42 protein-coding genes, 2 tRNA genes, 2 rRNA genes and 4 pseudogenes (2 of these 50 running past the window's edge) are annotated in these 44,829 nt (G+C 64.1%); 38 read left to right on the top strand and 12 right to left on the bottom strand.

All coding sequences use genetic code 11. The features are described from left to right. From BB934_RS00455 to BB934_RS00440, 4 genes are all read right to left on the bottom strand, one after another. Window positions 1–189: ribosomal RNA gene (locus BB934_RS00455) — 23S ribosomal RNA — on the bottom strand (it extends 2,620 nt beyond the left edge of the window). Window positions 190–478: 289 nt separating this feature from the next. Further along, window positions 479–554, bottom strand: a tRNA-Ala gene (locus BB934_RS00450). Between the two features lie 24 nt (window positions 555–578). Beyond that, window positions 579–655 (bottom strand) — tRNA-Ile (locus BB934_RS00445). 177 nt (window positions 656–832) lie between these two features. After that, a 16S ribosomal RNA gene (locus tag BB934_RS00440) occupies window positions 833–2,319 on the bottom strand. Together the 16S and 23S rRNA genes with 2 tRNA genes alongside form the textbook arrangement of a ribosomal RNA operon. An 855-nt stretch (window positions 2,320–3,174) precedes the next feature. On the opposite strand from BB934_RS00440, the pseudogene BB934_RS48895 reads away from it, so the two are divergent. The 6 genes and pseudogenes from BB934_RS48895 to BB934_RS00415 form a co-directional block, all read left to right on the top strand. Further along, window positions 3,175–3,585 (top strand): annotated as a pseudogene (locus tag BB934_RS48895) (PAS domain S-box protein); the annotation flags it as partial. A 12-nt stretch (window positions 3,586–3,597) separates the two neighbouring features. Beyond that, window positions 3,598–4,050 (top strand): PAS domain S-box protein, encoded by a 453-nt coding sequence (locus tag BB934_RS48890; protein ID WP_335645633.1) that lies wholly within the window; start codon window positions 3,598–3,600, stop codon window positions 4,048–4,050. Between the two features lie 78 nt (window positions 4,051–4,128). After that, the gene (gene istA, locus BB934_RS00430) at window positions 4,129–5,658 is read left to right on the top strand and encodes an IS21 family transposase (protein ID WP_099507858.1); all 1,530 of its coding nucleotides are present in this window, start codon (window positions 4,129–4,131) and stop codon (window positions 5,656–5,658) included. Next, window positions 5,655–6,440: an IS21-like element helper ATPase IstB gene (istB, locus tag BB934_RS00425; protein WP_099507856.1), complete on the top strand. Its 786-nt coding sequence runs from the start codon at window positions 5,655–5,657 to the stop codon at window positions 6,438–6,440. Before istA ends, istB begins: the two co-directional genes overlap by 4 nt. Before the next feature lie 58 nt (window positions 6,441–6,498). After that, a complete protein-coding gene (locus tag BB934_RS00420; protein WP_099507855.1) occupies window positions 6,499–7,134 on the top strand; it encodes a plasmid pRiA4b ORF-3 family protein in 636 nt (211 codons plus the stop codon). Window positions 7,135–7,174: 40 nt separating this feature from the next. Beyond that, a pseudogene (locus BB934_RS00415) lies at window positions 7,175–7,897 on the top strand (sensor histidine kinase); the annotation flags it as partial. Between the two features lie 48 nt (window positions 7,898–7,945). Here BB934_RS00415 and BB934_RS50795 read toward each other — a convergent pair. Next, window positions 7,946–8,236, bottom strand: a pseudogene (locus BB934_RS50795) (coproporphyrinogen III oxidase); the annotation flags it as partial. Between the two features lie 239 nt (window positions 8,237–8,475). Beyond that, window positions 8,476–9,423, bottom strand: a complete 948-nt coding sequence (locus BB934_RS00405) for a helix-turn-helix domain-containing protein (RefSeq protein ID WP_099507851.1) — start codon at window positions 9,421–9,423, stop codon at window positions 8,476–8,478. Window positions 9,424–9,549: 126 nt separating this feature from the next. Here BB934_RS00405 and BB934_RS00400 point away from each other — a divergent pair, with 126 nt between their 5' ends. From BB934_RS00400 to BB934_RS00370, 7 genes are all read left to right on the top strand, one after another. Then, window positions 9,550–10,764 carry an amino acid ABC transporter substrate-binding protein gene (locus BB934_RS00400; protein WP_099507849.1) on the top strand — a complete coding sequence of 405 codons (1,215 nt, stop codon included), beginning with the start codon at window positions 9,550–9,552 and terminating at the stop codon, window positions 10,762–10,764. 21 nt (window positions 10,765–10,785) lie between these two features. After that, a complete protein-coding gene (locus tag BB934_RS00395) occupies window positions 10,786–11,661 on the top strand; it encodes a branched-chain amino acid ABC transporter permease (protein ID WP_099507847.1) in 876 nt (291 codons plus the stop codon). Next, window positions 11,658–12,596 carry a branched-chain amino acid ABC transporter permease gene (locus BB934_RS00390; protein WP_099507845.1) on the top strand — a complete coding sequence of 313 codons (939 nt, stop codon included), beginning with the start codon at window positions 11,658–11,660 and terminating at the stop codon, window positions 12,594–12,596. Before BB934_RS00395 ends, BB934_RS00390 begins: the two co-directional genes overlap by 4 nt. Next, window positions 12,593–13,324, top strand: coding sequence for an ABC transporter ATP-binding protein (locus BB934_RS00385; protein ID WP_099507843.1), 732 nt, complete (start codon window positions 12,593–12,595; stop codon window positions 13,322–13,324). The genes BB934_RS00390 and BB934_RS00385 overlap by 4 nt, the downstream gene beginning before the upstream one ends. Beyond that, a complete protein-coding gene (locus tag BB934_RS00380; RefSeq protein WP_099507841.1) occupies window positions 13,317–14,060 on the top strand; it encodes an ABC transporter ATP-binding protein in 744 nt (247 codons plus the stop codon). The genes BB934_RS00385 and BB934_RS00380 overlap by 8 nt, the downstream gene beginning before the upstream one ends. A gap of 16 nt (window positions 14,061–14,076) precedes the next feature. Continuing rightward, entirely contained in the window at window positions 14,077–15,528 is a 1,452-nt protein-coding gene (locus BB934_RS00375; RefSeq protein ID WP_099507840.1) for an aldehyde dehydrogenase, read from the top strand. Window positions 15,529–15,813: 285 nt separating this feature from the next. Beyond that, a complete protein-coding gene (locus tag BB934_RS00370; protein ID WP_162299128.1) occupies window positions 15,814–16,713 on the top strand; it encodes a 3-oxoadipate:acetyl-CoA acetyltransferase in 900 nt (299 codons plus the stop codon). Here the strand turns inward: BB934_RS00370 and BB934_RS00365 are convergent. Continuing rightward, on the bottom strand, window positions 16,701–17,483 hold the full coding sequence (locus BB934_RS00365) for an IclR family transcriptional regulator (protein ID WP_099507836.1): 783 nt from the start codon (window positions 17,481–17,483) through the stop codon (window positions 16,701–16,703). The genes BB934_RS00370 and BB934_RS00365 overlap by 13 nt on opposite strands. A 180-nt stretch (window positions 17,484–17,663) precedes the next feature. On the opposite strand from BB934_RS00365, the gene BB934_RS00360 reads away from it, so the two are divergent. From BB934_RS00360 to pobA, 14 genes are all read left to right on the top strand, one after another. Continuing rightward, window positions 17,664–18,845 carry an ABC transporter substrate-binding protein gene (locus tag BB934_RS00360; protein ID WP_099507834.1) on the top strand — a complete coding sequence of 394 codons (1,182 nt, stop codon included), beginning with the start codon at window positions 17,664–17,666 and terminating at the stop codon, window positions 18,843–18,845. Between the two features lie 82 nt (window positions 18,846–18,927). Continuing rightward, the gene (locus BB934_RS00355) at window positions 18,928–19,791 is read left to right on the top strand and encodes a branched-chain amino acid ABC transporter permease (protein ID WP_099507832.1); all 864 of its coding nucleotides are present in this window, start codon (window positions 18,928–18,930) and stop codon (window positions 19,789–19,791) included. A gap of 7 nt (window positions 19,792–19,798) precedes the next feature. Beyond that, window positions 19,799–20,803, top strand: a complete 1,005-nt coding sequence (locus tag BB934_RS00350; RefSeq protein WP_099512559.1) for a branched-chain amino acid ABC transporter permease — start codon at window positions 19,799–19,801, stop codon at window positions 20,801–20,803. Further along, window positions 20,800–21,564 (top strand): ABC transporter ATP-binding protein, encoded by a 765-nt coding sequence (locus tag BB934_RS00345; protein WP_099507830.1) that lies wholly within the window; start codon window positions 20,800–20,802, stop codon window positions 21,562–21,564. Before BB934_RS00350 ends, BB934_RS00345 begins: the two co-directional genes overlap by 4 nt. Then, a complete protein-coding gene (locus BB934_RS00340) occupies window positions 21,545–22,261 on the top strand; it encodes an ABC transporter ATP-binding protein (RefSeq protein ID WP_099507828.1) in 717 nt (238 codons plus the stop codon). The genes BB934_RS00345 and BB934_RS00340 overlap by 20 nt, the downstream gene beginning before the upstream one ends. Before the next feature lie 8 nt (window positions 22,262–22,269). Further along, a complete protein-coding gene (gene pcaD, locus BB934_RS00335) occupies window positions 22,270–23,064 on the top strand; it encodes a 3-oxoadipate enol-lactonase (protein WP_099507827.1) in 795 nt (264 codons plus the stop codon). Next, entirely contained in the window at window positions 23,057–23,464 is a 408-nt protein-coding gene (pcaC, locus tag BB934_RS00330) for a 4-carboxymuconolactone decarboxylase (RefSeq protein WP_237050123.1), read from the top strand. The genes pcaD and pcaC overlap by 8 nt, the downstream gene beginning before the upstream one ends. A gap of 50 nt (window positions 23,465–23,514) precedes the next feature. Continuing rightward, complete coding sequence (pcaH, locus tag BB934_RS00325; RefSeq protein WP_099507825.1) at window positions 23,515–24,240, top strand: protocatechuate 3,4-dioxygenase subunit beta; 726 nt, start codon at window positions 23,515–23,517, stop codon at window positions 24,238–24,240. Further along, window positions 24,240–24,866 carry a protocatechuate 3,4-dioxygenase subunit alpha gene (pcaG, locus tag BB934_RS00320; protein WP_099507824.1) on the top strand — a complete coding sequence of 209 codons (627 nt, stop codon included), beginning with the start codon at window positions 24,240–24,242 and terminating at the stop codon, window positions 24,864–24,866. Before pcaH ends, pcaG begins: the two co-directional genes overlap by 1 nt. Window positions 24,867–24,884: 18 nt before the next feature. Beyond that, entirely contained in the window at window positions 24,885–25,730 is an 846-nt protein-coding gene (locus BB934_RS00315; protein ID WP_099507821.1) for a CoA transferase subunit A, read from the top strand. Window positions 25,731–25,732: 2 nt separating this feature from the next. Next, window positions 25,733–26,521, top strand: a complete 789-nt coding sequence (locus BB934_RS00310) for a CoA-transferase subunit beta (RefSeq protein WP_099507819.1) — start codon at window positions 25,733–25,735, stop codon at window positions 26,519–26,521. Between the two features lies 1 nt (window position 26,522). Next, complete coding sequence (gene pcaF, locus BB934_RS00305) at window positions 26,523–27,728, top strand: 3-oxoadipyl-CoA thiolase (protein ID WP_099507817.1); 1,206 nt, start codon at window positions 26,523–26,525, stop codon at window positions 27,726–27,728. 13 nt (window positions 27,729–27,741) lie between these two features. Continuing rightward, complete coding sequence (locus BB934_RS00300) at window positions 27,742–28,791, top strand: 3-carboxy-cis,cis-muconate cycloisomerase (protein ID WP_099507815.1); 1,050 nt, start codon at window positions 27,742–27,744, stop codon at window positions 28,789–28,791. A 43-nt stretch (window positions 28,792–28,834) separates the two neighbouring features. Then, the gene (gene pobA, locus BB934_RS00295) at window positions 28,835–30,004 is read left to right on the top strand and encodes a 4-hydroxybenzoate 3-monooxygenase (protein ID WP_099507813.1); all 1,170 of its coding nucleotides are present in this window, start codon (window positions 28,835–28,837) and stop codon (window positions 30,002–30,004) included. A 284-nt stretch (window positions 30,005–30,288) separates the two neighbouring features. Here pobA and BB934_RS00290 read toward each other — a convergent pair. The 5 genes and pseudogenes from BB934_RS00290 to BB934_RS00270 all read right to left on the bottom strand — a co-directional run bounded on the left by BB934_RS00290 (window position 30,289) and on the right by BB934_RS00270 (window position 34,668). Next, window positions 30,289–31,246, bottom strand: a pseudogene (locus BB934_RS00290) (IS630 family transposase). Window positions 31,247–31,306: 60 nt separating this feature from the next. Further along, window positions 31,307–32,128 carry a DUF1932 domain-containing protein gene (locus BB934_RS00285; RefSeq protein WP_099507811.1) on the bottom strand — a complete coding sequence of 274 codons (822 nt, stop codon included), beginning with the start codon at window positions 32,126–32,128 and terminating at the stop codon, window positions 31,307–31,309. A gap of 36 nt (window positions 32,129–32,164) precedes the next feature. Beyond that, the gene (locus tag BB934_RS00280) at window positions 32,165–32,857 is read right to left on the bottom strand and encodes a 4-carboxy-4-hydroxy-2-oxoadipate aldolase/oxaloacetate decarboxylase (RefSeq protein WP_099507809.1); all 693 of its coding nucleotides are present in this window, start codon (window positions 32,855–32,857) and stop codon (window positions 32,165–32,167) included. Then, window positions 32,854–33,576 carry a PIG-L deacetylase family protein gene (locus BB934_RS00275; RefSeq protein ID WP_099507808.1) on the bottom strand — a complete coding sequence of 241 codons (723 nt, stop codon included), beginning with the start codon at window positions 33,574–33,576 and terminating at the stop codon, window positions 32,854–32,856. The genes BB934_RS00280 and BB934_RS00275 overlap by 4 nt, the downstream gene beginning before the upstream one ends. 144 nt (window positions 33,577–33,720) lie before the next feature. After that, window positions 33,721–34,668, bottom strand: coding sequence for a LysR family transcriptional regulator (locus tag BB934_RS00270; RefSeq protein WP_099507806.1), 948 nt, complete (start codon window positions 34,666–34,668; stop codon window positions 33,721–33,723). A gap of 213 nt (window positions 34,669–34,881) precedes the next feature. Between BB934_RS00270 and BB934_RS00265 the strand changes: the two genes are divergently transcribed. The 11 genes from BB934_RS00265 to BB934_RS00210 form a co-directional block, all read left to right on the top strand. Beyond that, on the top strand, window positions 34,882–35,760 hold the full coding sequence (locus BB934_RS00265) for an amidohydrolase family protein (protein WP_099512557.1): 879 nt from the start codon (window positions 34,882–34,884) through the stop codon (window positions 35,758–35,760). Between the two features lie 62 nt (window positions 35,761–35,822). Then, complete coding sequence (locus BB934_RS00260; RefSeq protein ID WP_099507804.1) at window positions 35,823–36,806, top strand: Bug family tripartite tricarboxylate transporter substrate binding protein; 984 nt, start codon at window positions 35,823–35,825, stop codon at window positions 36,804–36,806. Between the two features lie 104 nt (window positions 36,807–36,910). Continuing rightward, window positions 36,911–38,011, top strand: coding sequence for an alpha/beta fold hydrolase (locus BB934_RS48885; protein ID WP_237050122.1), 1,101 nt, complete (start codon window positions 36,911–36,913; stop codon window positions 38,009–38,011). A gap of 2 nt (window positions 38,012–38,013) precedes the next feature. Then, the gene (locus BB934_RS00245) at window positions 38,014–38,880 is read left to right on the top strand and encodes a class III extradiol dioxygenase family protein (RefSeq protein WP_099507802.1); all 867 of its coding nucleotides are present in this window, start codon (window positions 38,014–38,016) and stop codon (window positions 38,878–38,880) included. A gap of 16 nt (window positions 38,881–38,896) precedes the next feature. Further along, complete coding sequence (locus BB934_RS00240; protein WP_237050121.1) at window positions 38,897–39,199, top strand: YciI family protein; 303 nt, start codon at window positions 38,897–38,899, stop codon at window positions 39,197–39,199. Between the two features lie 65 nt (window positions 39,200–39,264). Continuing rightward, complete coding sequence (locus BB934_RS00235; protein WP_237050120.1) at window positions 39,265–40,287, top strand: Bug family tripartite tricarboxylate transporter substrate binding protein; 1,023 nt, start codon at window positions 39,265–39,267, stop codon at window positions 40,285–40,287. Window positions 40,288–40,369: 82 nt separating this feature from the next. After that, the gene (locus BB934_RS00230) at window positions 40,370–41,545 is read left to right on the top strand and encodes an ABC transporter substrate-binding protein (RefSeq protein WP_099507797.1); all 1,176 of its coding nucleotides are present in this window, start codon (window positions 40,370–40,372) and stop codon (window positions 41,543–41,545) included. Between the two features lie 163 nt (window positions 41,546–41,708). Then, a complete protein-coding gene (locus BB934_RS00225; RefSeq protein WP_099507795.1) occupies window positions 41,709–42,791 on the top strand; it encodes an aromatic ring-hydroxylating dioxygenase subunit alpha in 1,083 nt (360 codons plus the stop codon). Between the two features lie 8 nt (window positions 42,792–42,799). Then, window positions 42,800–43,774 (top strand): PDR/VanB family oxidoreductase, encoded by a 975-nt coding sequence (locus BB934_RS00220; protein ID WP_099507793.1) that lies wholly within the window; start codon window positions 42,800–42,802, stop codon window positions 43,772–43,774. Beyond that, on the top strand, window positions 43,774–44,529 hold the full coding sequence (locus tag BB934_RS00215) for a GntR family transcriptional regulator (RefSeq protein WP_099507792.1): 756 nt from the start codon (window positions 43,774–43,776) through the stop codon (window positions 44,527–44,529). The genes BB934_RS00220 and BB934_RS00215 overlap by 1 nt, the downstream gene beginning before the upstream one ends. A gap of 41 nt (window positions 44,530–44,570) precedes the next feature. After that, window positions 44,571–44,829 carry the beginning of an ABC transporter substrate-binding protein gene (locus BB934_RS00210; RefSeq protein ID WP_099507790.1) on the top strand. Its footprint extends 917 nt past the window's final position, so the window shows 259 of its 1,176 coding nt (coding positions 1–259); its start codon is at window positions 44,571–44,573; the stop codon falls past the right edge of the window.

Raw genomic sequence — 44,829 nt, 5'->3', positions numbered from 1 at the left:
ACCCTCCGTCTTGCAACCCCACCATCGCTGATGACGTCACAAGACAAAGGGTCGAAGGGGGGTTTCCCCATTCGGAGATCCTTGGATCAAAGCTCGTTCGCAGCTCCCCAAGGCTTATCGCAGCGTACCACGTCCTTCATCGCCTCTCAGCGCCAAGGCATCCACCAGATGCTCTTACGACACTTGATTACTCTCACGATCCATGTCCGCTCGGCAGCGCACACAAATCGTCAAAGAAAGACCTGTCTTTCGGATTTCTCCAAAAGACATGTTTTGCTTGCCAAGCATATCCGGCACAACGGCTGCGGGCCGTCGCTGGTTCGCGGGAACTAGGTGTCCCGCTTGCCGAATATGCTGCCTCTTTACGATTTCAAACATCCGCGCCGCCAAACCCGAGAAGGGCAGGGCACGAACCTCATGACATGATCCACGACCATGACGGATCATGGTCCATGGACACACCAAACATCAGGCATCGTGGTGGAGCCTGTCGGGATCGAACCGACGACCTGAAGCTTGCAAAGCTACCGCTCTCCCAGCTGAGCTAAGGCCCCTTGCTCAAACGAGCAGCACGATAATGGTGGGCCTGGGACGACTCGAACGTCCGACCTCACCCTTATCAGGGGTGCGCTCTAACCACCTGAGCTACAGGCCCAGTCGGCCATGACGAACAATCCCTGACGGGACCATCCCAGACCAACCGATGTTTGGATGTGAGAGAAGAGAAACGAAGACGGCAGCGTCCCGCATAGTGGGATCTGACTGATCCCTTGTGTTCAAAAGAGTTCCGATAGAACCGGCATGACGCCGCTTCGTAAGAGAACATCCTTAGAAAGGAGGTGATCCAGCCGCAGGTTCCCCTACGGCTACCTTGTTACGACTTCACCCCAGTCGCTGACCCTACCGTGGTCGCCTGCCCCCTTGCGGTTGGCGCAGCGCCGTCGGGTAAGACCAACTCCCATGGTGTGACGGGCGGTGTGTACAAGGCCCGGGAACGTATTCACCGTGGCGTTCTGATCCACGATTACTAGCGATTCCGCCTTCATGCACTCGAGTTGCAGAGTGCAATCCGAACTGAGACGGCTTTTTAGGATTAGCTCCCCCTCGCGGGTTCGCTGCCCTTTGTCACCGCCATTGTAGCACGTGTGTAGCCCAGCCCGTAAGGGCCATGAGGACTTGACGTCATCCCCACCTTCCTCTCGGCTTATCACCGGCAGTCCCCCTAGAGTGCCCAACCAAATGATGGCAACTAGGGGCGAGGGTTGCGCTCGTTGCGGGACTTAACCCAACATCTCACGACACGAGCTGACGACAGCCATGCAGCACCTGTGTTCCCGCCAGCCGAACTGAAGGATGCCGTCTCCGGCACCCATACGGGACATGTCAAAGGCTGGTAAGGTTCTGCGCGTTGCTTCGAATTAAACCACATGCTCCACCGCTTGTGCGGGCCCCCGTCAATTCCTTTGAGTTTTAATCTTGCGACCGTACTCCCCAGGCGGAATGCTTAAAGCGTTAGCTGCGCCACTGACGAGCAAGCTCGCCAACGGCTGGCATTCATCGTTTACGGCGTGGACTACCAGGGTATCTAATCCTGTTTGCTCCCCACGCTTTCGCGCCTCAGCGTCAGAACCGGACCAGTAAGCCGCCTTCGCCACTGGTGTTCTTGCGAATATCTACGAATTTCACCTCTACACTCGCAGTTCCACTTACCTCTTCCGGTCTCAAGCTCTACAGTATCGAAGGCAATTCTGTGGTTGAGCCACAGGCTTTCACCCCCGACTTATAAAGCCGCCTACGCGCCCTTTACGCCCAGTGATTCCGAACAACGCTAGCCCCCTTCGTATTACCGCGGCTGCTGGCACGAAGTTAGCCGGGGCTTCTTCTTCCGGTACCGTCATTATCGTCCCGGACGAAAGAGCTTTACAACCCTAAGGCCTTCATCACTCACGCGGCATGGCTGGATCAGGCTTGCGCCCATTGTCCAATATTCCCCACTGCTGCCTCCCGTAGGAGTTTGGGCCGTGTCTCAGTCCCAATGTGGCTGATCATCCTCTCAGACCAGCTACTGATCGTCGCCTTGGTGGGCCATTACCCCACCAACTAGCTAATCAGACGCGGGCCGATCCTTCAGCGATCAATCTTTCTGCTCTCGCACGTATCCGGTATTAGCCCAAGTTTCCCTGGGTTATCCCGAACTGAAGGGCACGTTCCCACGCGTTACTCACCCGTCTGCCACTCACCCCGAAGGATGCGTTCGACTTGCATGTGTTAAGCCTGCCGCCAGCGTTCGTTCTGAGCCAGGATCAAACTCTCAAGTTGAAGAATTTGATCTCGACTAAATCTCTACGCAAATTGACAGAGTGCACCCAATCTCCAGGTTTCCCCGGAAACGGTGTACTCACCAAAGCATAGACATGGTCGATATTCTTAACGATCGTTCATCGAACGATCCGCAAGGACACCGCCGCCTACGCTTCTCTTCCCCTCTCAACAATGTCAAAGAGCAAATGTCACATCCCCCTCAAGGGACGCAAACGGAACCTCAAGACAACCAGGCCGCCCTCGCAAGCCGCCCGATCCCCAAAGCCCCTCGGCACAAGCTCATCAGAACCGCGCCGCCGATGGCCCTGATCTAGGCCCTCATCCGGCCGCTGTCAACCGGGTTCAAGACAGTTTTTTGAAGCTGTCCCGAAGTCGATCTTCGCATCGAGCAAGTCGAGGCAAAGTCATCCCGTTCGCAAAAACATCGCTGTTCTTGCGTTGATCTTGCCGCCAGGCCCGAAAGACCTGGCAGCCGCTGCCGATGAAAGAGCGCCAGAGGAGCGCGCCACCGTTCGACCCCGTCGAACCGGCAAACCGCTCATGGCAAAGCCGGACCCTGAGACCCGGCTTAAGCCCGACACAAACCGGACCAAGCCCCCGGAGCCAAAGACCCGGATCGCTTGAAACCCCCGACCTGTCGGAAAATCCACCCCGGTCTAAACCAGGACCAGGGTCGCGCCGATATAAAGATCAGAAAAAATTTGGCAAGAGAGAATTGAGCGTGATCAGCAATTAACGCTGAAAAAGGCGGCGCCGCATTCTGGGACTCGAAGAAACAGCGTTTCTTCCGATGCCGCTGCAGGAGATTGGGTTGCATGCGGCGCGGAGCACGCCGACAGGTTTAGCTTGGAGATGTTGGAACCCGGACGGAGGCTGCTATGCTGGGTGTCACATCGAGTGGGACACGTGACAGAAACAGGTTTCGATACAGATCGGCCCCGCTCTCCAGGCATGGCTGCAGAACTTCTCATCAATGCGATGACGGATACGGCGCTTCTCGTGCTCGATGCGCAGGGCAACATCGCGAGTTGGAACAGGGGCGCCGAGGAAATCTTCGGGTGGAGCGCAGGCGACGCGCTCGGGCGTTCGGCAGCCATCCTGTATCTGCAGGACGGCAATGACACGCGCGGCTTCGACCGGGATCTCTAGTCGGCACGCGACAACGGACGCCACGAGACGCAAGGGTTTCGCATTCGCAAGGACGGCTCGGCATTCATGGCGAGAGTGACGATCGCTCCCATTGCCAGCCCCGACCTCGGCGAGGGCGGCTTTGCCATGATCACCCGCGACATTAGCGAGTGGATCAGCGCCGAGGAAGCCTTGAGGACCCGCAAAGCCCATCTGCGATCCATCCTGGAGAAGGTGCCCGATGCCATGGTGGTGATCGACGAGGAAGCGCGGATCCAATCGTTCAGCGCCACCGCCGTGCGGATCTTCGGCTACATGCCGGATGAGGTCATCGGCGAGAACGTCAAGCTCCTCATGCCGTCGCCCTATCGCGAGCAACATGATTCCTACATGCAGCGCTACGGCCATACGGGCGAGCGGCGGATCATCGGGATCGGGCGCGTGGTTGTCGGACTGCGTAAGGACGGGTCGACCTTTCCCATGGAGCTAGCCGTGGGCGAGATGCGCTCGGGAGGCATCCGCTACTTCACCGGCTTCATCCGGTACCTGACGGAGCGGCAGCAGACCGAGACACGCTCGCATGAACGACGACAACTATGATGGCCGCCTGATGACGACAGAGATGGCCGGTTTGGTGTGAGATGCATCAATCTTTCCCGCGATTGCGGGAGAAGGCTGATGCCGGGCATTCACGTCACCGACCGCCAAGTCAGGCGCTACATGAGTTCACGCAAGGACGGATATTCCCAGGCCGCCGCGTCAGCGCGGGCCGGGTTCAGTGAACGCACCGGCCGGCGCATCGAAGCCGACTCGGTTCTTCCCAGCCAGCGCGAGGCGCGTCGCTACCGGACGCGCCCGGATCCCTTCGCCGAGGTCTGGCTCGACGAACTCGTGCCGATGCTCGAGGCCGCACCCCAGATCCGGGCCACTACTTTGCTCGAAGAGTTGCAGCGGTTGCATCCGGGGCACTATGGCGACGGCCGTCTGCGCTCGCTGCAGCGGCGGGTGGCCCATTGGCGGGCGACCGAGGGATCGGAGCGCGAGCTGATCTTCCGACAGGAGCATCCGCCCGGCCGGCAGGCTCTCTCGGACTTCACCAATGGTGCCAAGCTCGACGTGACTATCGCCGGCCAGCCCTTCCCGCATCTGCTCTACCATTTCTGGCTCGCTTATTCCGGCTGGCGCTTCATCAAAGCCATCTGCGGCGGAGAGAGCTTCACGGCTCTCACCGAAGGCCTGCAGGAGGCGCTCTGGCAGCTCGGCGGCGTCCCGCACGAGCATCGCACCGACCGGCTCTCGGCCGCCTATCGCAACCTCGCTGATCGTGAGGACGAGGCCAAGGCCTATGCCGCCTTCTGCAACCATTACGGTCTGCAGCCGACCCGCAACAATGCCGGCATCGCCCACGAGAACGGATCGGTCGAAGCCGCCCATGGCCATCTCAAGCTCGGATTACGCGAAGCTCTCGAATTGCGCGGCTCGAAAGATTTTTCCGATCTGGAGGCTTATCAGGCCTTTCTGCAGGACTACGCCATGCGCAAGAACGCAGCCGTGCAGGCGGCGCTTGCCATCGAGCGCAAGGCGCTGGCTCCTCTGCCGCGCTTTCGCACCAGTGATTACTCGGTGGCGACGGTCACCGTCACACGCTCCGGCACGATCTCGGTGCGCAATGTCCTCTACACCGTGCCCTCGCGCCTCGTCGGCTGTCGGCTCAAGGTGCATATCTTCGATGATCGTCTTGTCTGCCATCTCGGCCTAACCCCGGTGCTGGCTGTCCCACGCCGCTACTTCAAACGTGGTGGTCCCGGTGTCCGCGTCGTCGATTACCGGCATCTGGTCCATGCTCTCGTGAAGAAGCCGCAGGCCTTCCGGCACTCGGTGTTCCAGGAGGATCTGTTCCCGCAGACCGCCTTCCGACAAGCCTGGGAGGTTCTTGATGCCAGGCTTGATCCAAGACAGGCGTGCCGGGTCTATGTCGGCCTGCTGCATCTGGCTGCTACGCACGCCTGCGAGGCCCAACTGGCCGATCATCTCGCGAGCGTTCTCGCCGGCGGCGGGCTCCCGGATCTCGACCAGGCCCGAACTATCGTGGCCGGGCCGTTGAACGTCCAGGCGCCAGTTGTTCATGTGAGGGCGCCGGATCCGAGCGTCTACGACAGCCTGATCCCTGTCGATCCCATCGCCGCTTCAGAAGGGGCCGCGCCATGACCCGATCCTCATCCGCCGCGCCGCCTGTCGACACGGCGAAGTTGCCGGTTCTGCTCACCACCTTGCGTCTGCCAACCATCTCGCGGCTCTGGCAGGAGATCGGCGCCCGGGCCGATGCAGAGGGCTGGGGATCGGCTCGCTTCCTGGCTGCCCTGTGCGAGCACGAGATCCATGAGCGGCACAGTCGACGGATTGCCCGCCATATCGCCGAGGCCGATCTGCCCCCTGGCAAGACCTTTGCGACCTTTGACTTCTCCGCGGTGCCGAGCCCGCGCAAGGCGCAGGTCCTGGCGCTGGCAGACGGGGATGCCTGGCTCGACCAGGGCGCCAACATTCTGCTGTTCGGCCCCTCTGGGACCGGCAAGACGCACCTCGCCGCGGCCATTGGCACGGCTCTGATCGAGGCCGGCCAGCGGGTGTTGTTCACGCGTACCACCGACCTGGTCCAGAAGCTGCAAGCCGCCCGGCGCGATCTGAACCTGCCGGCGACCCTGGCCAAACTCGACCGCTTCGATTGCCTGATCCTCGATGACCTCGGCTACGTGCGCAAAGATCAGGCGGAAACGAGCGTCCTGTTCGAGTTGATTGCCGAGCGCTATGAACGACGCTCTCTGATCACAACCTGCAATCAGCCCTTCAGCACCTGGAATCAGATCTTCCCAGATCCCGCCATGACGGTCGCGGCCATCGACCGTTTGGTTCACCACGCCACCATTCTGGAACTCAACACCGAGAGCTACCGACGCCGGACCGCGACGCAGGCCAAGAGCGCCGCTGTCTAATTGTCGTTGGACGCGGTCAGATAGTTGACGCCGCCCACGGTGACAGGTCCACTGGGGCATGTCCTGGAAAGATCCCAACGCCCTCCACATCAAGATCACGCTGGCCGAGATCGACCCGCGCGTGTGGCGGCGGCTGGTGGTGCCGTGGACGTGGCACTTGGGACAGTTGCACCTTGCGATCCAGGCCGCGTTCAACTGGTGGGACTCCCACCTGCACGAGTTCCACATTGGTGGCCTGCGCTATGGCGATCCGGAACTGCTCGAGGACGGGGCTTTCGAGGATGACCCGCGAGTGTTCGACGAGCGTGAGGTGCGGTTGCGCGACTTCGACCGGGAGCCGGGCACATGCTTTACCTATCTCTATGACTTTGGAGACAGCTGGCTGCACACCGTGGAGATCGAGAAGCTGCTGGCCCTCGATACGCCCCCTCGCTTTGGGACCTCTATTGCGGGAGCCCGTGCCAGGCCGCCAGAAGACGTTGGCGGCGTCAGTGGCTATGAGCGCTTTCTCGCCATCATGGCCGATCCGGATGATCGCGAGCACACCGAGACCCGGGTCTGGTGCGGCGGCCACTTCGATCCGGAATGGTTCGACCTGGCGCTCACGGACAAGGACGTCAGGAACGCCCTGAAGCCCAATGTCCGGCGGCGCCTGCACCAGCCCAAGCCCGCGCGAAAACGCCAGACATCGTAGATGGCGCTACCCGGACACAAAAATTGTCGTTGCACAATCGCAGGAGCTGCAGTCCGAACTCGTCCACATGTCGCGGTTTACTGCACTCGGCGAGATGGCTTCGACACTCGCCCACGAAATCAACCAGCCCCTGACGGCGATCACGAACTATCTCAAGGGCTGCCGCCGGATCCTGGAGCGGATGGAGGGGGAGGCGGTGCCCATGCTCCGGGACGCGGTCAACGAAGCGGGTGAGCAGGCACTGCGGGCAGGGCAGGTGATCCGCCACCTGCGCGAGTTCGTGGCCCGCGGGGAGAGCGAGCGCCATATCGAAAACCTGCCGAAGCTGGTCGAGGAGGCGAGCGCCCTTTCTCTCGTGGGAGCCAAGGAGCAGGGCGTCCGGGTTGCTTTCGATTTCGACCCAGATGCGCCGTTCGTGCTTGCCGACCGGATCCAGATCCAGCAGGTTCTGCTGAACCTCATCCGCAATGCCATCGAGGCCATGCAGGAAACATCCCGCCGGGAGCTCAAGGTAGCCACGCGGCTCGTCGACGACGCCCATGTCGAGTTGAGTGTCGAGGATACGGGGCCGGGACTTGCCGCCGAAGTGGCGGTTCAGCTTTTTCAGCCCTTCGTAACCACGAAGAAGCATGGCATGGGGGTGGGCCTGTCGATCTGCCGGACGATCGTCGAGGCTCATGGCGGAAAGATCTGGGCCGAGTCGGACCGGGGCAAGGGAACGGTCTTCCGCTTCACGCTGAGAGCTGTCAGGAGAGAGGAGGTTGAGGCCGGAGGCGGCAAGCGCTTTCACATGCTCCGGGGTAATCGTCCGCGGATCGATCTCGACCGCAATCTCTGCGTCGGGAAGAATCGCAAAGGCTGCACCGAGATGCCATGAGATCCGCCGGAGGTCGTCCGGTGAGAGAATGGTCGGGGTACCCCCGCCCCAATGAATGTGGGAAACGGCCATACGACCGGGCAGGTTTTGTGCAACGAGACTGATCTCACGTTCCAGGCACTCCACGTAGGAAGCCACGGCCTTGTAGCTGCGCGTGACGGCGGTGTTGCAGCCGCAATAGAGGCAGAGCTCCGCACAGAAAGGGACGTGCAGATAGAGCGACAACGGCTTGTCTTGCGCCAGTTCCCCGAGCCAGGATTCGTAGGTCTCCGCTGTGATCTCGGGCCTGAAATGGGGAGCGGTCGGTTAGCTGGTATAGCGCGGGACGCGCTGGTCGTAGCGAGCGATGAGTTCCGGGGTCATACCGGGACCTTGCATGCAAGTCCGGCAACGGGCCTTGACCTAAATCAAGGATGATAGATCTCTGGCAGGAAATACCAGAAGGCGATGTTTCTACCTGCCATTTACGGCCACGCGGCATAGGAGCCGGTGCTGCCGGCGCGCTGCGCCTTGACGCGGCGACGATAGACGCCCGGCGGTATGCCGACATGCTTCTTGAAGAACCGGTTGAAGTATCCCGGATCCTTGAAGCCGAGGCCGAACGCGATCTGCTCGATGGGCACGTCCATCTGCTGGAGGCGCATGCAGGCGTCCTGGATCACGCGGTCGCAGACGAGCGCGCGCGGCGGATGGCCGGCATTGCGCACGCAGACCGCATGGAGCCGGTCCTCCGTCACCCCGAGGGTCGCCGCATAGCGCCCGACGCTCCAATGCTCGCGATACCGGAGCTCGACGAGTTGCCGGAACTGCTGCAGGACGTGATGCCCCGTACCCCGCAGGCCGGCCTCCGCCGGTGAATCGCCCTGCGCCAGCCGCCAGATATGCAGGCCGATCACCGTCAGATGCGCGCCGAGAATGGCCATGGAGACGCGATCCGGGCTTCGCACCTCCCGGGCCAGGGCCCGAAAAGAGTGGGCGATTTCGTCGGCACGCTCCTGCAGGCGCTGGGACGGCAGGAGAATGAGCCGGTTTAGGACAGGACGCAGGAGCGAACCTTCGGGGGCGCTGCTGACGGTCCTGGTCAGGAAGTCGTCATCCACCGAGAGCATGTAGCCCCGAGCACCGGCATCGATGCGGACCGTCTTCCCGCCATGGCTCGGGAGCCACAGAAGGAAGGGTGAGGGCAGCTCCGTCTCTACTTCGGATCCCCGAAGAATGCCGCCGCGGGACAGGATGAGGAATGCGTGAGCCCGCGGTTCGCCGCCGTCTCCCGGAAGCACCCACTCGCGCTCCGACAGCGAAGGCGCAATGGTCTCGGCGTGCAGGACAGCGGTGGGCGCAACCCAAATCGCCTCGGCCCGGACGGTCTGTGCCTTGGTGGGGCGCGGTCGAAGGCTGGGCCTGGCGGTCATGCCGGATACGTACAATCTTTCGCCAATATTGTCCAATTTGCATGCCCGAGAGGAAGCGTAAGCTCAGGCTCGTCAAGGGCCGAGTCCGAAACGAGAGCCTCAACAAAATATCCCCTGGAGGAAACCATGACCGGTTACGTGACACGGCGTCATGCCGTTGCCCTGCTCGCCGCTGCGAGCTGCCTTGTTGCCGGGGCTTCGGCCCAGGCCCAGAACTCCATCAAGATCGGATACGCGATCTCGAAGACCGGCCCGAATACGGGCGGTGCCAGCATCACCACGCTGCCGAACTACCAGCTCTGGGTGAAGGAAGTGAATGCCGCCGGCGGGATCATGCTCTCCGGCAAGCGGGTTCCGGTCGAGATCGTCGAGTACGACGACCGCAGCAACTCGGAGGAGGCGGTCAAGGCCGTGGAGCGCCTCGCCACCCAGGACAAGGTCGACTTCATCCTCTCACCCTGGGGTACCGGGCTCAACCTCGCCGTCGCGCCGATCATGAACCGCCTCGGCTATCCGCACCTCGCAGTCACGACCAATACCGACCGGGCGCCGGAGCTGGCCAAGAGGTGGTCCAATGCCTCGTTCTGGCTCGGTCTGCCGTCCGACATCTCCACCTCGTTCGTGGATGTGCTGACCAAGATGAAGGGCGAGGGCAAGATCGGTGCCGATGTCGCCATGATCGGCGTCTCGGACCAGTTCGGCATCGAGCTGTCGACGGCGGCCCGCAACGCGCTCAAGAAGGCCGGCTTCAACCTCGTCTACGACAAGTCCTATCCGGCCGGCACCCAGGATGTGCAGCCGCTCCTCAAGGACGCGATGGCGGCCAATCCCGATACCTTCATCGCCTTCAGCTACCCGCCGGACACCCTCGGCGTGACGGATACCGCGAAGGTACTCAACTTCAATCCGAAGGTGTTCTTCGTCGGCGTCGGCACGGCCTTCCCGGTCTATAAGCAGCGCTTCGGCGAGAATGCCAACGGCGTGATGGGCATCGGCGGATGGAATGCGGATTCGCCGGCGCTCAAGGATTATTTCAAGCGCCATACGGAAGCCGTCGGCCGCGAGCCCGACCGCTGGGCGAGCCCGATCACCTATGCCAGCCTGCAGGCCCTGCAGCAGGCGATCGAGAAGGTCGGCAAGATCGATCGCGACGCGGTGATCAAGGAACTGCAGACCGGCACCTTCGACACCGTCATCGGCAAGGTGAAGCTCGAAGGCGGCCTGCTGAAGGACGTGTGGGGCGTCGGCCAGTGGCAGAACGGCGAGTTCTACGGCGTCGCGCCGGTCACCAAGGAGGGCGCCCGCCCGGTCATCGCCCCCAAGCCTGCCTGGAAGCCGTAACCGCTGTCCTTTGAGATCGTCATGCTGATCGTCGACATCATTCTCGGCGGCCTGATCCTCGGCGGCATGTATGCCCTCGTCGCCATGGGCCTCACGCTCCAATACGGCGTCGCGCGGATCATGAACCTCGCCTATGGCGAGGTTCTCATCGCCGCCGCCTTCGCCTCCTACCTGCTCTTCACCACCTTCGCGCTCAGTCCGCTCGTCGGAATGGTTCTGGTGCTGCCGGCCGGCTTCGCGGCAAGCTGGCTCATCTATCGGGTGCTGTTGGTGCCGCTCGTCCGGCGGGCGAAGACGAGGGATGCCCTCGAGGTCGACTCGATCCTGGCGACCTTCGGCCTGCTCTTCGTGGTTCAGGGTATCGCCTTCGTCCTGTTCGGCGGGCAGTACTACAGCTATTCGTATCTCTCGGTCCCGATCACCATCGCCGGGTCGACGATTGCCGTGAACCGGCTGATCGCCTTCGGCTTCGCGGTCGCCTTGAGTCTCATCCTCTATACATTGCTCATGCGCACCCGGACGGGAACGGCGATCCGCGCCGTCGCCGTCGACCCCACCGCCGCAAGCCTCGCCGCCATCGACGTGCGCAAGGTCGCAGGCCTCGCCTTCGCGCTAGGCGGGGCGATGTGCGCGGCAGGCGGCGTGCTGGTCAGCATGTTCCTGACCTTCAACGCGGCCATGGGCGTCGTCTTCACCATGAAGGCCCTGATCGTCGTGATCATGGGCGGCGTCGGAAACCTTCTCGGCGCTCTGGTCGCGGGCCTGCTGCTCGGGCTGGTCGAAACCGTCGTCGCACGGCTCGTCGATCCAGGGCTCACACTCGCCGCGACCTTCATGCTGTTCCTGACCGTGCTCCTCGTGCGCCCGACGGGACTTTTCGGGAGGGCAGGCCGATGAAAGCAACCGTCACGCCGGCGATCCTCGTTGCGAGTGTGCTGCTGGTGCTCGGACTCGTTCCCTTTCTTGGGTCGAGCTATCATCTCGCCGTCGCCACCGGCGTCCTGAGCCAGCTGGTGCTCGCCACCGCCTGGGCGCTTTTCTCCGGCACCACGCGCTACGTCTCCCTGGCGACCGTCGCCTTCTTCGGCATCGGCGCCTATACGGTTGCCGTGCTCGGCGAAGTGCTGCCCTGGCCGCTTGTCCTTGTCACCGCGGCGTGCATCGGCATTGCGGTCGCTACTCTGGTCGGCCTGTCGACGTTGCGGCTGTCGGGCGTTTATTTCGTGATCTTCTCCTTCGGCCTCGCCGAGCTGATCCGTCAGCTCGTGACCTGGTTCGAGGTGAATGTCAGCGGCTCCGTGGGGCGCTACGTCTTCATCGACATCACGCAGGAATCGATCTTCTGGCACCTGTTCGCGCTGGCCGTGCTCGTCTTCCTGGTCGGCTGGCTCATTCAGCGCTCGCGCCTGGGTCTTGCCCTGCGGGTGATCGGAGACGACGAGACCGTCGCCCGCCATTGCGGCATCGACACCACCCGCGCCAAGCTCCTGCTCTTCGCGGTCAGCGCCGCCTTCATGACACTCACCGGCGCCATCATGGCGCCGCGGTGGACCTATCTCGACCCGACGATCGCATTCAACCCGGTGCTGTCGTTCCAGGTTCTGATCATGGCGCTGCTCGGAGGCGCCCATCGCCTGTGGGGACCGCTTCTCGGGGTGATCCCGCTGACGATCCTCTTCGAGGTGCTGGGCGCCAACTTCCCGAACTATTTCAGCATCCTCCTCGGCCTCGTCTTCATGCTGATCGTCTACGGCGTGCCCAACGGCATCGCCGGGCTCTTCGAGCGCACGAAGCTGAAGCCGCTCCTGCTGCAGACCCGGAGGCCCGCATGACCGGACCTCTCCTCGAGGTCGAAGGCCTTACCCGCCGGTTCGGCGGCCTCGTGGCCGTAAACGGACTGACGATGACGGTCGGCAAATCCGAGATCGTCGGCCTGATCGGACCGAACGGTTCGGGCAAGACGACGGCGCTCAATCTCCTCTCGGGCGCCCTGAAGTCGGATGCCGGCGCCATCCGGCTGGCGGGGAAGTCCATCGACGGGCTGCCGGCCCACAAGATCGCCCGGCTCGGTCTCGCCCGGACATTCCAGCTCGTGCGCGTGCTGCCCTCGCTCGATTGCGTGGAGAACGTGAAGGCCGGGCTGGCCTTCCGGCTGAACCCGCTCTGGGGCGAGCCGGCGACGGAAGAGGCGCTTCGGCTGCTCCGCCGGGTCGGATTGGGCAGCAAGGTGGATCACTCTGCGTCGCAATTGACCTATATCGATCAGAAGCGCCTCGAGATGGCTCGCGCCCTGGCGCTCGCGCCGAAGCTGCTGCTGCTCGACGAATGGCTGGCTGGCCTCAACCCTTCCGAGTTGCAGGAGGGTATCGCCCTCATCCATTCGCTGCGTGAGGAGGGTCTGGCGATCATTCTGGTGGAGCATGTCATGGATGCCATCCGCTCCCTCTGCGACCGCTGCGTGGTGGTGAGCGCCGGAACCGTAATCGCGGCCGGTCCGCCCGCCGCCGTTCTCGCCGATCCCGAGGTCGTCCGGGCCTATCTGGGAGACCCCGATGCTTGAGGTTTCGAATCTCACCGTCGCTTATGGACTCCATCGCGCCCTCGAGCAGGTCGAACTGCAAATCGGACAATCCGAGATCGTCGTGATCCTGGGCGCCAACGGGGCCGGCAAGTCCTCGCTCCTGAAGGCGATAGCCGGGATCGTGCCCGCCTTGCCGGGCAAACGGATCGTCTTGTCCGGCCGTGACCTCTCCGCCCTGCCGCCGCATCGGATCGTCGAGGCGGGCCTGGCGCTCGTTCCCGAGGGCCGCGGCATCTTCGGCGATCTCACCGTGCGCGAAAACCTGCGTCTCGGCGCCTATCCCGAACGCTCCCGGGCGAGCGAGCGGGAGATCCTGGAGCGGGTGCTCACCCTGTTCCCCCGCCTGGCAGAACGTCTCGGTCAGACCGCGCGGACCATGAGCGGCGGCGAGCAGCAGATGGTGGCGATCGGCCGGGCACTGATGTCCAAACCGGACGTACTGCTGCTCGACGAACCCTCCCTCGGCCTGTCGCCACTCATGTGCAAGGAGCTGTTCGCGGCGCTGGCCCGAATCAGGGAGAGCGGCGTGAGCGTGCTTCTTGTCGAGCAGAACGCGCGCCAGAGCCTTGCCATCGCCGACCGGGGCTATCTCATCGAGACCGGGCGGATCGTCGGCGAGGGCCGTGCCTCCGATCTTCGCGACGATCCGGCCGTGCGCCGCGCCTATCTCGGCGGCGCGGGCGGCGTCGCTTTTTCATCCTTTCAACCGAGCTGAACGCGGAGCATCAGACATGCTTGACATCAATCTTCTCATCGACGATCGCGACGTGGCGGCCTCCACCGGAGCCACCTTCGAGCGGCGCGATCCGATCACCGGCGATGTGGCGAGCCGCGCTGCGGCCGCGAGCGTCGCCGACGCCCAGGCCGCAGCCGATGCCGCAGCAGCGGCATTCCCGGCCTGGTCGAAGCTCGGGCCGAACGCGCGGCGCGCGGCCCTCCTGAAGGCGGCCGATCTTCTCGAAGGCCGGGCGGCTGATTTCGTGAATCTGATGGCTACCGAGATCGGCGCCACGGCCGGATGGGCGCAGTTCAACGTGAAGCTCGCCGCCGGCATGCTGCGCGAGGCGGCATCGCTGACGACCCAGATCACCGGCGAGATCATTCCTTCGGACAAGCCGGGCTGCGTTTCCATGGCGGTGCGTCAGCCGGCCGGCGTCGTGCTCGGCATCGCGCCCTGGAACGCGCCGGTCATTCTGGGGGTGCGCGCCATCGCGACGCCGCTCGCCTGCGGCAACACGGTGGTGCTGAAGGCCTCGGAGATCTGCCCCGGCACGCATCGCCTGATCGGTGCCGTCCTCCGGGAGGCCGGATTGCCGGCGGGCGTCGTCAACGTGATCACCAATGCGCCCGAGGACGCCGGCGAGATCATCGAGTCCCTGATCGCGCATCCGGCCGTGCGCCGGATCAACTTCACCGGTTCGACGAGGGTCGGCCGCATCATCGCGGAAACAGCGGCCCGATTCCTGAAGCCGGTGCTTCTGGAACTCGGCGGCAAGGCGTCCCTCGTGGTCCTCGACGATGCCGATCTCGATGCGGCCGTTGCTGCCTCCGCCTTCGGCGCCTTCATGAACCAGGGCCAGATCTGCATGTCGACCGAGCGTATCGTGGTTGACAATGCGGTGGCGGACGATTTCGTCGCCAAGCTCGCCGCGAAGGCGGAGTCGCTTCAGGCCGGCAATCCGCGCCACGGCAATTTCGCCCTCGGTTCCCTGGTCGGCGCGGAGGCGGCCGAGCGGATCGGCGGCCTGGTGAACGATGCGGTCTCCAAGGGCGCCAGGCTCCTCGCCGGCGGACGGGTGGACGGCACGGTGATGTCCGCGACGGTTCTCGACCAAGTCACCCCGGCCATGCGCCTCTATGGCGAGGAATCCTTCGGTCCCGTCGTCTGCGTCATCCGCGCCACGGGCGTGGAGGAGGCGGTTCGCATCGCCAACGACACGGAGTACGGGCTCTCCGCCGCCGTCTTCGGGCGCGACATCACCCGGGCGCTCGATGTGGCGCACCGGATCGATTCCGGCATCTGCCACATCAACGGGGCGACGGTGCACGACGAGGCCCAGATGCCGTTCGGCGGCGTGAAGGCGAGCGGTTACGGCCGGTTCGGCGGCAAGGCCGGCATCAGCGAGTTCACCGAGCTGCGCTGGATCACCATCGAGACCGGGCCGCAGCATTTTCCGATCTAAGGGGACGAGGCGCTGCGCTTTTCCAAGTAAGCGCAGAGGCTGCCACAGGCGCCGCCTCTCCTCGGATCTCGGGAACACCCGAGATCCGTTTTGCTGCCGCAGGCATCACCTCTCCCCGGCGGGGAGAGGTCGAGCGCAGCGAGGGTGAGGGGGCACCGCCTTCTCCGGATAAACCTGTAACCCCTCACCCGCGCCTCCGGCGCGACCTCTCCCTCAAGGAGAGGTAAAGAAGCGCCACACCTTCCAAGCGGCGGATTATTCCCGCCGCCCGTCTCGCTTGTCGTCATGCACGCGCTATGTGGCGGTGATGTCCTGCGTGCCGGTGGGAGGGAGCCCGTGAAGCCTGTCGTCATTGCCGTTGCAATATGCGGGTCGGTTCCGCGCAAGAAGGACAATCCGGCGGTCCCGATAACGCCGGCGGAGCAGATCGAGTCGACGCAGCAGGCCTACGAGGCGGGAGCCACCCTCGTCCATATCCATGTGCGCAACGACGACGAGACGTCCTCGTCGGATCCCGAGCGCTTCGCGGCGGTCAAGGCGGGTGTCGAGACGCACTGCCCAGGCATGATCGTCCAGTTCTCGACTGGCGGCCGGGGTCGGGATCCGGGCCAGCGCAGCAGCGCGCTCTCCCTCAGGCCCGACATGGCCTCGCTCTCGACCGGATCGGTCAATTTCCCGACCATCGTCTACGAGAATCACACGACGCTCGTTGAGGAGATGGCGGGCAAGATCAAGGAGTTCGGGATCAGGCCGGAGATCGAGATCTTCGACCTGTCCCATCTGCACGGCGCCAGGCGCCTCGCCGACAAGGGGCTGATCGACGATACGCCGCATATCCAGTTCGTCATGGGAATCATGAACGCGCTGCCCGCAGAGGAACGGCTGCTGGACATCCTTCTCAAGGAGGCGAGGCACCTTTTTCCGAACTGCACCTGGACGGCCGCCGGAATCGGCAGGCATCAGGCGAAGGTGATGGACTGGGCGCTCGCCCGCGGCGCCGATGCTGTCCGCACCGGGCTCGAGGACAACATCCGGATCGCGAAGGACCGGCTCGCCTCCAGCAATGCGGAACTGGTCGAGCATGCGGTCCTCGCCGTCGAGCGGCGCGGGCATCGCACCGCGACGCCGCAAGAGGCGCGCATGCTGCTCGGCTGCCGGCCGGTTCCCGGGGATCAGAGCAGGTAGCCCAGCGACTCGCTGGCCGTCTTCAACGCGGGCAGGAAGCGCTCCGTCATCTCCTCGGCCGAGACGCGTCCGGCCTGGGCGCTGAGATTGAGCGCGATGGTCACCCGGCCGTTCTTCTCGATCACCGGCACGGCGATGGAGCGCAGGCCGAATTCGAGCTCCTCGTTGACGAGGGCGTAGCCCTGAACGCGCGTGGCGTCGAGGAGGGCGCGGAACGCGGCCTTGTCCGTCACCGTCTTCGGCGTCCGCGGCTCCAGCCGGACGCGCTGAACATAGGCGTCGATCATGACCTCGGGTTGGTAGGCCAGGATCGCGCGGCCAAGCGAGGTGCAATAGGCGGGGAGGCGGCTTCCGACCCCGAGCCCGATGGACATGATCCGCCGCGTCGCCGAGCGGGCGATGTAGACGATGTCGTCGCCGTCGAGGATCGCGGCCGAGCTCGATTCCCCCGTCTCCTCCGAGATCCGCTCCAGAAAGGGCTGGACCCGGGCCGGCAGCGATGCGGAGGAGAGATAGGCATAGCCGAGGCGCAGGATGCGCGGGCTTAAAGTAAAGTAGCGCCCGTCGAAATCGGCGTAGTTCAGCTTCGTGAGCGTCAAGAGATAACGCCGCGCCGCGGCCCGGGTGATCCCGGTCAGCTTCGCCACGTCCGACAGGGTCAGCCGCTGACGGCCGGAATCGAAGGCCTCGATCACCATCAGGCCCTTCTCCAGGCTCGCCACGAAGTCGCGATCGCCGCCTGCCCGATCCTCGGTCTCGTCACCCTGCATCTTTTGCTCCGACAGGCGTATGCTGGACTTTGGTAGCCTTGACACCACTTGTCCAAATCGTACTACATGTGCGCTATGGCTTTCAATGTTCGCAATGCGCACAAAGAGCTAGACAATGGACTAACACAACCGCGATCCGCCGGCGTGAGATCGGGACAGTTCAGAGGGAGGATACGGCTTATGAGAGTTTCAAAGAGAATTCTGGGCGTTGCCATCGGCGCGTTGCTGATGGGCTCCGTCTCCGCCTCGGCCGAGACGATCAAGATCGGCATCATCGGGCCGTTCTCCGGCCCCTTCGCGCTGCAGGGCAAGAACTTCCAGGCCGGCGTCGAGGCCTATATGGCGCTCAACGGCAAGTCGGTGAAGGGCAACGACATCGAGGTAATCTACCGCGATCTTCCCGCCGCCAATCCCGCCCAGTCGCGCGCCCTGGCGCAGGAACTGGTCGTGAAGGATAAGGTCCAGTATCTCGGCGGCGTCTACTTCACGCCCGATGCCATGGCGATCACGCCGCTGCTTGCTCAGGCCAACACGCCGCTCGTCATCTTCAATGCGGCGACCTCCGCGATCATGAACACCTCGCCGCTCGTGGTCCGCACATCGTTCACCACGGCACAGACGACGACGCCTCTTGGCAAGGTCGCCGTCGACGAAGGCGTGAAGAAGGCGATCACGATCGTCAGCGATTACGGCCCCGGCGTCGATGCGGAGAACGCCTTCAAGAAGGCCTTCGAGGCCGCCGGCGGGCAGGTGGTGGAATCCATCCGCATGCCGATGAACACCACCGATTTCAGCCCGATCATGCAGCGCGTGCGCGATTCCGGCGCCGCGGGCCTCTTCGCCTTCCTTCCCTCCGGTCCGCCCACCCTCGGCTTTGCGAAGGCCTATAACGAGACGGGGCTCAAGAAGGCCGGCATCAAGTTCTATGCACCGGGCGATCTCACGCAGGAATCCGATCTGCCGGCGCTCGGCGATGCGGCAGACGGCTTGAAGACCAGCTTCCATTATGCGGTTTCGCATGACAGCCCGGAGAACAAGAAGTTCGTCGAGGCTGCCACCAAGGCGATCGGCTCGGCCGAGCAGCTCTCGTTCCCGTCCGTCGGCGCCTATGACGGCATGCATGTGATCTACAAGATGATCGAAGCCACGGGCGGCAAGCAGGATGCTCAGAAGGCGGTCGATGCCGTGAAGGGACTGTCCTGGACGAGCCCGCGCGGGCCCGTAAACATCGAGCCCGCTACGCGGCACATCACGCAGAACATCTATCTGCGCGAAGTCGCCAAGGGCGCGGATGGCAAGTCCATCAACAGGGAAATCCAGACCTTCCCGAACCAGAAGGATCCTGGTCTCGCCACCCAATAAGCGAGACGACATGTAGTTGGAAGGCGCGGCCTAGAAAGCCGCGCCTTCAATCAGCCGAACCGCTATCCGTCCGGGATATTCCATGCAGACCGTCCTCAGCATCGCGATCGACGCCTTTGCTTACGGCATGGCTCTCTTCATCATCTGCATCGGCCTGTCGCTGACCATGGGCCTGATGCGGGTTGTGAACCTGGCGCATGGCGCGTTTGCCATGATCGCGGGCTACATCGCTTCCTACGCGGCGCGCGATCTCGGGATGGGCTACGCGGTCGCCATCTTCCTGGCGATCATCGGCACGGTCATTATCTCGATTCCGCTGGAGCGGCTGCTGTACCGCCGGATCTACGGCAGCCCCGAACTCACCCAGGTGCTGATGACTATCGGCATCACCTTCTGCGTGATCGGCATCACCAACTATTTCTTCGGCCCGACCCTGAAGACCATTCCGCTCCCGGGCAGCCTGAGCCAGCCCATCGATGTGGGGTTCAAGACCATCGCCGCGCATCGGCTCTTCGTCATGGCCTGCGGCGTCGTGGTGGCCGGCGGTCTCTGGTTCCTGATCGAGAAGACGGATTTCGGCATCAAGCTGCGGGCGACCGTGGACAACGCGGCCATGGCCGATGCGCTGGGCGTGCGCACGCAGGTGGTCTATGCGGTCAGCTTCGCCATCGCCATCGGGCTTGCGGCGCTCGGTGGCGTGGTCGGGGCCGAGTTCCTGCCCATCGAGCCCTATTATGCCCTGCGCTACATGGTGACCTTCCTTGTGGTCGTCTCGGTCGGCGGGGCAGGCTCGATTCCCGGCGCCGTCGTTGCTTGCCTTCTGCTCGGTGCCGTGGATACGACCGGCCGCTACCTGATGCCCGAATTCGGCAACTTCTTCTTCTACGCCGCCGTGATCGCCATCGTCTGCGTGTTCCCGCGCGGGTTCTTCGGAAGGGCTCAGTAACGTGCAGGTGGTTGCGCAAACGGAGAGAATTGCGGCCGTACCCGCCGAACGCCGCTGGCTGCGGGAGGTCATCGGCATCGTCCTCATCATCGCCGCCGGCATGGCGGGATACTTTCTCTTCCCCGACAATCTGGCGCTTCTGACGCGCGTCATCGCCGTGGCGCTTCTCGTCCTGTCGATCGATCTCATCACCGGCTATTGCGGCGTGGCGACCCTGGGACAGGCTTCGCTCTTCGGCGCCGGTGCCTATGCAGCCGGCATTGCCTGCGTGAACGGGGTCACGGAGCCCGTGACCCTGATCCTCATCGGCGCAGTCGCCGGCGCGGTGGCGGGACTTCTCATGGGCACGATCATGCTGCGGGCCCACGGGCTTGCCCAGCTCGTGCTCTCCATTGCCATCGTCCAGCTCTTCCATGAGGCCGCGAACAAGGCCTCCGCCTATACGGGAGGCAGCGACGGCCTGGCGGGACTGATGGTAAGCCCGCTCTTCGGCATGTTCGAATTCGATCTCTGGGGCCGGACGGCCTATCTCTTCGGCCTCACGCTGCTGGTCCTCGTCTTCATCGTGCTGAAATTCGTCGTGTCTTCGCCCTTCGGCATGCTGTGTCGGGGCATCAAGCAGGATCCGATCCGCATCCGCGCCATGGGCTCCTTCGTATTCCCGGTGCTGCTGAAGATGTTCGTGATTTCGGGTGCGGTTGCCGGAATGGGCGGCGCGCTCGCCGCGATCTCCACCCAGGTGGTCGGCCTCGACAGCGTCAGCTTCGAATTGTCCGCCAACGCCCTCGTCATGCTCGTGCTCGGCGGCCTAGGCACCCTTTACGGCGCGCTTGTCGGCACCGTGATCTTCATGGGCTTCGAGCACATCGTCTCGGCGATCAACCCGTTCCACTGGATGACGATGGTCGGCGCCCTGCTGATCGCGGTGGTGCTCGCCGCTCCCGGCGGGCTGAGCGGCCTGCTCGACAGGTTCTCCGCATCGGGCAAACGCGCGAAGAGGGGGAAGGCATGAGCGATCTCTTTCGCGTCGAGGGCCTGACCAAGAATTTCGGCGGCCTCGCCGTCAGCCGGGACATCTCGCTCGCCATGCCGGCCGGAGAGCGGCTCGCCCTGATCGGCCCGAACGGCGCCGGCAAGACCACCTTCGTCAATCTGGTGACGGGGCTGATTCATCCGAGCGCTGGGCGGGTCATCCTGAACGGCGAGGATGTCACGAACCTCGGCGCCGTGCGGCGGGTTCGCAAGGGTCTGGTGCGCACCTTCCAGGTTACGCGGCTGTTCTCGCAGATGACGCCGGAAGAGCACGTGACGCTGACGGTGCTGCAGCGGGAAGGAAAGGCCAACCGGATTCTGAGCCGTTTCACGGGCAATTCCGAAGTGGCGGGTGAGGTCGAGGGCATTCTGTCCACTCTCGGCCTGCTGGATGTGGCGCGGCGCAGGGTCGGCGAGATCGCCTATGGACAGCAGCGGCTGCTGGAGATCGGCATCGCGCTGGCGCTGCGGCCGAAAGTGCTGCTCCTCGACGAGCCGGCGGCCGGCGTGCCGTCGAGCGACACGCCGAGGATCGAGCAGGCGCTCGAACGTCTGCCGCCGAGCCTCGCCGTGCTGATGATCGAGCACGACATGGATCTCGTCTTCCGCTTCGCCCGACGCGTGGTCGTCCTGGCAGCCGGCGAGATCATCTTCGAGGGATTGCCGTCGGAGGTCGCCGCCAACGAAAAGGTCCGAGAGGCCTATCTGGGGAACTATGCCCATGCCCGCAGAATCGCTTGACGTCCGCGGATTGAGTGCGGGCTACGGCCCGACGGTTGTGCTGGAGGATGTGTCCTTCTCGGTGCCGTCCGGCGCGCGGCTGTCCATTCTCGGCCGCAACGGCATGGGCAAGACCACGCTTCTGTCGACGCTCATGGGAATGAACCGGCGCTATGGCGGGGAGATCCGGATCGGCGGTGCCGACGTGTCGGGGCTGAAGAGCTCGGAGCGCGCACGAAAGGGGATCGGCCTGGTTCCCCAGACGCGGGACATCTTCCGCTCGATGACGGTCGAGGAGAATCTTGTCGTCGGTGTGAAGGACCGGCCGCGCAGCGTCATTCAGGAGGCATACGACATGTTTCCGCGCCTTCACGAGCGTCGGAACAATCTCGGCTGGCAATTGTCCGGCGGCGAGCAGCAGATGCTCTCGACCGCCCGCACCATTCTCGGTCGCCCGTCGGTGCTGCTCCTCGACGAGCCGCTCGAGGGGCTGGCGCCCGTCATCTGCGAGGAGCTGATGTCCGCCTTCACGCGGCTCGCATCGACCGGCGAGATGACGATCCTTCTCGTCGAGCAGCGCCTCGAAAGTGCCCTGGATTTCGCCGAATCCGTTCTGATCCTCGAGCGCGGGCGCATCGCCTGGCAGGGGACGAGCGAGGCCCTGCGCGCCGATCAGGGATTGGTCGAGCGCTATATCGGCGTCGGTTCGCTGCATTGAGGTCTGGCATGGCATTCGCACGCATCAACGGCATCGTCCTTCATCACCAGGTGGTCGGTCCGACCGACGGCCCCGTTCTCGTCTTCATCAATTCGCTGGGGAGCGACTTCCGCATCTGGCAGGAGGTCGTGCCGGCCTTTGCCGATCGCTTCCGAATCGTTCTCTACGACAAGCGTGGACACGGCCTCTCGGACGCGCCGTCTGCGCCCTATACGATCGACGACCACACGGCCGATCTTGTAGGGCTTCTCGATCATCTCAAGATCGAGCGGGCCGCTCTCGTCGGCCTGTCGGTAGGAGGCATGATCGCGCAGCGCATGGCCGTGCGCGCTCCTGAGCGCGTTCAGGCGCTCACCCTCTGCTGTACGGCGGCGAAGATCGGGACGCCGGAACTCTGGGCCGAGCGGATCGCCGGCGTCGAAAACGGCGGCATCGAGCCGCTCGCGGACAACGTCCTGCAGCGCTGGTTCACGCCGCTGTTTCGCGAGACCCATGCGGATGAAGTCGCAGGCTGGCGCAACATGCTGGTGCGCACGCCGGCTCACGGCTATGCCGGAACCTGCGCCGCCATCCGCGATTCCGATCTGAGGCCGGATGCCGGCCGCATCGCGATTCCGACCCTCTGCGTCGCAGGCGACCAGGACGGCTCGACGCCGGCAGACGTGGTCAAGGGCACGGCCGATCTCATTCCAGGCGCGCGCTTCGCGCTGATCGACGGGGCAGGGCACATTCCCTGCGTCGAGAAGCCGGCGGTGCTGTCGACACTCATCAAAGAGCATCTTCAGGAGGCTGGACTTGTCTGAGAGGGACAATAGCGAACGCTACAAGGCGGGCATGGCGGTGCGCCGACAGGTTCTGGGCGATGCCCATGTGGACCGGGCGAGCGCGCAGATGACGGAGTTCGACGAGGACTTCCAGACCTTCATCACCGAAGGCGCCTGGGGTTCGGTATGGTCGCGCCCGGGTTTCACGCTGCGCGAGCGCTCCATCGTCACCATCGCGCTCCTGGCTGCACTCGGCCAGGACGATGAGGTCGCCATGCATGTCCGCGCGACCCGCAACACGAGCGCGACCAAGGAGGACATCAAGGAGGCGCTGCTGCACGTGGCCGTCTATGCCGGCGTGCCCGCGGCCAATCACGCCATCAAGATCGTCAAGAAGACCTTTGCGGAAATGGAAGCAAATCCCGAGCCTCAAAAGTAGCGGGACGGGTTATTGGCGCAGCGCTGTCCGGCGCTGCCAGGGAGAGCCAAATGTCGGATCAAGGATCATATTATCAGCGGGACCGGAGCTGGCATCCGGCGGCGCTGACGCCGCAATACAAGACCTCGGTGCTGCGCTCGCCGCAATACCCGCTTCTCGCGCTCGACAACACGATCTCGGAGATGACCGGCCCGCGCTTCGGGCACAACCAGATCGGCCCGCTCGACAACGACCTCATCCGCAACTTCGCCAAGACCGGCGATGCCATCGGCCAGCGCATCATCGTCTATGGCCGCGTGCTCGACGAGAACGCCCGCCCGGTGCCCGGCGCCCTGGTCGAGTTCTGGCAGGCCAATGCCGGCGGTCGCTACCGGCACAAGAAGGAAACCTATCTCGCCGCCATCGACCCGAACTTCGGCGGCTGCGGACGCGCGATCACCGACGAGGACGGGCGCTACTGGTTCCGCACCATCAAGCCCGGCGCCTACCCTTGGCCGAACGGCGTCAACGACTGGCGCCCGGCGCACATCCACTTCTCGCTCTTCGGCCATGCCTTCGCCCAGCGCCTGATCACGCAGATGTATTTCGAGGGCGATCCGATGATCTGGCAATGCCCGATCGTCTCGACGATTGCGGACAAGGCGGCGATCGACCAGCTCACCGCCGTCCTCGACCGCAACGCCACGCTGCCCATGGACGCGCTCGCCTACAAGTTCGACATCGTGCTGCGCGGGCGCCGCTCGACCATGTTCGAGAACCGGATGGAGGGGAATTGATGTTTCAGACGCTGACCACGCTCAAGGAGTCGCCCTCGCAGACGGCCGGCCCCTACATCCATATCGGCGCGACCCCGAACTGGGTCGAGATCACCGGCGTGTGGGACGAGGACCTCGGCCTCGTCCTGGTCGACCCTGAGACCAAGGGCGAGCGGATCCTCGTCAAGGGCCGCATCTTCGACGGCAGCGGCCATCCGATCAAGGACGCCCTGGTCGAGATCTGGCAGGCCGATGCGGACGGGCTCTACAACAGCCCGGAGGAGAAGCGCGGAAAGGCCGACCCGCACTTCGTCGGCTGGGGCCGCCAGCCGACCGATGGGACCACCGGCGAGTACCGCTTCGAGACGATCAAGCCCGGCCGCGTGCCGTACAAGGACGGCCGCCCGATGGCGCCGCACATCACATTCTGGATCGTGGCGCGGGGCATCAATATCGGGCTGCACACGCGGCTGTATTTCGGCGACGAGGAGGCGGCCAATGCGGAATGCCCGGTTCTGGCGCGCATCGAGCACAAGGTCCGCCTCGCCACCCTGATCGCCGCGCGCAGCGAGGAGAGCGGCATGCCGACCTACACCTTCGACATCCATCTGCAGGGTGACAAGGAAACCGTGTTCTTCGATATCTGACGAGCGATAGAAAGCATTATGGCCAAGTTTCAGAGCCTCAAGGAGGCTGTTGCCGACAACCTGCGCGACGGCGACATCGTCGCGTTCGAAGGTTTCACCCATCTCATTCCACATGCGGCAGCCCACGAGGCGATCCGCCAGGGCCGCAAGGACCTGACCCTGATCCGCATGACGCCCGACATCGTCTACGACCAGATGATAGGCATGGGGCTCGCGAAGAAGGTGATCTTCTCCTATGCGGGCAATCCGGGTGTCGGCCTGCTGCGGCGTATGCGCGATGCCATCGAGAACAGCTGGCCGCGTGGCATCGAGACCGAGGAGCACAGCCACGCATCCATGGCCAATGCCTACGAGGCCGGAGCGGCAGGCCTGCCCTGCGCAATCTTCCGCGGCTATCGCGGCGCCGGTCTCAAGGAGGTCAATCCGAACATCAGAAGCGTCACCTGCCCCTTTACGGGCGAGGAACTGGCCGCCGTGCCGGCCCACCGCCCGGACGTGGCCTTCGTCCATGCCCAGAAGGCGAACAGGCGCGGGGATGTGCTGGTGGAGGGCATCATCGGCGTGCAGAAGGAGGCGGTGCTGGCCGCCAAGCGCTCCGTGGTGACGGTCGAGGAGATCGTGGAGGATTTCGACGACCTGCATCCGAATCTCTGCGTGCTGCCGCACTGGACGATCACCTCCGTCGTGCATGTGCCGGGCGGAGCGCATCCGTCCTACGCCCACGGCTATTACGACCGCGACAACGCCGCCTATCTCGAATGGGACAAGATCTCCGCCGACCGCGATCTCTTCACCGCCTGGATGAAGGAGAACGTGCTCGACGTGGGACCCGAGACCTTCGCCGGCCGCGTGAAGGGATTGTAACAATGACGAACCTCTCCGACTTCACGCCCAACGAGATGATGACCATCGCGGCGGCGCGCGCGCTCTCCAACGACGATGTCTGCTTCGTCGGGATCGGCGCGCCCTCAGCCGCCTGCAACGTGGCGCGGCTGACCCACGCGCCCGACATCACGCTGATCTACGAGAGCGGCACCATCGGCACCGCGCCGAACGTGCTGCCGCTCTCCATCGGCGACGGGGAATTGTGCGAGACCGCCGTGACCACGGTCTCGGTGCCGGAAATGTTCCGCTACTGGCTCCAGGGCGGACGCATCTCCATCGGCTTCCTGGGCGCTGCCCAGCTCGACCGTTTCGGCAACATCAACACCACCGTGATCGGCGACTACAATAAGCCCAAGGTGCGCCTGCCCGGCGGCGGCGGAGCGCCCGAGATTGCGAGTTCCTGCAAGCAGGTCTTCATCACCATGAAGCAGGCGACCCGCGGCATGGTGGACAAGATCGACTTCTACACCTCCTTCGGCCATGGCGAGGGCGGAAACCACCGCGAGCGCCTGGGCATCACCACGAAGGGGCCGACGCTCCTGATCACGGATCTGGCGATCTGGAAGCCGGATCCCGAGACCAAGGAATTCACCGTCGTGTCGATGCATCGCGGCGTGACCCGCGATAAGGTGCAGGAAACTTGCGGCTGGAAGGTGCGATTCTCCGAGCGCCTCGAGGAAACGCCTCCGCCGTCAGACCTCGAACTCACCACCCTGCGCGAGCTTCAGGCCAGGACCGAGAAAGCTCACGGCGGCAAGAAGGGAGCTTAAGATGCGTGAAGCCTATATCTGCGCCTATGTGCGCACGCCCATCGGCCGCTATGGCGGCTCCCTCTCCGGAATCCGCGCCGACGACCTCGCCGCGGTTCCGCTGAAGGCGCTCCGGGAGCGTCTTCCGAACCTCGACTTCGAGGCCGTCGACGACCTGATCTACGGCTGCGCCAACCAGGCGGGCGAGGACAACCGCAACGTGGCCCGCATGGCAGTGCTCCTGGCGGGCCTGCCCGGCTCGATCCCGGGAACCACCATGAACCGCCTCTGCGGCTCGGGCATGGACGCGGTCATCGCGGCAGCGCGCGCCATCAAGGCGGGCGAAGCGGAGATCATGATCGCCGGCGGCGTCGAATCCATGTCGCGCGCGCCCTTCGTGATGCCGAAGGCCGACGCGGCCTTCTCCCGCAATGCCGAGATCTACGACACCACCATCGGCTGGCGCTTCATCAACCCGCTGATCAAGAGCCAATACGGCGTCGATTCCATGCCGGAGACCGGCGAGAACGTGGCCGCCGACTTCAACGTCTCCCGCGAGGACCAGGACGCCTTCGCCCTGCGCTCGCAGAAGAAGGCGGCCGCGGCTCAGTCCAACGGGCGCCTCGCCCAGGAGATCGTGCCGGTCACGATCCCGACGCGGAAGGGCGATCCGGTCGTCGTCGACAAGGACGAGCATCCCCGCGGCGACACAACCCTGGAGCAGCTGTCGAAGCTCCCGACGCCGTTCCGCAAGGACGGCACGGTGACCGCCGGCAATGCCTCCGGCGTCAATGACGGCTCGGCGGCCCTGATCGTGGCTTCCGAAGACGCGGTCCGGAAGTTCGGGCTCGAACCCGTCGCCCGCGTGCTCGGCGGCGCCGCTGCCGGCGTCGCGCCGCGCATCATGGGGATCGGGCCAGCTCCCGCCACGAAGAAGCTCTGCGCCCGTCTCGGCCTCAAGCCGACGGATTTCGACGTGATCGAGCTGAACGAAGCTTTCGCCAGCCAGGGCATCGCGGTCCTGCGCGAACTCGGCATCCCGGAGGATGCCGAGCACGTGAACCCGAACGGCGGTGCCATAGCGCTCGGCCATCCGCTGGGCATGTCCGGTGCGCGCATCGCTGGTACGGCGGCCCTCGAGCTCAAGATCAGAGGCAAGAAGCGCGCGCTCGCGACCATGTGCGTAGGGGTCGGGCAGGGCATTGCCATCGCCATCGAAGCCGTCTGACGCGAGATCCATGATGACAACGATGCTCCCTCATCCCGTTCTGCAGGCCCTCGTCGGCGACGAGGAAGTGGGAGCGTTCTTTTCCAACGAAGCCGAACTCTCCGCAATGCTGCGCGTCGAAGCCGCCCTTGCCGAAGCGGAGGAGACGGTTGGGCTGATCGATGGGGAAGCTGCCCGCCGGATCGCCGAAACCTGCCGGTCGTTCCAGGCGGATTGGGAGAAACTGGCCGAGGGGCTCACGCGGGACGGCGTGATCGTTCCGGAATTCGTAAAACAGCTTCGCGCTGCCGTCGGCGAGCCCCACGCGAAATCCGTCCATTTCGGCGCGACCAGCCAGGACGTCATCGATACGGCGCTGGTCCTGCGCCTTAAGGCGGTCATCGAGATCCTTGGCCACCGCCTCGATGCGCTGGTCGATGCTTTGAAAGGCCTGAAAGACCGGGACGGCTCTGTGCGCCTGATGGCGCATACCCGGATGCAGCAGGCGCTTCCCTTCACGGCGGCCGACAAGATCGGCACCTGGGTCCAGCCCCTGGAGCGGCACCGGGCGGCGCTCGAAGCTCTCGCACCGCGCCTGCTCGTGGTGCAGCTCGGAGGCCCCGTCGGAACCCGTGGCGAGCTGAAGGGGCAGGGCGATGCGGTCGCCGATGCCATGTCAGAGCGCCTCGGCCTGGGCGTTGCCCCATCCTGGCATTCGCAGCGCGATCGCATCGGCGAGTTCGGTTCCTTCCTCTCCCTGCTCACCGGAACCCTCGGCAAGATCGGGCAGGATATCGCCCTCATGGCGCAGAACGAGGTCGGCGAGGTGAAGCTTGCAACGGGCGGCGGCTCGTCCGCCATGCCGCACAAGTCCAATCCCGTCCCGGCCGAAGTGCTGGTGACGCTCGCGCGGTTCAATGCCGGCCTGCTCGGCACCCTGCATCAGGCGCTGGTTCACGAGAACGAACGCTCCGGGGCCGCCTGGACGCTCGAATGGATGGTGTTGCCGCAAATGGTCGTGTCTTCTGCAGCATCGCTGGGCAAGGCGCAGGCGCTTGCCGCAAGCCTGAATTTCACCCGTTAAAAGACGAAGGCAGCCCCGGCCGCCCTTTCGGAGGATATCGCGCATGCGCACCAAGGTTGCCATCATCGGCGCAGGCCCGGCCGGGCTGCTGCTCGGCCGCCTTCTGGAGAATGCCGGGATCGAGACCGTCATCCTGGAACGGCGCAGCCAGGACTACGTGCTCGGGCGCATCCGCGCGGGCGTTCTCGAGCAGGGCACCGTCGAACTGCTCGATCGGGCAGGTGTGGGCGAGAGGATGCATGCGGACGGGCTCATCCATGATGGGGTGGAGTTCTGCTTCGACGGTGACAAGCACCGCTTCAACTTCCGCGAGCTGATCGGCCGCACGGTCATGGTCTATGGGCAGACGGAGGTCACCCGCGACCTGATGCAGGCCCGCGACGCATCGGGCGCCAAGACGGTGTACGAATCGGAAAACGTGTCGCTCCATGATTTCGACAGCGACAAGCCTAGAGTGCGCTACGTCAAGGACGGAATCGAGCACGAGCTTGCCTGCGATTTCATCGCCGGCTGCGACGGATATCACGGGGTTTCCCGCGCGAGCGTTCCGGCAGGGTCCATCCGCACGTTCGAGAGGGTTTATCCGTTCGGTTGGCTCGGCATTCTCGTCGATCGGCCGCCCGTGGCCGAGGAACTGATCTATGCCCATCACGAGCGCGGCTTCGCGCTCTGCTCCATGCGCTCGCCGACGCGCAGCCGCTACTACGTCCAGGTGCCGACGGACGAGAAGGTCGAGGAATGGTCCGACGACCGTTTCTGGGATGAGCTGCGCCGCCGGGTCGATGATGAGACGGCCGAACATCTGGCCACGGGGCCTTCCATCGAAAAATCCATTGCGCCTTTGAGAAGCTTCGTTGCCGAGCCTCTGCGCTTCGGCCGCCTTTTCCTTGCCGGCGACGCAGCTCATATCGTGCCGCCGACCGGTGCCAAGGGGCTCAATCTCGCAGCGAGCGACGTCGGTGTTCTCGCCGATGCGCTGATCGAATTCTATGCAGATCGCTCGCCCGCCGGGATCGACGGCTATTCCGCACGGGTGCTGTCACGAATCTGGAAAGCGGAGCGCTTCTCCTGGTGGATGACGTCCATCCTCCACACCTTTCCGGACACGGATACCTTCAGCCGCCGGATCCAGCGGGCGGAGTTCGATTATCTCAGAAGCTCGGAAGTTGCGGCGCGGTCGCTGGCGGAGAACTATACGGGACTGCCGATCTGACTGAATCGGAACGAAACCTTCCACGTCATCACCGGCCTCGTGCCGGTGATCTCGATCCGTCAAGCGCGGCGCTTTTCCTTATCGAGATGGCCGGGACAAGCCCGGCCATGACGTCGGGGGTGTCATCCCCGGCGAGCGAAGCGAGGGAAGGGGATCCACGATCGGGCTCAGCGTCATGGATTCCCTTCCCCTCCGCTACGCTCCGGCCGGGAATGACATTGAGGGCAGCGTGATCTGTCCTCTACCGAGCCGCTATTTCATGCCGGCTTTAGAGCATCGGACGGTTAAACGGACGCATATCCGGCAGCCTTAAGGTAGTTCCAGCACTCTTGTGGTTCGAACAGGTTGCAGATCTCACCGAGCGCTCGCCAGAGCGCGTCGAACGTTCGGGCCTCGGCCTTGCGCAAGTGCGCTTTGATCTTGGCAAAGGCCTGTTCAATTGGATTAAGATCAGGCGAATAAGCAGGTAGAAACAGGAACCAGGCTCCGCGTTGCTTCAGACACTGAGCGGCCTTCTCGCTCTTGTGGACAGCCAGGTTGTCGAGAATCACCACATCGCCTTTGCGCAGCGTCGGCGCGAGCTGCGTCTCAATGTAAGCCTCGAACGCCAACCGGGTGATCGGGCCATCGATGATCCACGGCGCGCACAACTCGTTGCACCGTAGCCCAGCCAGAAAGGTATGGGTTTTCCAGTGTCCAAAGGGAGCTTTCATGCGTAGGCGCTGGCCCCTGCGGCTCCGCCCGCGCAGGCGCGTCATCTTGGTGTTGACATACGTCTCGTCCAGGAACACCAGCCGGTGCGTCTCCTGGCGCATGCGCGGCTGGCGCTGGGCATGCCAGACCCGGCGCTCATCCCGCACATCGGCGCGTGCGCACTCCGCCGCCATCAGGCATTTTTTTATATGAGAAGCCGTGCCGGCACAGGAAGCGCGAGAGCATCGCGGGAGCCGCAACGATCCCATGCTCAGTCAGCAGCCTTGCGGCCAGCTCGGGCATGGTGATGGCCGGCTCGGCCTCGACCGTCTGGATCAAGAAGCTCTCATAGGGCACCAGCTTGCTGCGTCCGGGCGGACGGCCTTGCCGGGCCGGTGCCGGCGAGCCGAACCGCCGCTTCCGCTGCACCAGCTTGATGGCGAAACTCTCGCTGACGTCAAAGTGCTGGGCTGCCGCCCGGCAGGAATGACCTGCATCGACAAAGTCGGCGACGCGCACCCGCAGATCCAGGGAATAGCAATGACCCATAATCCACCTCCCAGTCCAGGCAGTGAATCACAGCTCGGCCTCGCACAGAAGCCAGGAGTCTCATTTCCGGTCCGAGGCTCTAGCGAAACTCTCGTGCCTATCCGCGATCGCTTTCGCAAGGGATCCGTCGAGGCCGAGCTCGTCGATCATGCGGCTTGCTTCGCGCATCTCCGCAGCGCGCCGGATGCCGTGCTGCTTCACGCGGGACATCATGACCTTCGCCACGTTCTCCCAATCCATGCCGGGATAGGACGCCTTCAGGCTCGCCAGGACGGCAGGCATGACGCCTGCCTTTTCCGAGGCCAGGGTGAAATCCACCATCAGCGCTTCCATGCCCTTGATCACGATGCTGCGGCACAGTTTCGTGGCGGATGCGGTCCCGATCTCGGTGCTGACGGGGGTGATCCTCATGCCGAGCTCGTTGAGGCGCGCCGAGACAGCCTCGGCTGTCCGGCCGCCGCTCAGGATCGGAACCTCGATTCCCGGCTCCTTGACTGGAGCCATCACGGCAAACTCGACGAATTCGGCGCCGCGCTGCCTGACCTGATCCGCCGCCTGCTCCTTGGTGGCGGGGGAGATGGAGTTGAGGTCGATGTAGGTCTGCGAGGATGTGAGATGCGGCGCCGCCTGACCGGCTACCCCGACGGCGGCATCGGCCGTCACGGCGGAGATGACGATGTCGGCCTCTCGGCAGAGTTCGGCGAGATCGGAAGCGGCATGGACTCCGGCCTCGCGGGCGTGCTGGCGCAGCTGCGGGCCTTTCTCGGGATCCGCGAACAGGATGTCGTACGCCGCCATGCGCACGCCCGGTTTGGCGGCGAGCTGTCGTGCGAAGAGCTGGCCGACTTCGCCATAGCCGATGAAGGCAATCCCGAGACTCATTTGATCACACAGCTCCGCAAGGGACTGACGCGAAAGTCAGTCCTCGTCCTTGTATTCGACATAGACGAGGCCGGCTTTGGCCAGCGGCTCGCGCATCTTGTAGAGATCGAGGCCGAGGACGCCGGAGGCGAGGGTTTCCCGCTTGGCGCCTTCGTTGGCCACGCGAGCTTCCCCGGCCTCGGCAACCGCCGCGGCCTCCTGCCGAGGCACCACGACGACGCCGTCATCGTCGGCCACGATCACATCGCCCGGCTTCACGAGGGCGCCGGCGCAGACCACCGGGACATTGACCGAGCCGAGAGTCGCCTTGACCGTTCCCTTGGCCGAAACGGCCCGGGACCAGACCGGGAAGCCCATCTCTGTCAGGGTCTTCACGTCGCGAACGCCGGCATCGATGACGAGGCCGACGACGCCGCGCGCCTTGAGCGAGGTGGCGAGAAGATCGCCGAACATGCCGTCGGTGTTGTCGGTGGTCACGCCGACGACCAGGATGTCGCCGGGTTTGCACTGCTCCACGGCCACATGGATCATCCAGTTGTCGCCGGGCTGCGCCAGCACGGTGACGGCGCTGCCCGCGACCTGCGCGCCTGGCCAGATCGGCCGCATATAGGGCTTCATGAGACCGACGCGTCCCATGGCCTCATGGGTCGTTGCGGTGCCGAGCTCCGCGAGCCGGTCGACGATGGATTGGTCGATTCGCGGCGTATTGGTGACGACGACGGGCTTCATGCCAGTTCCTCGACGATCTGGGGGAAGATGCGCTGGTAGGCTTCGCCGTAGGTCATGGCGCGGCCGGAGTTGCGCCCGCCCTGTACGCCCCGGTTGAGCGCCACGCGGGTGTAGTATTCCCAAAGATGCTTCTGGGCGGCGAGGATCTCGAACGCCTTGCGCTTCGTCTCCCAGACATCGTCGATGTTGAGGATCACATTGGGCTTGTAGTTGCACTGCTCCGGCTGGTGCGGCTCGAACAGGAAGACCGGCGGCGCATTGTAGGAGAGGTCCGGATTCGGCTTGTGGCCGGCGGCCTGCGCGATGATGCGCGCCTCCTGGGCAAAGCGCGTCGCCTCCGGGTGATCCACGTTGTAGGGATCCTCCAGCGAGTGGGTGAGCACGAAGGACGGCTTGAGCTCGCGATGGATGTCGACGAGACGGTCGAGCATTTCAGGCGTGGTGTGGAGCGGATAATCGCCCGCATCGAAGAACTCGATCTCGGCGCCGAGCGTTTCGGCGGCGCGCTGGGCCTCCTCCTGCCGCTGACCCTTGACCTCGGCCAGCGACACGTCGCCCTTCTTCCAGGCAAACTGGCTTTCGCCGCGTTCTCCGAAGGAAAGGCAGACGATCTTCATGCGGTAGCCTTTGCGGGCATGAAGCGCGATCGCGCCGCCCGCCCGCCACACGAAGTCGCCGGGATGGGCGGTGACAACAAGGCCGGTCTTTCCAGTACTCATCTCTACCTCGGGAATAGGGGTGTCGATCAAGCAGCGTCGCGGCTGAACTTGGAGCGAATGCGGGTTTGAACGCTGCGTCTCCCACCCGCTGCTGGGTGTCGAGCGCAGGGTGCATCAGCCATCTGGGTGCATCAAATGGTTTATTTATGGGCTTTGATGAATTTTTTTCATGGCGGTGCGCGGCGATCCCCGCTTCGGCCTCGGTTCAGCGAAGGTCTGCACGATCAGCTTGCGCAGCTCGTCCGCGAGCGGCGAGAGAGGCGTGCCGCGTTTCGAGATGATGCCGAGCTGGCGGGTGACGCTCGGATTGCGAAGGGGGATCAGCTTCAGCCCGCGCTCGTCGACCGTATCGAAGGCGAGGCTCGGAATGACGGTCAGCGCCACGCCGGCCCGGACGAGGGCGACAGCCGTCTGGATGTGCTGGACCTCGAACCGCCAGCTCAGTGCCTCCCTCCGGCTACCCAAAGCATCGTCGATGATGATCCGGTTGCCAGTCTGCGGGCTGATTCGGATCAGCGGCTCGTCCGTAAGGTCCGACCAGCTCACCGCCGGCTGCGTGGCGAGCGGATGATCCTCGGGGCAGACAAGGGTGAAGGGATCCTTCATCAGAAGCTCGATGTCGAAATCCCAGCGATGGGCCGCGACCAGGGTGATACCGAAGGCGATGGTGCCGTCCTGCACCAACGAGCTGATCTCGGTCGCCGAATTGTCGTAGATCCGGACGAGCACATCCGGATGTCGCTCCTGAAACGAGTGGAGAACTCTGGGCAGTCGTCCTGAGGCGATGGTGGGCAGGCAGCCGATCGACAGGGTCTCCTGACGGCTGCGGCCCTCGTGGCGCAGCTCGTCGAGGGAGCCGGCGAGGCTTTCGATGGTCTCCTTTACCTTGGGCAGGAGATTGAGCCCCGCCTGCGTGAGCGACACCTCCCGCGTCGTGCGGGACAGGAGCTTGACGCCGAGATCCTCTTCCAGCTTGCGGATCCGATGGCTGAGAGCCGTCTGCGACAGGTTCAGGTGAGCGGCCGCATGCTGGAAGCTGCCTCGCTCGGCGATGGCGACGAAAGCATGGAGGCCCAGGAAGTCGATACGCATGCGGGAGTCTCCAAGACCGGCTGTCTAATATGAATCATATTCATCAATAGACAAATATAAACCATTTGCTTCATGTTTTGGCGATGCTCATGCTCTGCCCAACATCGAAGGGTGTGGACGGCAGGGCGAGCGTCGGCTGGCCGGCTCGGTCTTGCCCGACACTCCTCGACCCGGCCGGAACGGCCTTCGAACAACATCATCCAGAACGGCTTCATGACGTCAGCGCCCCTGATCCCGCCTCCGCATCCGAACCCGCATGTGCCGTCCTTCAGGCTCCCGCCGAAGGCCTGCGACACGCATTGCCACATCTTCGGGCCCAACAGTCTTTACCCTTATGTGCCGGAACGGCCCTATACGCCTCCGGATGCGCCGCTGGAGATGTTCAAGGCGCTGCACGACCGCCTTGGAATCGAGCGGGCGGTGATCGTCAATGCGACGCCGCATGGCCGCGACAACCGCGTGGTCACCGATGCGATCGCCCAGAGCGGCGGGCGCTATAAGGGCGTTGCCAATGTCGACGAGTCGTTCAGCGACCGGGACCTCCAGCGCCTCGCTGAGGCCGGCATCACGGGATGCCGCTTCACCTTCCTGCCGCGCCTCGGCAAGCTGCCGGACATGTCGTCCTTCGACCGGATCGTGGAGCGCATCGCCGCGCTCGACTGGCATGTGGACCTCTACCTTCCGGCGACGCTCCTGTCCGATTTCCGGCCCAGGCTGATGGCTCTGCCAATTCCCTACGTGCTCGATCACATGGGTGTCGTCGATGTCGGGCAGGGGCCGGATCAGCCCGCCTTCACCGCCTTGCTCGATCTGCTGCGCGAGGACGAGAAATGCTGGGTGAAGGTCACGTGTCCGGAACGCATGTCGCGGACCGGGCCGCCCTTCCACGACGTCGCGCCCTTCGGCCGCGCCTTGATCGAGGCGGCGCCGGACCGCGTTCTCTGGGGAACGGACTGGCCGCATCCGAACGTGCCGGTCATGCCGGATGACGGCGACCTCGTCGATCTCATCCCGCTCTACACCGACGATCCGGCCTTGCAGCACAAGCTGCTCGTCGACAACCCGGCGCGCCTGTTCCGTTTTGCGGATTGAGTGCGGCGCCGAAACTCCATCGAAAACAAGCAAACACTTAAAAATTCAGGGAGACACACATCATGTTCGAAAGGTTCACGAGGCGATCGCTGCTGGCACTCGGCGTGGCAGCCGGTCTTTTGGCCACGGTGCCCGCGCAGGCGCAGCCGGCCTATCCGACACGCCCGGTCAAGGTGGTCGTTCCGTTCGGAGCCGGCGGCGTCGCCGACATCACGATCCGCATCGTGTCGGATAAGCTGAGCGAGAAGCTCGGGCAGCGCTTCATCGTCGAGAACATGCCGGGGGCAGGGGGCATCACCGCAGCGCGCGCCGCCCTCTCGGGGGAGCCCGACGGCTACACCCTGACCATGCTCACCAACGGCACCGCCATCAGCGTGCCGCTCTTCGCCAATCTGCCGTTCAACCCGGTGACGGACTTCGTGCCGATCTCGACCCTGGGAACGTTCGATTTCCTGTTCGTGGTCAACGCCAACTCGAACTTCAAGACGCTCAAGGATCTTCTCCAGCACGCGAAGGACAAGCCCGGAACCCTGAACGTCGCGACCGTGGCCGTCGGCAGCAGCCAGCATCTCTCCTCGGTTTTGTTCAAGACCGAATCCGGGGCCGACATGGTCCACGTGCCGTTCCGCAGCACGCCCGACGCGCTGGTGTCGCTGCTGCGCGACGACAGTCACCTGCTGATCGACAGCCAGGCCGCCGTGAAATCCGGGCTCGAAGGCAAGCAGGTGCGGGCGATCGCATCGTCCGGGCCGCGCCGCTCTGCCGCCATGCCCGATGTCCCGACCGTGCGCGAATCCGGGATCGAAGGCTTCGACGTCACCTCGTGGAACGCCCTGTTCGCCCCTAAGGGAACGCCGCAGCCGATCATCGATACACTCAACAAGGCCCTGCAGGAGATCCTGAAGGCTGACGACGTGAAGGCGCGGCTCCTCGATCTCGGGATCGAGGCCCGAAGCGAAACGCCGGCAGAGCTGAGCGAGCGTCTTCGCTCGGATATCGCGAAGTGGCGAGCCGTCATCGAGAAGGCCGGCATTCCTAAGCAATAGCGGTGCTTATACATGCACGATTTTCATAAATCCCGCAAAATAAACCATTTGCTTCATGTTTGAGCCCTGGCTCATGTTGGCGCTGGGGCTGGATACCTGGATCAATGAGCAAACGGCCGACCATCGTTCTGCTGCCGGGCCTTCTCTGCGATGCCAGCACTTGGGACACGCAGAGGAAGGCTCTCAAGCCCCATGCGGATGTGCGCATCGGGGATTTCACGCAGCTCGATTCCATCGAGGGGATGGCCCGGTCGGCGCTAGCTCTCGCCGATGGCCCTCTGGTCGCCGTCGGGCATTCCATGGGAGCGCGGGTGGCCATGGAAATGGTGCGTCTTGCTCCCGAGCGCATCGAGAAGCTGGTCCTGATCGATACCGGCATCGATCCGCGGCGTGAGGGCGAAGAAGAGAAGCGGCAGGAACTGGTCGATCTCGCCTTCGCAGAGGGCATGGGAGCCCTCGCGGACAAGTGGCTGCCGCCGATGGTTCATCTGGATAGGGTCGGGGACGAGGCGTTGCTTGCTCCGCTCAAGGCCATGGTCCTGCGGGCATCGCCCGAGCAGCACGAGCGCCAGATCAGGGCGCTCCTCAATCGCCCGAATGCCCGGACCGGCCTTGCACAGATCGCCTGTCCGACCCTGGTCATGGTCGGGCGGCAGGATCGCTGGAGCCCGCTTGCCCAGCATGAGGAGATGGCCGCGCTGATCCCGAATGCCACGCTCGTGGTGATCGAGGATAGCGGGCACATGTCGCCGGTCGAGCAGCCCGAGCAGGTGTCCCAGGCTCTGCTGCGCTTCCTGGGTTTCGAGAACAAGAACGACGACGCCGACGGCGTCGCGACAGGGAAGGAAAAACCGATGGGCGACGAGACCGCGCCGGATCGTATTCCGGACACTCCGTTGTTCGACCGCAAGCGGTCGCTGCGCGGATATCGCATCAACAAGATGGCCATGGGGCTCGGCGACCCGGCCAATCGGGAGGCGTTCCGGAATGACGAGGGCGCCTATCTCGACCGCTTCGGTCTCACGTCGGAGGAAAAGCAAGCCGTGATGACGCGCAATTGGCAGGAGATGGTGCGCCTGGGCGGAAACCTGTTCTTCATCCTCAAGATCTCGGCTGTCGATCCGGTACGCATCACGGAGATCGGCGCCCATCAGGCGGGCATGGACCATGCGGATTTCCTGCGCGATCGTTTAGGGAAGAAATAAGAATGGCAAAGCTCATTGGCGGCCTCGGAACATCGCATGTTCCCTCGATCGGTGCGGCTCTCGACAAGGGGTTGCGGGACTCACCCGACTGGAAGGCGTTCTTCGACGGTTACATTCCGGGCCAGGAATGGGTGAAGCAGCACAAGCCGGACGTTGCCGTGGTAATCTTCAACGACCACGGCAACACGTTCTTCCTCGACAAGGTGCCGACCTTCGCCGTGGGTTGTGCGGAAGAATATCGCCCCGTCGACGAGGGTTGGGGGCGGCGTGCCATTGCGCCGTTCAAGGGAGAGGTCGACTTCTCGTGGCACTTCATCGACACGCTCGTCGAGAATCGCTTCGACCCGATGATCTGCCAGGAGATCGAGGTCGATCACGGACTGCAGGTTCCGATGGAGCTGTTCTGGGGCAAGCCCGATGAATGGCCGGTGAAGGTCGTCCCGATCTTCGTCAACGTGATCCAATACCCGATCCCGTTGCCGAGCCGCTGCTACGAGATGGGCCGTGTGCTCCGCCAGGCGATCGAGAGCTACGACAGCGATGAGCGCTTCGTCATTCTCGGGACCGGCGGGCTCTCTCACCAGCTCCAGGGCGCACGCGCAGGCTTCGTCAATCCGGAGGCCGATCAGGCTTTCCTGAACGATATCGCCGACAACCCGGACAAGCTCGCCGGGATGTCGCGCGAGCAATATGTCGAGATGTTCGGCAGCGAGGGCGCCGAGCTCATGATGTGGCTCGTCATGCGCGGCGCGATGGACCCCGAAGTGGTCGTGCGGCACAAGCATTATTTCGTGCCGGCCTCCATGACCGGGGCCGGCATGATCGTCATGGAAAACCGGGCGAGCGTGGCCCCGGCAGCGGCTGCGTAGCGCGATGTACTGGCTCATGACCTGCCGCCACCGGCCCGATGCTGCTGGCTTGCGCGAGCGGCACCGTGATGCCCACCGCCAGCATGTCGCGACCGGCGGCGGTGGCCTTGCCCGGGTGCTGATCGGCAGTGCCCTGACCGAGGATGACGGCGAGGCGCCGAATGGCAATTTCGGCATTCTGGAGGCTCCCTCGAGGGAGGCGGCCCAGGCTTTTGCCGAGAGCGATCCCTATGCTCTGGCGGGCTTCGTCGAGTCCATCGAGATCACGGCGCTCGCCTCGCGGTTCCAGGCGCATCGGATCGATCCCATGACGTCCTAACGGTTTCAGAGAATGTCCGGGTCGTCCAAGAAACCCGGACCTGCGAATTCAGGAGAGAGACACACGTGACGATACAAAAAGACCTAGGGGTTGCGACTCAAGCGTCCGGGATGACGCGCCGCCACGTCCTGATGGGGGCGGCCGCTTTCGGCATGTCCGCGACTTATTCGATCCGTGTCGCGGCCCAGGCCTATCCGAGCCAGAACATTCTTCTGGTCGTGCCCTTCACCCCCGGTGGATCGACCGACATCCTGGCAAGGCTTCTTGGGCAAAGGCTCGAGGTCGCGCTCAAATATCCGGTCATCATCGAGTCCCGACCTGGTGCGGGTGGCTCGGTCGGCGTGGGATCCGTCGCCCGCGCTGCGGCGGACGGTCATACCCTGGTCATGGGCCATATCGGCACCTTTGCCGTCAATCCGGCCCTCTACCCGAAGCTGCCCTACGATCCGATGAAGAGCTTCGAGCCGGTGAGCGGCATCGCGAACGTGCACAACATGCTGGTCGTCCATCCGGAGGTGCCAGCAAAGACGCTTCAGGAGCTCATCGACTACGCCAAGCAGAATCCGGGCAAGCTGAACTACGCGTCCGGCGGCATCGGCAGCGCGGCGCACATCGCGATGGTGGCGCTTGCCGATCGGACGGGCATGAACCTGACCCACGTTCCTTACCGTGGCACCGCGCCGGCCGTGACCGATCTTCTCGGAGGCCGCGTGCAGCTCACCTTCACAGGAGCGCCGAACCTGCTGCAGCATGTGGAGGCCGGCACCATGCGGGCGCTTGCGGTCTCCGGATCGTCGCGCCTCAAGAGCGCGCCGAACGTTCCCACGGTGGCGGAATCGGGTTTCCCGGGCTTCGAGGCGTCGCAGTGGTACGGCATCCTGGTTCCGGCCGGTACGCCGAAAGCGGTGGTGGATCGGCTCAACACGGAAATCAGGGCGGCGATGGCCGCTCCTGAGATCGCCGAGCGCCTCTCCCTGGAGGGCGCCGAGGTCTGGACCAACACACCTGCCGAATTCCGCGACCACATTTCCAAGGAAATGGCGCGTTGGGGCGAGCTTGTTAAGCGCACGGGCATCAAGCCTGAATAACCATTTCCTCCCTGCTTCCTGAACGGATGCCGCCAGACGCATCCGACAGAAGGCGGGGAGGCGCATAAGGGAGGAAAGACAAATGCTACGTCGAACATTGTTGAGTGCTGCGGGAGCAGCTGCGGCCATGCTGGCTCTGAGCGGAGCGGGCATGGCGCAGGAAACGGTAAAGATCGGCCTGATCCTGCCGATGACCGGGCCTTTCGCTTCGACCGGCCGCCAGATCGAGGCGGCGGCGAAGCTGTATATGCAGCAGAAGGGCGATACGGTCGCCGGCAAGAAGATCCAGCTGATCCTCAAGGACGACACCGGCACCGCCGACGTCACAAAGCGCCTGGCGCAGGAACTCATCGTTCAGGATAAGGTGACGGTCCTTGCCGGCTTCGGCCTGACGCCGCTCGCCCTGGCGACGGCGCCCCTGGCGACTCAGGCGAAGGTGCCGGAAGTGGTCATGGCGGCGGCCACGTCGATCATTCCCGAGCAATCGCCTTTCATCGTCAGGTCGAGCTTCACCGCCGCCCAGGTCACGGTTCCGCTCGCCGAATGGGCGGCAAAGGAAGGCCTCAAGCGCGTCGTCACCATCGTTTCCGATTACGGCCCCGGCATCGATGTGGAGAAGGCGTTCACGGAAACCTTCACCAAGGCCGGCGGGCAGGTCGCGAACCTGCGGGTTCCGCTCGCGAATCCTGACTTCTCGCCCTTCCTGCAGAAGGTTGCGGACGCCAAGCCCGACGCGCTTCTGGCCTTCGTGCCCTCAGGTGTCGGTTCGCAGTTCATGAAGCAGTTCGTCGAGCGCGGCCTCGACAAGAGCGGCATCCGCTTCCTTGCGGAAGGCAGCGTCACGGACGACGATCTGCTCAACAGCATCGGCGATGTGGCGCTCGGCGCCGTCACCTCGCACCACTACTCGGCTGCGCATGACAGTCCCGAGAACAAGGCCTTCGTGGAGGCGTTCAAGAAGGCCAATAATGGTCTGCGCCCCAACTTCATGGCGGTCGGCGGCTATGACGGCATGCACCTGATCTACGAGGGTCTGAAGAAGACCAACGGAGAAGGCGGGCAGGCCCTCGTCGACGCCATGAAGGGCATGAGCTGGACCAGCCCGCGCGGTCCTGTCTCGATCGATCCGCAGACTCGCGACATCGTTCAGAACGTCTATGTGCGCAAGGTCGAGCGCAAGGACGGCGAACTCTACAATGTGGAGTTCGCCACGACGCAGAATGTCAAGGATCCGGTGAAAGCCGCCAAGTCCAACTGAGCAGCGATCGACCCAGAGCGCCATCGAGAGATGGCGCTCTTATTTTTCTGTATACAGCTAGAGCGCCAAAGCTCAGCTTTTCGCCTTCCGCGTCCCGCATTAGCCGCAAGTATAGTTGTCCTGCAATTTTGCCTGTATACAGTCTGTATTAGGGAGAAAACACATGACGCACGCCAACGCCTTTCCCCTCAATGCTTGGTATGCCGCGGCCTGGAGCCATGAGATCACGCACGAGCTCGCCGCGCGGACGATCTGCGACCAGGATGTGGTTCTCTATCGCCGCACCGACGGGCAGGTGACGGCGCTGGAAGACGCCTGCTGGCACCGGCTGCTGCCGCTCTCCATGGGACGCCTCGAAGGCGATCAGGTGATCTGCGGCTATCATGGGCTCGTGTTCAATTCCGCCGGGCGCTGCACCTACATGCCGGCGCAGAAGACCATCAATCCGTCCGCCTGCGTCCGCTCCTATCCGATCGCCGAGCGCCATCGACTCGTCTGGATCTGGCCCGGAGATCCCGCTCTGGCCGATCCGGCCAAGATTCCCGATTTTCACTGGAACGACGGCACCGATTGGGTCGGCGAGGGCGGCACGTTCTACAGCCTCAAATGCGACTACCGCCTCGTCATCGACAACCTGATGGACCTGACGCACGAGACCTATGTCCATGCCGGCAGCATCGGCGACGAGGCCATCACCAACTCGCCCTTCGACGTGACGCATACGGAGCGCACGGCGACCGTGACGCGCTGGATGAAGAATATCGAGCCGCCGCCGTTCTGGGCCAAGCAGCTCGATAGGCCCGGCGAGCATGTCGACCGGTGGCAGATCATCTATTTCCAGGCGCCGTCGACGGTGGTGGGCGATGTGGGCGTCGCCGTGACGGGAACCGGTGCTCCCGAGGGAGACCGTTCGCAGGGCGTCAACGGCGCCTTCCTCGCGGCGATCACGCCCGAGACGGACAAGTCCTGCCATTATTTCTGGAATTTCGTGCGCACCTTCCGGACGGATGACGAGCATCTCACGCGCGACATCAACAAGGCCCATGTGAACGAAGGCAACGGCGTCTACGATCAGGACCACACCGTGCTCGAGGCGCAGCAGATCGCCATCGATAGAAATCCACGGATGCCCTTCTACAACCTCAACATCGATGCCGGCGCGCTGTGGGCCCGCAAGCTGATCGACGGGATGCTGGCCGAGGAGTTCGGTCCGCAGCCTCACGTTCCGAGCCAGGCGGCCGAGTAGGTTCGACCATGGCCGAGCAACTCGAATGGCGCACTGCGAAGCTGCTCCGGACGCGGGATCTCACCCGCGATATCCGGCTCTTCGAAATCGAGCCTGCGGGGGACTTCGTGATTCCGAAGGCCGGCAGCCACATCAATGTGACGGTGCAGATCGGCGGGCGGCCGGACGTGCGGTCCTATTCCACCGTCGGTCCCTGCACGGACGGCATCTACCGGATTGCGGTAAAACTCCTCGGCGACAGCCGCGGAGGCTCCGCCTATATGTGGAGCCTCGCGCCGGGCGCCCATCTCACCATCTCGACGCCGGGCAACCATTTCGACCTCAGCCGGAACCGGCCGGAATATCTGCTGCTGGCGGGCGGCATCGGCATCACGCCGATCTTCACCATGGCCCTGGCCCTTGCCGAGATCGGAGCCGATTTCCGGGTGCTCTATGCCTGCCGGAGCCGGGACGACATGGCGCTGGCGGACGAATTGGGGGAGCGCATCGGCGATCGGCTGCAGATGTTCGTCGACGAGGCCGGGGGCAGGGTGGATCTCGATGCCGAGATCGCCCGGCTGGCACCGGGCGGCGAGCTTTACGTCTGCGGCCCCATCGGCATGCTCGAGGCGGCCAAGAGGGCCTGGCAGCACAGCGGCCGTCCGGTCGAGCAGCTGCGGTTCGAGACATTCGGCAACAGCGGGCGTTTCGCTTCACAACCCTTCAAGGTCAATATCCCTCGCCTCAACCTGGTAGTCGACGTGCCGCAGAACCAGACCATGCTGGACGCCCTGGAAAAGGCCGGCGTCGCTATGATCTCGGATTGCCGGCGCGGCGAGTGCGGGTTGTGCGCTCTGCATATTCTCGACGTGGACGGTATTGTCGACCACCGGGATGTGTTCTTCAATGACGAGGAGAAGGCTGCCAATTCCAAACTCTGCACCTGCGTCTCGCGGGTAGCAGGGGGCAGCATCACCATCGATACCGCGGACAGGGCAGCGTAATGACGGTGGATAAGGTCAGCGACCGCTCGCTTTCCCAGACGGTGAAGGCCCAGCTCGCCCTGCGCGAGCTCGTGCTTCGCGGTGAGCTGAATCCGGGCGAGCGGGTCTCCGAACTGCAGATGGTCGAGCGGCTCGGTGTGTCCCGTACCCCGGTTCGCATGGCCCTCGTCCGGCTCGAGGAGGAGGGCTTGCTGGAGGCCATCCCCTCCGGCGGCTTCGCCGTCAAGGCCTTCTCGGAAAAGGAAGTCTTCGAGGCCATCGAGATCCGAGGCACGCTCGAGGGATTGGCCGCGCGCCTTGCCGCCGAGCACGGGGCGAGCCGGACCGACCTGCGCAACGCCGCCGAATGCCTCGACGAAATCGATGAGGTCGTCCGCCATGAGCGGATCGAGATCGATCTCCTGCAATATGTCGAGCTGAACGCGCGGTTCCACCGGATCCTGATCGCCATGGCGGATAGCCCGACCCTGGCACGCCAGCTCGAACGGGTCGGCGCGCTGCCCTTCGCCTCGCCGAGCGCTCTCGTCCCGGTGCAGTCGCGGTCGCCGGAGCTGCATCATATTCTCACCGTGGCCCAGGACCAGCACCGCTGCGTCCTGAGCGCCATCGAGCGGCGGGAGGGAAGCCGGGCCGAAGCCATCATGCGGGAGCATGCGCGCATCGCTCACCGCAATCTGGAATGGGCGCTCACGAACCAGCGGGACATGGATCTCGTGCCCGGTTCGGCGCTGATCAAGAGGCGCATCCGCGCCTGAAACAGGAAGGCTTGGAAAAAGCCGAAGAGGGAGGAAGAGACATGTTGAGACGGACCTTGTTAAGCGCTGTAGGCGCCGCGGCGGCCATGCTGGCACTGAGCGGAGCGGCAATGGCGCAGGATACCCTGAAGATCGGCCTGATCCTGCCGATGACCGGGCCGTTCGCCTCGACCGGCCGCCAGATCGAGGCTGCGGCGAAGCTGTATATGCAGCAGAAGGGCGATACGGTCGCCGGCAAGAAGATCCAACTGATCGTCAAGGACGATACCGGCACCGCCGATGTCACGAAGCGCCTCGCCC

Origin of the sequence: Microvirga ossetica (assembly GCF_002741015.1) — a bacterium.
In the GTDB taxonomy this organism is placed as follows: Bacteria; Pseudomonadota; Alphaproteobacteria; order Rhizobiales; family Beijerinckiaceae; genus Microvirga; species Microvirga ossetica.
The sequence above is the reverse complement of the archived record's forward strand: the minus strand, read 5'-3'. Positions and strand labels throughout refer to the sequence as shown.

What these genes read in the sequence shown, in the direction of transcription:
- BB934_RS48890 (WP_335645633.1), top strand. Translation starts at nt 3,598, where the DNA reads ATGATCACCCGCGACATTAGCGAGTGGATCAGCGCCGAGGAAGCCTTG.
- istA (WP_099507858.1), top strand. Translation starts at nt 4,129, where the DNA reads ATGCCGGGCATTCACGTCACCGACCGCCAAGTCAGGCGCTACATGAGT.
- istB (WP_099507856.1), top strand. Translation starts at nt 5,655, where the DNA reads ATGACCCGATCCTCATCCGCCGCGCCGCCTGTCGACACGGCGAAGTTG.
- BB934_RS00420 (WP_099507855.1), top strand. Translation starts at nt 6,499, where the DNA reads ATGTCCTGGAAAGATCCCAACGCCCTCCACATCAAGATCACGCTGGCC.
- BB934_RS00405 (WP_099507851.1), bottom strand. Translation starts at nt 9,423, where the DNA reads ATGACCGCCAGGCCCAGCCTTCGACCGCGCCCCACCAAGGCACAGACC.
- BB934_RS00400 (WP_099507849.1), top strand. Translation starts at nt 9,550, where the DNA reads ATGACCGGTTACGTGACACGGCGTCATGCCGTTGCCCTGCTCGCCGCT.
- BB934_RS00395 (WP_099507847.1), top strand. Translation starts at nt 10,786, where the DNA reads ATGCTGATCGTCGACATCATTCTCGGCGGCCTGATCCTCGGCGGCATG.
- BB934_RS00390 (WP_099507845.1), top strand. Translation starts at nt 11,658, where the DNA reads ATGAAAGCAACCGTCACGCCGGCGATCCTCGTTGCGAGTGTGCTGCTG.
- BB934_RS00385 (WP_099507843.1), top strand. Translation starts at nt 12,593, where the DNA reads ATGACCGGACCTCTCCTCGAGGTCGAAGGCCTTACCCGCCGGTTCGGC.
- BB934_RS00380 (WP_099507841.1), top strand. Translation starts at nt 13,317, where the DNA reads ATGCTTGAGGTTTCGAATCTCACCGTCGCTTATGGACTCCATCGCGCC.
- BB934_RS00375 (WP_099507840.1), top strand. Translation starts at nt 14,077, where the DNA reads ATGCTTGACATCAATCTTCTCATCGACGATCGCGACGTGGCGGCCTCC.
- BB934_RS00370 (WP_162299128.1), top strand. Translation starts at nt 15,814, where the DNA reads ATGCACGCGCTATGTGGCGGTGATGTCCTGCGTGCCGGTGGGAGGGAG.
- BB934_RS00365 (WP_099507836.1), bottom strand. Translation starts at nt 17,483, where the DNA reads ATGCAGGGTGACGAGACCGAGGATCGGGCAGGCGGCGATCGCGACTTC.
- BB934_RS00360 (WP_099507834.1), top strand. Translation starts at nt 17,664, where the DNA reads ATGAGAGTTTCAAAGAGAATTCTGGGCGTTGCCATCGGCGCGTTGCTG.
- BB934_RS00355 (WP_099507832.1), top strand. Translation starts at nt 18,928, where the DNA reads ATGCAGACCGTCCTCAGCATCGCGATCGACGCCTTTGCTTACGGCATG.
- BB934_RS00345 (WP_099507830.1), top strand. Translation starts at nt 20,800, where the DNA reads ATGAGCGATCTCTTTCGCGTCGAGGGCCTGACCAAGAATTTCGGCGGC.
- BB934_RS00340 (WP_099507828.1), top strand. Translation starts at nt 21,545, where the DNA reads ATGCCCGCAGAATCGCTTGACGTCCGCGGATTGAGTGCGGGCTACGGC.
- pcaD (WP_099507827.1), top strand. Translation starts at nt 22,270, where the DNA reads ATGGCATTCGCACGCATCAACGGCATCGTCCTTCATCACCAGGTGGTC.
- pcaH (WP_099507825.1), top strand. Translation starts at nt 23,515, where the DNA reads ATGTCGGATCAAGGATCATATTATCAGCGGGACCGGAGCTGGCATCCG.
- pcaG (WP_099507824.1), top strand. Translation starts at nt 24,240, where the DNA reads ATGTTTCAGACGCTGACCACGCTCAAGGAGTCGCCCTCGCAGACGGCC.
- BB934_RS00315 (WP_099507821.1), top strand. Translation starts at nt 24,885, where the DNA reads ATGGCCAAGTTTCAGAGCCTCAAGGAGGCTGTTGCCGACAACCTGCGC.
- BB934_RS00310 (WP_099507819.1), top strand. Translation starts at nt 25,733, where the DNA reads ATGACGAACCTCTCCGACTTCACGCCCAACGAGATGATGACCATCGCG.
- pcaF (WP_099507817.1), top strand. Translation starts at nt 26,523, where the DNA reads ATGCGTGAAGCCTATATCTGCGCCTATGTGCGCACGCCCATCGGCCGC.
- BB934_RS00300 (WP_099507815.1), top strand. Translation starts at nt 27,742, where the DNA reads ATGACAACGATGCTCCCTCATCCCGTTCTGCAGGCCCTCGTCGGCGAC.
- pobA (WP_099507813.1), top strand. Translation starts at nt 28,835, where the DNA reads ATGCGCACCAAGGTTGCCATCATCGGCGCAGGCCCGGCCGGGCTGCTG.
- BB934_RS00285 (WP_099507811.1), bottom strand. Translation starts at nt 32,128, where the DNA reads ATGAGTCTCGGGATTGCCTTCATCGGCTATGGCGAAGTCGGCCAGCTC.
- BB934_RS00280 (WP_099507809.1), bottom strand. Translation starts at nt 32,857, where the DNA reads ATGAAGCCCGTCGTCGTCACCAATACGCCGCGAATCGACCAATCCATC.
- BB934_RS00275 (WP_099507808.1), bottom strand. Translation starts at nt 33,576, where the DNA reads ATGAGTACTGGAAAGACCGGCCTTGTTGTCACCGCCCATCCCGGCGAC.
- BB934_RS00270 (WP_099507806.1), bottom strand. Translation starts at nt 34,668, where the DNA reads ATGCGTATCGACTTCCTGGGCCTCCATGCTTTCGTCGCCATCGCCGAG.
- BB934_RS00265 (WP_099512557.1), top strand. Translation starts at nt 34,882, where the DNA reads ATGACGTCAGCGCCCCTGATCCCGCCTCCGCATCCGAACCCGCATGTG.
- BB934_RS00260 (WP_099507804.1), top strand. Translation starts at nt 35,823, where the DNA reads ATGTTCGAAAGGTTCACGAGGCGATCGCTGCTGGCACTCGGCGTGGCA.
- BB934_RS48885 (WP_237050122.1), top strand. Translation starts at nt 36,911, where the DNA reads ATGAGCAAACGGCCGACCATCGTTCTGCTGCCGGGCCTTCTCTGCGAT.
- BB934_RS00245 (WP_099507802.1), top strand. Translation starts at nt 38,014, where the DNA reads ATGGCAAAGCTCATTGGCGGCCTCGGAACATCGCATGTTCCCTCGATC.
- BB934_RS00240 (WP_237050121.1), top strand. Translation starts at nt 38,897, where the DNA reads ATGACCTGCCGCCACCGGCCCGATGCTGCTGGCTTGCGCGAGCGGCAC.
- BB934_RS00230 (WP_099507797.1), top strand. Translation starts at nt 40,370, where the DNA reads ATGCTACGTCGAACATTGTTGAGTGCTGCGGGAGCAGCTGCGGCCATG.
- BB934_RS00225 (WP_099507795.1), top strand. Translation starts at nt 41,709, where the DNA reads ATGACGCACGCCAACGCCTTTCCCCTCAATGCTTGGTATGCCGCGGCC.
- BB934_RS00220 (WP_099507793.1), top strand. Translation starts at nt 42,800, where the DNA reads ATGGCCGAGCAACTCGAATGGCGCACTGCGAAGCTGCTCCGGACGCGG.
- BB934_RS00215 (WP_099507792.1), top strand. Translation starts at nt 43,774, where the DNA reads ATGACGGTGGATAAGGTCAGCGACCGCTCGCTTTCCCAGACGGTGAAG.